Here is a 55,789-nt window from a genome sequence, read left to right as displayed (position 1 = left end):
GCTGAAGAGCCCGCGGGCTCCGGGCGAGACCAGCTGGGCGCAGACGCTGTAGCCGCCGCCGGACTGCCCCATGATCGTGACATTGCGGGGGTCGCCGCCGAAGGCACCGGCGTTGCGGTTGACCCATTTCAGCGCGGCCTGCTGGTCAAGAAGACCGAGGTTGGCCGGTGCGCGCAGGCCGGGCGCGGTGAGGAAGCCGAACGCGCCGAGCCGGTAGTTGATCGTCACGACCATCGCGCCCTGCCGCGCGGCGGCCAGCTTGGCCGCGCGGTAGGTGGCACCGTCGCCGTAGGTGAAGCTGCCGCCGTGAATCCAGACGATGACCGGCAGCCGTCCCGTCGTCCGGCCGGCCGGAGTCGTGACATTCAGGTAGAGGCAGTCCTCACTGCCGCCGTCCTCGATCGAGATGGGCGGCTGGTCGGTCGGCTGCGCGCAGGCGCTCTTCGGGGCGCGGGCGTCCAGCGGCGACGACCAATGGCGCACCGGCTGCGGCTTCTTCCACCTGCGCTCTCCGGTCGGCGGGGCCGCGTAGGGGATGCCCTGGAACGTGCGCACTGTATCGGCGACCGTGCCCTGGACCGGGCCCTCGGCGGTCATCACCCGGGTGGGGACGACTTGGGTGCCGGGGTGCGCGGAGGCGGGGCCGGCCGTGTTCACCGTGACGGCGAGCGTCGCGGAGACAGCGACCGCGGCAAGGGCTGTGACGCGGGACTTCCTGGTGCTCATTCGGGCTCCTGGGATCAGCGTGATCTTCGATGCCCGGAACGGTAGCCAGGATTTGGGCAGATGCGCAAGACGTTCGCCTAAGACGATTGCCTAAGGCGTTCGTCTCGCGCGAACGTGCAGGCTGTTGCTAGGGTCCGCGTCATGGGAAACCGGGAAAAGCTGCTGGAGGCCGCAAGACAGTGCCTCTTCACGAAGGGCTACGAGCGCACGACGGTCCGCGACCTCGCCTCCGCGGCGGGCGTCAGCATGGCGGCGATCGGCTATCACTTCGGCTCGAAGGAGGCGCTGCTCAACCAGGCGCTCTTCGAGGCGCTCGACTCGGGAGACCAGGCCTTCGGGCCGTCGGCGGGCGACACCGACCTCGGCGAGCTATGGCGTCGCCTGATCGAGGCGTTCTCGGTCAACAAGACCTTCTGGACCGCCAACCTGGAGACAGTCCTGCGCGCGCAGCGCGATCCGGAACTGCGTGAGCAGATGGCCGCCGGGCTGCGGCAGGGACGCAGTGGCATGGCGCGAGAGGTCACCGGAACCGCCGAGACCGAGCTCTCCGAAGCAACGATCCGCACCGTCGGCTCGGTGCAACTCGCCCTCGTCAGCGGCCTGATGATGCAGCATCTCACCGACCCTGAGTCCGCACCCACCGCCGAGGAGGTGCTGGCGGGTCTGCGGACGCTGGCCACCTACCTGCCCGACGAGACGTAAGGGCCCGGGCCCTGGACCGGCGACGAAGTCCTCGCCACCGCCATCCTCGACCGGCCCTAGTCACTCCCACAGTCACCTCGAAACGACTCCCACACTCAGATACAAAGCCAGTCACGACCGGATCGGCACCCACAGCTCGATCTGGTCGTGCCGCCGGTAGAACTCGACGAGGGGCCGCGTGTCATCGACCGGCAGCATCGCCTCCAACTCGGCCATCCCGTCGCTGATTCGCTCATAGATCTGGGGCGGGTCGCCGACAAGGCGACCGCGCAGGTAGCTGCCTCCCGGCAGGGTGCCGAGCTGCAGACCCAAGAGGCCAGGGCGGTCGTCCTCCTTGACCGGCGTGCAGACCGTGTAGGTGTTCTCGCGTACGTCGATCTGCGCATACATCTTGCGTCCACGCAGCCCGACCAGCTTCTCGAACGACGGCCAGAGCTGCTGTATTTGGGCCAGCTCATCGACGGTGGTCTGCTGCATGACGGTGACGTCGTCAGGCCGCTCAATGCGATCGGGCGGAGCGGGAAATACCGAGGTAGTCATGGCACCGAATACAAGCACCCGGCACTGACATCCGGGCCCCTGCCGATCCGGCGGTCGGGCGGGAGCAGGGGCGGACGGCCCCTCCCCGCCCCGCTTCCCCTTGGAAGCGGGGCGTCTCGTAGCGTTGGCCGGCATGACCACCCTGCAGAAGATCCACGACGTGCCGGTCCTGATGTGCGCCCCCGAGGGCGAACCCATCCGCAGCGAACGCGACGCCCTGGATCTCATTGGTGACGCCGGGTATCAGGGCGCCCAAAGGGTCGTCATCCCCGCCGAGCGGTTCGACGAGGCGTTCTTTCAGCTGAGCACGCGGGTCGCCGGAGACATCATCCAGAAGTTCGTCCAGTACGGATTGGGGATTGTTGTCCTCGGTGACATCTCCCGTCATACGGAGGCCAGTTCGGCGCTGCGGGACTTCGTCCGGGAGTGCAATCGTGGGCGGCAGACGTGGTTTCTGGCCGATGTGGAGGAGCTGACGGAGCGGCTCAAGGGGTAGGCGGGCGCGGCCCGTTGGCAGCAGTGTGTCCTGCGCGTACGGGCTTCCGTGCGCGCAGGACACGTGCGGGACGCGTCAGGGCCGTACCGTCAGCGCATCGGCTGTGGCGCCCCGACCGGCTCCGGCTCGCGCTCCGTTGACGGTGACGGTGACGGGAGCGGCGCCGCCGGATAGAACTCCCGTGGCCTCCCCGCCCCGTCCTTCGCCCGGACCAGCAGACTGCCTGGGTACTCCACGAGCCAATAGCTCAGTACCGCCGTCGGCAGTGCCACCGCCAGCACGATCAGGATGCCCAGCGGGAAGCCTGAAGGCCCCGGCGGCAGCCAGCCCGACTTGTCGAGTTGGAGCATGACCGGCTCGTGCCAGATGTAGAGGCTGTAGCTGATCAGGCCGACCGTCGTGACCCAGCGGGCCCTCAACACCGCGTGTCCACGCATCTGTTGGCGTATGTGCAGCGTGGCGAAGAGGAGCACGAACCACAGCAGGGCCGCGAGCGGGTGGTAGTAGGTGTGTGTGAAGTTCTCCGGGGCGGACGTGTACGAGAGTGCGTACAGGCCCGCCAATGACGCCACCGAGAGCAGCGCGGACCAGCGGCCGGTGATCCGGCCCCGTTCGCCCAGCGCGACCAGTAGCACCGCAAGTCCCATGCCCGCCGCGAAGCCGCCGAAGCGGGCCTGAGGGCCGAAGTACACCGGCCAGTTGGTGTGCGGGATGCCGAGGATGTGGTGGGCGAAGGCGATCCAGGCGACGGGAGCCGCGAACAGAGCCGCGCAGCCCGAGGCACAGAGCGCCACCCTTGCGCGGCGGGTGTTCAGGCGGCGGCAGGCACGTATCGCCAAGGGGCCCAGCGCGACCAGGGACAGGTAGAACGCGATCTCCAGGGACAGGGACCAGCTCGGGCCCAGCGTGTAGAAGATCCGCTCGCGGTCGAAGATGTGCGTGAACGTGAGGTGTTCGACCAGGTCGCGCCAGTCGCCGGGGAGCGTGGGATTGCGGCTCGCCCAGACGACCAGGACGGCGAGGAAGTACAGCGGCAGGATGCGTACCGCCCGCCGGAAGAGGAACACCTTGCCCGGCCGTACCGAACCCTCGTCGATGGCCGCGCGGGCGTAGGACATGGTCAGCAGGTACGCGGACATCACGAAGAAGAGGTCGATGACCTCGAGTGAGATGAGCGCGCCCAGCCAGGGGTTGTCGACCGGCGGATGGGAGCCTTCGGCGTCGTACGTGTAGTACTGCTGCCAGACGTGGAAGACGACCGTGCTCAGCGCGGCGAGGCCGCGAAAGCCCTGGAGTTCGAGGGTGGAGGAACGCTTCACGCCTCGGACACCTCCTCGCGCTCCGCTCGGGGCGTGACCCGCCAACGCCGGTCTCCCATCGCCTCCTTGAGATGCGCCTGCCGCGCCACCAGGTTCTTGAAGTGGGTGTAGAAGAAGGTCGACACGAGGAGGTAGCGCCAGAACCAGGCCTTACGGCGCCGCAGTTCGGGCACCGCGAGCCGCCAGGCGAACGCCGCCTGTACGAATCCGGCGGACAGGGTCAGGGCCACCGCCAGCAGACAGACGGGTACGGCCCAGTCGAGCCCGTCGACACCGCCCGCCCGCAACGCCGCGTGCAGCAGCACGGGCAGGATCTGCAGCGACAGCCACGGCTGCACCTCCCGCCAGCCGAGCAGCACGAAGAGCCCGGCCTTCTGGCGGCGGGTGAAGACGGGCGACCGCAGCCCGCGCCACAGATGCCGCAGCGAGACCTGGAGCCAGCCCTGCGCCCAGCGCGAGCGCTGGTTCCACAGCGGCTTCAGCATCGTGGGCGCCAGCTCGCGGGAGACGAGGGTGCGGTCCATGGCGATGCGGGCGCCCTCGTTCAGCGCGCGCATCGTGGAGTCGATGTCCTCGGTGAGCATGGAGCCGTGCATCCGGGTGCGCGCGAGCAGATCCGTACGCCAGAAGCCGTTGGAGCCGCCGAACACCCCGAAGCCGTACATCCGGGTCCGGCCGGGATGGCTGACGGCGTAGATCGCCTCGAACTCGATACTGACGAGCTCGGCGACCCATGAGCTCTCGCCGTTACGGATCACGCAGTGGCCCTGCACGACGTCGTAGCCGTTGGACAGCCAGTCCCAGGCATGCCGGAAGGCGTCCGGCGCCGGATGGTGGTCCGCGTCGAAGATGCCGACGAACTCGCCCCCTACGCGCGTAGCGGCGGCGTTGAGATTCTGCGCCTTCGATGTGCTGCCCGGCACGGGGAGCAGGACGAGGCGGGGGTCGCGGCGGGCGATCTCGCGCAGGGTGTCCTCGACGGGCAGCGGGTGCGGGGTGTTGTAGGCGAGGACGATCTCGAGTTCGTTCGGGTAGTCGAGGCGCAGGAAGGATTCGACGGTGTCGACGATCGTCGCGGCCTCGTTCGGCAGATACGCGGCGATCACGGCACTGGCGGGCGGATACGGCTGCGCGGCCTTGGCGGGGCGGGGTTCGGCGTCGAGCGAGTACAGGCACTCCAGCACGATGAGCAGCGCGGATACGACGAGTCCGGCGACCACCACCCAGTACGCGGCCGAAGCGAGGTCCCAGCCGAGCGCGTACGCCTGTTGGTAGATCAGGAACGGCACACCGATGCCGAGCGCCAGGCTGAGCACCGGGGACAGCAGCGGGGCGAGGGATGCGCGGGCGCGGCGGTGGGAGGACTTGGCCTTGGCGCGCATCCACGGTTCGTAGCGGACGGGTCGTAGATCCCGGTGGCGTACGGCCTCGGCTGCGGCGTCCCGCGCTTCCTGGACCGGGCTGCTGTGGCCGGTGTGGTCGGTGAGCGGGGTCCAGCCGACGGCGGGAGTGAGCCGTACGTTCTCGTCGGCAACGACGAACCGCGTGCCGGCGACGGTGCTGGCGAACTCCTGGAGCGCGCCGCGTGCCGCCTCCTCGTCGACGCCGGGCATCAGCATGAGCAGATGCCCTTCGTCGTCCCAGCCGAGCCGGTCGCAGCCGCTGCCGAGGCGCTCGGCGACCTGGGCGAGCCGTTCGGCGACCTCGCGCCGTACGCGGGTGCCCAGCCGGGCCTCCAGCGCCGCCGTCTCGGCTACCCCGACCACGGCGAGGACACCGCCGCGGCGGGCCGCCGCCGGACGTCTCAGCTCCCGGTCCAGCTCGTCCATGAAGTGCGGTCCTGAGTACAGACCGGTGCGCGGGTCGAGGAGCAACTGGTCTACGGGGACGGGCACTCGGTGCAGCTTGGCCGCAATCCGCGCGTCCAGCTCGTCAGGGTCGGGTGCCTGCGGCAGACAGTCGTCGGCGCCGTCCCGCAGCAGCTCGGCCACGGACTTCGGGCAACCGTCCGCGGTGACCATGAGCAGAGGCAGCGCCTGTCCCGCGGGATCGGCACGCACCTCCCGTACGACATCAAGTCCCTCGTCGAGCGCGACGATCGCGTCAGGCCGGTACTGCCGCGCCTGCCGGATGACGTCTCCCGGCGCCGCGTGACTGACCTCGTAACCGGCAGATATGAGCGTACGGCCCAACTGTTCACGCCTCGTTCCCGGCGTGCCCACGGCCAGGACGTGACCGGGGCTCGGCACGGTATGTCGGGGCACGCGCGCGTGAGCGTCCTGGGGCACGGGGGCGTGCCCAAGCTGATTCAGCATCTTGTGTGGTCCGATCCTGTCGGATTGTGGGGGAGGACCTTGATTGGTGCCTACGCTCAACTGCCCAGTCGATATGGGCAATTGGCGCCATCAGCCTTAACGATCACTGTGTCGGCGAGCCTTCGACGGCGTAACACTCTCTTTGCGGTCTTATGCCGACATGGCGAAGATCGCCGCCGCCAGGTCGTGCCTGGGCAGCAGCCTGACCCGCCGAACAGGCCCTAGCGTGCGGGCCGCCCCTCCACGCAGAACCGGTTACCTTCCGGGTCGGCCAGCACCACATACGGAGGTTCTTCGGGGCGAGGGTTCTCCGGGTAGTACGGCCAGTCGACACGCTGTGCCCCCAGGGCCACCAAACGCTCAACCTCGTCCTCGAGGTCCCGCTCCCCCGCCTTGAGATCAAGGTGCACCCGGGGAAACTCCTCCGCGGGACTCTCGCTCACATCCATCGCGATCGCCACCCCGGAACCTCCCGGCGGAGGCTCCAGCACGATCCAGTCGTCGCCCTCGAAACGGGGCGGGCGCCGCACATATCCCAGCGCCTGACGCCAGAACTCCCCCGCTCGCCGGTCGTCACTCACGCCCAACGAGATCTGCCCGATCACCGTCATGCGTGCAGATTAGAGAGAAGGGTGCGTCTCTGGCCACGTGCGGTGACCGGGCTACGCCCTTGGAACAGGCGGGCCCGAAGCCTGTCGGCTCACGTGATGAGTGTGTGCCCGGTCGTTGGGTCCACGTGGTCCGGGATCTCGTCGTGGCGATCGCCCACGGTCAGCGTCCCGGTGGGCTCGAGCATAAGGATCGCGGCGCCGGACGGAGCGTACGGCTTGTGCTCCGTGCCTCGGGGGACGGTGAAGACCGTCCCCTGTGGGAGCAGGACCGTGCGCTCCCCATCGGGCTCGCGCAAGGAGATGTGGAGCTCTCCGTCGAGGACCAGGAAGAACTCGTCGGTGTCGTCGTGGACGTGCCAGACATGTTCGCCCTCGACCTTGGCGATGCGGACGTCATAGTCGTTGACGCGCGTGACGATACGGGGGCTCCACAGGGCATCGAAGGAGGCCAGAGCCTTGCTGAGGGAGATGGGTTCGTTACTCATGGGCTCATCCTGAGCCGTTTTGCATGGCGGAGGTGAGTGCTAGGAATTGCATATGGCGAAAGAATCCTCGCACGCGCTGCGCTCGGCGGGCGTACACCGGGTCGTCGTGATCGTCGACGAGAACTCGAACCCCTTCGAGCTCGGCTGCGCGACCGAGGTCTTCGGTCTGCGCAGGCCGGAGATCGGCCGTGATCTCTACGACTTCAGGCTCTGCTCCCCCGAGCCCCGCACGCTGATGCGGGACGGATTCTTCACGCTCACGGGAGTCGCCGACCTTGAAGCGGCCGACACGGCCGACACCTTGATCGTCCCCAACCGCCCCGACGTCGAAGTGCCCCGCCGCCCCGCTGTGCTCGATGCCGTCCGACGGGCGCACGCGCGCGGCGCGCGCATGATCGGCTTCTGCAGCGGCGCCTTCACACTGGCCGAGGCCGGAGTCCTCGACGGGCGCCGGGCCACCGCGCACTGGAAGTGGGCGGATACCTTCCGAGCCCGCTTCCCTTCTGTCCACCTCGCATCAGACGTGCTGTTCGTGGATGACGGTGACATCCTCACGGCTGCGGGCAGCGCGGCCGCGCTCGATCTCGGGCTGCATGTGGTCCGCCGCGACTACGGCGCGGAGATTGCCAACTCTGTGAGTCGACGACTGGTTTTCGCGGCACACCGGGACGGCGGGCAGCGGCAGTTTGTGGAGCGGCCCATGCCCGACCTGCCTGATGAGTCCCTCGCGCCTGTCTTGGCCTGGGCCCAAGAACGGCTGGACTCACCACTGACGGTCGCTGACCTTGCGTCGCGCGCGGCGGTCAGTCCGGCGACGCTGCATCGCCGCTTCCGGGCACAACTGGGAACGACGCCGTTGACGTGGCTCACGGGGGAACGACTCGCCTTGGCATGCAGGTTGATCGAGCGAGGTGAGTCCCGCTTCGAGATCGTCGCGCGGCGCAGCGGGCTCGGCACCGCTGCCAATTTGCGCACGCTGATGCGCCGCGAGACGGGCATCTCTCCGTCGGCGTACAGACGTCGGTTCGGGCCGGAGGCGAATTGACGGCGGGGCATCCTCCTCCGGCGCAGCACGGGGTGTGCTCAGACCGCCGGCAGGCTCAACAGCCGTGTGGAGCAGCGTCAGTTGACCGTGGGCAGGCGGCGCGGCTCGATGCGTTCCTCGACGGCCGAGTCCCCGTCGCGCGTCACGATGTACGCGCCCTTGCCCGGCAACTCGGTTACGGCTTCGGTCAGTTCGGTGCCGCGGTAGACCAGGCCCACTCCATCGTCGGTGCAGTGGGTTGTGGGGAGGGTGCCGTCTGCGACCAGGCGGTGTACCAGGGGGCGGCGGCCGAGGTCGGTGTCGTAGTGGACGCCGTTGCCGTACGGGAGGAAGCCCAACGCGTTGGTGAGTGGGCGGAGTTCGGGGCCGAAGGAGTCCGTGGTGCCGCCCTGGAACCAGCAGATCGAGCCCGCGCTGACGCCGCTGAGGACGACGCCCGAGCGCCAGGCACGCCGGAGGATGTCGTCCAGGCCGTGCACTCGCCATACCGCGAGGAGGTTCGCCACCGAGCCGCCCATGACCCAGACCACGTCCTGGTCGAGGACGGTGGCCTCCACGTCGTCGTGGTTGGGCATCGGGAAGAGCTGGAGGGGCGTGAGGTCGAAGCCCGCCACGCGTGCGGCCTCGGACATGCGGGCCGTGAAGTGTTCGGCGTCGCCTATCGCCGTGCCCACGTACAGGACGCGGGGGCGGCGGCCTTGGGCGCCGGAGAGTTCGACCGCGTGGTGGACCAGGGAGTCGAACATCATCATGGTCCGGCCGCCGCCGGCTCGGTGGCCGCCGGAGGTGGCGAGGATGGTGGGTTCCCGCCCGTTCACGGGAGAAGGGAGAGGGGGCGTCGCGGGGGCGGTCATAGCAGGGGATCCTAACGATCCTAACTTCCCACGTCAGAGCGGCAGTTAGTCGTTCTCCTCCGGGTCCCAGTCCAGCAGCCGTACCTTCGCCACCGTACGGACATGGCGGCGCATCGCCGTGGCCGCCTGGCTCGGGCGGCGGTCGGCGATCGCGTCGAGGATCGCGTGATGCTGGGCCAGGGAACGGGTGGGGCGGCCGGGCTGGCGGAGGGATTCATTGCGGCTCTCGGTGATCTGGTCGGCGATGGAGCGCATGAACTCGGCGAGGATGCTGCTGTGGGCCGCCGCCGTGACCGCGGCGTGGAAAAGCCGGTCGCCCTCCACTCCGGGGGCGCCCTCCTCGATCTCCCGCTCCATGTGGTCGAGGGCCGCGCGGAGGGCGGTGAGATCGTCGTCCGTGCGGCGCTCGGCGGCGAGTTCGGCGAGCTTGGTCTCCAGGGCCTCGCGGGCTTCGAGTACGTCGGGCAGGCGCCGTCGGCGTTCCACGAGCCGCTCGACGGGCTCGACGTCGAGGCTGTCGCGGACCAGGTACGTACCGCCGCCGTGCCGTGCCTCCACCAGGCCCTGGACCTCCAGGACCACGATGGCCTGCTTCACGGAGGCGCGGCTGACGCCGAGGCGGGCCGCCAGGTCGCGCTCGGGCGGCAGCCGGTCACCGGCGCGCAGACCGCCCTCGGCGACGTACTGGCGCAACCGCTCCAGCACCTGCTCGTAGAGGCGCTGTTTCGTCATGGGCCGCAGGGCTTCGGTCATGAGGTCCCCCTTCGTCGGGAGCGTAACACCGTGGAGCCAGTGGTCCACTGGCTGAGCCAATTCCTGCGCGACCCCTTGACGGGCGCCCGGGTCGCGCCCACGCTGTCCAGCGACCGAAGTGGTTCAGCCACTTGGCCAATCCACCAGCCCTCCGCCAGCCCTCAATGCCGCTCCGGGGCCCAAAGACGGGAGCCCGTATGTCCGCCGAACTGATATCGATCCTCGTACTCGTCGTGGTGTTCGTGATCGCCACGACCCGCTCCATCAACATGGGCGCGCTCGCCTTCGCCGCCGCGTTCGGCGTCGGCGAACTCGTCGCCGAACTGAACGCCGACGAAATCTTCGCGGGCTTCCCCGGTGACCTCTTCGTCGTGCTCGTCGGCGTGACGTACCTCTTCGCGATCGCCCGCGCCAACGGCACCACCGACTGGCTCGTACACGCCTCGATCCGGCTCGTACGCGGCCGGGTCGCCCTCATCCCCTGGGTGATGTTCGTGATCACGGGGGCGCTGACCGCGATCGGCGCGGTCAGTCCGGCCGCGGTCGCCATCGTGGCGCCGATCGCGCTGAGTTTCGCGGCGCGGTACGGGATCAGTCCGCTGCTGATGGGCGCGATGGTGGTGCACGGGGCGCAGGGCGGCGGGTTCTCGCCGATCAGCATCTACGGGTCGATCGTCAACGGAATCGTGGAACGGGAGGACCTGCCGGGCAACGAGATCACCCTCTTCCTGGCCTCCCTGTTCGCCAACCTGGTCATCGCGGGTGTGGTTTTCGTGCTCTTCGGCGGGCTGAAGCTGTGGGCGCAGGGGGCGGTCCCACTGGACGAGCCCTCCAAGGACGCGTCCAAGGGCTCTTCCGACAAGGGCGACCTTCCGGAGGGCGGTTCCGGCCCGCAGCCCGGGGGTACCACCTCCGGCACGGGAACGGGAACGGGAACGGGAACGGGAACGGGAACGGGAACCGGCACCGGCACCGGCACCGGCACCGGCACCGGAACGGGCACTGGCACTGGCACCAAGACCGCCGTAGCCACCCGCCCAGACGCCCCCACCAAGCCCGACACCACCCGCCTCACCCCGGCCCGGATCGCCACGCTCACCTCTCTCGTGGCCCTCGTCGTGGCCGTCCTCGCCTTCGACCTGGACGCCGGCCTGACCGCGATCACCCTCGCCGTCGCGCTGAGCACCGTCTGGCCGGAGGACAGCCGCAAGGCGGTCGGCCAGATCGCCTGGTCGACGGTGCTGCTGATCTGCGGTGTCCTCACGTACGTCGGTGTCCTGGACGAGATGGGCACCATCACCTGGGCAGGCGAGGGCGTCAGCGACATCGGCGTACCGCTGCTGGCCGCGGTCCTGCTCTGCTACATCGGCGCGATCGTCTCGGCGTTCGCCTCGTCCGTCGGGATCATGGGCGCCCTGATTCCGCTCGCCGTGCCCTTCCTCGCGCAGGGCGAGATCGGGGCCATCGGCATGGTGTGCGCGCTGGCCGTGTCGGCGACGGTCGTGGACGTGAGCCCCTTCTCGACGAACGGCGCGCTGGTGCTGGCCGCGGCGCCGGACGTCGACCGCGAGCGTTTCTTCAGGCAGCTGATGGTGTACGGAGGGATCGTGGTGGCGGTGGTACCCGCGGTGGCGTGGCTGGTGATGGTGGTGCCGAACTGGGGATGACCTGGGGTGATTGGGGTGCTCCCCAGGGAAGCCCTGAGGGATGCTGACGACGCCATGAGCGACGTACCGCCCATGAAGGACGCACCCGCCCATCAGCCACGTACCGACGAACGATCAAGGAGTACGACGCGTGTCCCCTCTCTTCCCGGCCCTGACCGAGGCCCTGGCGGATCCGGACGGACCCGGTGCGCAACGGCCCGCCCTGCGCTTCGGCGACCGTTCCCTGACGTACGGCGAGCTGGCCGCCGTGGCCGCGCCCCTGGCCGAGCGCCTCGCGGGAGCAGGCCGGATCGCCGTCTGGGCCACGCCCACCCTGGAGACCGCGGTCGCCGTGGTCGCCGCGCTGCTGGCCGGCGTCCCGGCCGTACCGCTCAACCCGAAGTCGGGCGAGAGCGAGCTGGGGCACATCGTGTCGGACAGCGCGCCGACGCTGGTGCTCGCGGGGGCGGGTGATCAACTCCCTGCAGCACTGGGTGAGTTGGGGCGGATCGATATCGACGTACGAGCCGCTGGGGCGCCCCACGCCCCCGGAGACCTCACCCCCGAATCCCCCGCCCTGATCGTCTACACCTCCGGCACCACCGGCCCGCCCAAGGGCGCCGTCATCCCCCGCCGGGCCATCGCCGCCACGCTGGACGCCCTCGCGGACGCCTGGCAGTGGACGGGTGACGACGTACTCGTACACGGCCTTCCCCTCTTCCATGTGCACGGCCTGATCCTCGGCATCCTCGGCCCGCTGCGCCGCGGCGGATCGGTCCGGCACCTGGGCAGGTTCGAAACGGCGGGAGTGGCAAGGGAGTTGACCGAGGGCGCCACGATGTTGTTCGGGGTGCCGACGATGTACCACCGGATCGCGGAGGCGCTGCCCGACGACCCGGCTCTCGCGAAGTCGCTGGGGAAGGCGCGGTTGCTGGTGTCGGGGTCGGCGGCGCTGCCCGTGCACGACCACGAGCGGATCGCGGCGGCGACGGGGCGGCGGGTCATCGAGCGTTACGGGATGACGGAAACCCTGATGAACACCAGCGTCCGTGCGGACGGGGAGCCGCGCGCGGGCACGGTCGGCGTTCCGCTGCCGGGCGTGGAGCTGCGGCTGACGGAGGACGACGGGGTGACGGCCGTCGAGGCGTACGACGGGGAGACGGTGGGCGAGATCCAGGTCCGTGGGCCGAACCTCTTCACCGAGTACCTGAACCGGCCGGACGCGACGGCCGAAGCCTTCACCGAGGACGGCTGGTTCCGCACGGGCGACATGGCGGTACGCGACCCCGACGGCTACGTACGCATCGTCGGCCGCAAGGCCACCGACCTGATCAAGAGCGGTGGTTACAAGATCGGGGCGGGCGAGATCGAGAACGCGCTTCTGGAACATCCCGGCGTGCGCGAGGCAGCGGTCACGGGTGAGCCCGACGCGGACCTCGGCGAGCGGATCGTGGCGTGGATCGTGCCGGACCGGGATTCACTTCAATCACCGCCGTCCGCCGAGGAGTTGGCGGACCATGTGGCCCGCCGCCTGGCACCCCACAAGCGTCCGCGCGTCGTCCGTTACCTCGACGCCCTGCCCCGTAACGACATGGGCAAGATCATGAAGCGCGCGCTGCCTCATGACTGACGGCCGGAGGTTCACTGCTCGCGAGGCGATCGGTCTCGTGGCCGACGGTTTCACCGAACTCCCGGTCAAGGGAGGCGAGTACGCACCCGACGGCCCGTTGTCCTGGCAGGGTTACGACGCCTCTCGCGCCCGCGCCGCGTCCCGCACCGGCGAGGAGGAGTCCGTCGTCTGCGGCACGGCCATGGTCGGTACGACTTCTGCCGTGCTGATCTCCTTCGAGTTCGGCTTCCTGGGCGGCTCGCTCGGGGAACGCACCGGAGACCGGCTGGAGGCGGCGTACACCTACGCCCGTGAGCATCGCCTCCCCGTCGTGTCCCTCGTCGCGACGGGCGGCAGCCGGATGCAGGAGGGCATGCGCGCGCTGGTCCAACTCCAGCGCGTGGCACGGCAGTCGGCGCTCACCCGCGAGGCGGGCCTGCCGCAGCTCGCGGTCCTGCGGGACCCTACGACGGGCGGCGGCTGGGCCACGCTGGGCGCGGGCGCCGATGTGATCCTCGCGCTGCCGGGCGCCCAGGTGGGTTTCGCGGGTTCCCGGGTCCGCCCGCCGGACGCGGACCCGGCGGCGTATACGGCGGAGGCGCAGCTGGCGGCGGGTTCGATCGACGCGGTGGTACCTCCGGAGGAGCTGCCCGGCGTACTGAAGCTCTGGCTGCGGCTGCTGACCCGCCCGTCGACGACGCCCGCTCCTCCCCCGCCCGCACTGGGCCGGGCCGACCTGCCCGCCACCGGGCGCGAGGCGGTCGACAACGCGCGCTCACCTCAACGCCCCCGCGCCCAGGCCTACTTGGACGCATACCTCAGCGCCCGTCTGCCGATCAGCGGCGACCGCACGGGCGGCGGCACCGACCCTGATGGCGATCCCGGAATGCTCTGCGGCTTCGGTGTACGGGCGGAGGACGGCCGTACGATCGCCTACGCCGCCCAGACAGGCACCGCAACCCGCCCCACCGGCTATCGCACCGCCGCCCGTCTGATCCGCCTGGCGGACCAACTCGGCACCCCCGTACTGACGTTGATGGACACCCCGGGCGCCGCCAACGACGCGGAGGCGGAACGCCAGGGAGCGGGGGCGGCGATAGCGGAACTGTTCGCCGCCGTGGCCTCCGCCCGCACCCCCCTCACCACCCTTCTGATCGGCGAGGGCGGCTCGGGCGGCGCCCTGGCCCTCGCCGCTCCCGACAACACCTGGGCCACACCGGACAGTTACTTCTCGGTGATAGCCCCAGAGCTGGCCGCGGCGATCCTCAAACGCCCGCCGGACCAAGTGAAGGACACGGCGGACGAACTACGGATCCGGCCACAGGACTTGGTGGAGCTGGGGGTGGTGAAGGGGGTCGTGAAAGGGGTTGTGAAGGGTGTTGCGGGCTGAGAAACCGCAACAAGCCGCGACAACCACAAGTACGGTCCGTAACAATGGAGTTGATCGAGAGTCACTGAACCGAGAACCGAGAACCAGGAACCGGGGGCGCCATGGAAGGCTTGGTGGAGTTCAAGACCGACGACGGAGTCGTGATCAACGTCGAGGGCGCGGCCACCGAGGACCTCTCCGGCCACCAGCTCGTCTCCCGCGACGACGGCACGGTCCAGGCAACCCGCACCTTCGAGGGCGCCCTGGACGGAGTACGCGCGGCAGCCGAGTCCGCACTCCGGGTCTTCCGAGACGGCTCGCTGCGCCCCGACTCCGTGGAGATCGAGTTCGGCGTGAAACTCACCGCGGAAGCGGGCGCGTTGATCGCCAAGAGCTCGGTCGAAGGGCATCTCGTGGTCAAGCTCGCCTGGTCACCGGGGCAGGGCGCCGGCTCCCCGGAGACCACCTCGGCATCATGACGAGCGCTTCGTGGCACGCCAGAATCAGCTGCGGGCGCGACACCGGCGCCGGTTTCCTGGTCACCGAGCGGCACGTCCTGACGTGCGCGCATGTCGTCGCGCGCAGCCGCACGGACACGGTCACCGTGTCCTTCGCGCACGGCACAGAGGGCCAGGTCCCGGCCCGGGTGATCGCGCAGGGCGGCTGGGACGGCGGTAAGACCGATCCCGGTGACCTCGCCGTACATCGGTGCTCGGCGGGATCCACGCCCGGTCCGGGGACCTCACCAAGCTCATGCCGAATCCCGACTGCCTGCTCCGGGCCCTGGACCATCTGGGCACCTCGGCATCGAGCACGGTGCTGATCGGCTCCACCGTGGCCGAACTCACTGCGGCGGGCACCATTGGCGTCCCCTTCGTCGGCTATGCCCGCAGCCAAAAGCATGAGCAACACCTCCGTCGTGCCGGCTGCGAGCACACCGTCACCTACTTGCAGTCGGTATTCGAAACGCTCAGCCGCGACTGACCCGCTCAAGAGCACCCATCCAGCGGCACCCCACCCAGCCCATCTCAACGGGCGGACTCCCGAGCGCTCGCGCACGATGCCTGGGAGGACCGTCACCCGGCGGTCCCTCGGTCTGCGCTCTCGGGAGGATCTGCCATGGCCGCCAGTGCCAGTTTGGAGCAGTTGCGCCGCTGTCATTTCGCCGTTGATCTGGGGGCGGCGAGGACCCGTGTGTTTGTGAAGGGGGCCGGGCTGGTTGTGGATCAGCCGAGTGTGGCCGCCGTCAATACGAGGACCGGCGCGCTGATCGCGGTCGGGGAGCTGGCCGAGAAGATGACGGGCCGTACGCCCGACTACATCCGCGTGGTCAAGCCCGTGTCCGGCGGCACGGTCGTCGACATCGACATGGCGCAGCGAATGCTGCGGCAACTGCTCGGCGAACGCCTCCGCCGCACGTTGCGCCGTAAGCCGCGGCTGCGGGCGGCGGCCTGTACGCCGCACGATGCCGACCCGCTCGCCCAGCGCGCGGCGATCGAGACGCTGGTCGGGCTCGGGGCGTGGCGGGTCGAGCTGGTGGACACGCTGATCGCGGCGGCGGTCGGCTGTGGGCTGCCCGTGGAGCAGCCCGAGGCGACCATGATCATGGTGTGCGGGGCGGCGGCCACGCAGGTCGCCGTGCTCTCCCTCGGTTCGGTCGTGAACGCCGAGCGCATCCCCGTCGGCGGCGAGGCCGTCGACCACGCGATCGTCCAGCATCTGCGCCATGAGCACGAGTTGGTGCTGCCGAGTCAGTCCGTACGTCCCTTGCAGCTGGCCCTGTCCAGCAACGGGCTGACCCCGGAGGGGCCCGCCCGTACCGAGATCCACGGGCGGGACGTGGCCACGGGGCTCGCCCGCTCGGTGCAGGTGGACACGGCCGCCGTACGCAATGCCATCCAGACTCCGCTCACCGCTGTGCTGGACGGGATCGGCAGGGTGCTGCGCGACTGCCCGCCTGATCTGGTGGCCGATCTTGCGGACCGCGGGATCATGATGGTCGGCGGCAGCGCTCTGCTGCCCGGGTTCGACCACATGCTGCGGTCCGCGACGGGGATGCCGGTGCATATCGCCGAGCGGCCCGATGTGTGCGCCGCGTTGGGGCTGGGCGCGATGTTGGAGGGCAGGATCCAGCCGCTGGGGCTTGAGCCGGTGTCGTCCTGAGTGGCGCGTGCGCGGCACGGCACGGCACATGAGCGGGTGCGCCCGGGTTGAGCGAGCGGTCTGCTCGTCGGGGTCAGCCCGTCTTGCGGTCAGCCCGTCCTGCCGCCCCAGCGCATGTCGGCGCGCTCCCACTCCGCGTCCCACTCGCGCATACGGCGCTGGTCGAGGCGTCCGCGCACCGTCCAGGCGGTCAGCCAGACGGCGCCGCCCGCGCCCGTCGCGGCCAGCAGGCCCGCTGAGACCGCTTGCAGAACCGCTTCCGCCTCGTTGAGGGGCTGCGGCATCAGGGTGCCGTCTCGGTCGGTCCAGACTGTGGTCCGGGTACCTTTTTTGGCTTCGGGTTTGACCTGGGCTTCGCCGGTGCGGGCGTTGCCGTCGGGTGTCTTCCAGCGGACCGTGGCCCAGACCAGGTCGTCGCCCACGGACTCGGTCGGTGACCGTTCCGGGGCGTTTTCGGCGAGCACCGCCGTCACCGGGCGGCGCTCCTCGCGCTGCCGGTCCACGCTGCGGCTCACCGCCTCGGCGGCCGCCAGCCCTGCGATCAGGCCGCCGACCAGGGCGATCAGCCAGGCGCCGAGCAGTAGCCAGGCCTCTACGACGTCCACGCGCCGTCGGAGCGGGTTGCTCCGCCAGCGCCACAGTCTCACTGTCGTGTGACGTGTCCTCGCCATCGGCCAGCACCCCCTTGTGAGCACCGACGGCAGTCACCTCTTCGGGTGTCCTACCAGTGTGCGCCCGCGAGCGGCGCGGAGCACTCGGGCGGGCGTGGGGCTACTCGGGCGGGCGCGGGGCACTCGGGCGGGCCCGGGGGCATTCGGGCGGGGCCGAGGGCATTCGGGCGGGGCCCGCGGGGCTCCTGATCGCGCATCCCGCGGACGGCGGGTCGAGACGCGCCAATTGCCCGGATTACGTACGCTGATCCACTTCTGGCGGAACGACCAGTGAGCGAGCGTGAGTTATGGGTGACCGACAGCTGATGTCGAGCGAGGTACCGGCATCGCAGCAGCTGCTCTCTGCGGGTTCTCCCCTCTCCCCGTTGGGCGAACCCCAGGCGCTGATCGAGGAGTTCGCACGGGAACTGAGCCGGGGGTTGCGGACGAGCCGGCTCCGATCTTGGGGCGCGGGCCCCTCCGGGGTTCAGCAGGAGGGTTCGTTGTCGGGTACGGGTTGAGTGTGGCTTGTCGCGCAGTTCCTCGCGCCCCTTGGGTTTGTGGTGGGTGCGGGGCCGCGTCGGGGGTGTCCGTCCTCGGACCGGCGCGCGTTGCTGTTGGCTGGTGGAGGGTGCCGGTGTTGGCGCGCCGGCCGCTGCGGGCGCACACCCCCGCCCCGTCCCCTTGCCGCCGTGGGCGGCCGCAGGGCCATGGGGGTCCGGGCTTTTCCGGGGCCCTCGCTCGTCGGGGTGCGGGCAGTCGCAGGTCCTTCAGGGGCGCGGGGAACTGCGCGACCAGCCACGACGGACCCGCAGTCGCCAACAAACCGAACCCACCCACCCGGTAGGCGCCCCGGCACCCCCCAGGGCTACGCCCTGGTCTGCACGCTGCGCAGCGTCTCGATCACCTCGTGGTCGGACAGCTGGCCGAAGTCCGCGTACCACTCCCCCACGGCGTAGAAGTGCTCCGGCTGGTGCAGGCAGATCACGTCGTCCGCCTCGTGCTGGCGTACGACACCGAGCCCGGAGCACACCGGAACCGCGAGCACCAGCTGGGCGGGCGAGCCGCGCCGCAGGTGGAGGAGGGCGGCCCGGGCCGTGACGCCGGTGGCGAGGCCGTCGTCGACGAGGATCACCGTGCGGTCGCGTAGGCGGGGCGCGGGACGGCCCTCGCGGTAGAGCGACTCCAGGCGGTGGACCTCCGCGCGCTGCCGGGCGACGGCCTGCGTGAACTGGTACTCGGTCATGTCCAGAAGCGCCAGCGCCTCCTGGTCGAAGACCGGCGGATCCTCGCCGACGACCGCGCCGACCCCGGCCTCCGGCTGCCCCGGTGCGCCGATCTTGCGCACCACCAGGACGTCCAGCGGCGCACGCAGGGCGTGTGCGATCTCCGCCGCGACGGGGACGCCGCCGCGGGGCAGGGCCAGGACGAGGGGGTCGACGTAACCGCCGCCTTCCGCCCGTCGCAGCAGCGCGGCGGCGAGGTCCTGCCCCGCCTGCCGACGGCTCTGGAAACGCATGGTGTCCGCCTTCTTTCCGCCACGTCCGCCGGGTTCGCCCGCCGCCTGCGGGCCTCCGCGGTCGAGCCCCCGAGTACCCGAGCGGCCGGCTCCTCACGCGTGCATGGAGGAACATCCGCCGGGTACTCGCCGGAGCGTCCGAGCACCGGCTGATCAGGTACGTTTCCGGTGCTCATCCCGGAAGTCACACGGAGGTAGCCATGGCGCAGCACGTCCGGGAAGTCATGACGGCGAACCCGGTGACGGTGACCGAGCAGACCCCGCTCCCCGAGGTCGCCAAGCTCATGCGGGAGAAGAACATCGGCGACGTCTTCATCACCGAGGAGGACCACGTACGCGGCCTGGTGACCGATCGCGATCTGGTGATCCGGGCCATGGCCGAGGACCGGGACCCCGCCGCCACCCCCGTCCGCGAGGTGTGCAGCACCGATCTGGTGACCGTCTCCCCGCAGGACGACATCGACCAGGCGGTGCGGCTGATGCGGGAGCACGCCCTGCGGCGGCTGCCCGTCGTGGAGGAGGACCACCTCGTCGGTGCGCTCAGCATCGGCGACCTGGCCGTCGAACGCGACCCGCAGTCCGCGCTCGCCGACATCAGCCAGGCGGAGCCGAACAGGTAGGGCCGCCGTAACGCGAGTGCCGTCGGCACGCAGGCGTCGTTCTTCGTCGTCTTCCGCGTGCCGACGACACATGCGTACGGGACAAACGGGGCACCCGGTGTACATGGTCGGCGAGACGTACGACGACAGGCAGGCCCGCGCGCAGGGCGAGAGCGGCCACCGGCTGGTGCCGCACACCGCGGACGTGCGGATCGAGGCATGGGGCACGACCCGGGAGAACTGCCTGGTCGAGGCCGTGCACGGGATGGTCGACTGCTTCGCCGACGTCTCCGCCGTACGGCCGACGGCGGTCCAGCGCGCCCAGTTGTCCGGGAACTGCGACGACGACCTCCTCGCCGCCCTCCTCGACGAGGTCGTCTACCGCCTCGAAGTACCCGGCCAGGTCCCCGTGGACGTCGAACTCGAGACGGAGACGCCCGGCAGCACCGTCGACGTTCGGCTGGCGGTCGCCGATCTGTCGGCCGTGGAGATCACGGGAGCCGTACCGAAGGCCGTGTCGTGGCATGAACTGCACATCGAGCCGGGTCCGTACGGCTGGACCTGCGCCGTGACCATCGATGTGTGAGGTGTGAATACGGGTGAGTGGGGGCGTCAGCCTTTGACCACGCCCAGCGGAACCAACCGCGCGACCGTACGGCACAGCCCCGCCCCCTCGCTCGCCTCCACCACCGCGCCGACGTCCTTGTACGCCTCCGGGGTTTCCTCCGCGAGGCCGCGCAGCGAGCGCGGGCGTACCGCGATGCCGCCCCGCTCGAGCCGGGCCCGCAGCTCCTTTCCGGCGACCGCCCGCGCGGCCTTGTGGCGGCTCATCACCCGGCCCGCGCCGTGGCAGGTGGAGTGGAAGGCGTCGCCGCCGGGGACTCCGGTGAGTACGTAGGAGGCGGTGCCCATCGTGCCGGGGATCAGTACCGGCTGGCCGAACTCCCTTATGTCCTCGGGAAGTTCGGGGTGACCCGGCGGAAAGGCCCGGGTGGCGCCCTTGCGGTGGACGCACAGTCGGCGCCGGGTGCCGTTCACCGTGTGGGTCTCGATCTTGGCGAGGTTGTGGGAGACGTCGTACACGAGGGAGAGCCGGGTGCGGGCGGCGCGGTGGAAGATCCGGCGGGCGGCGTCGGACAGCAACTGGCGGTTCGCACGGCCGTAGTTGGCGGCGGCGGCCATCGCGCCGAGGTACGCGCGCCCCTCGGGCGAGTCGACCGGCGTACAGGCCAGTTGCCGGTCGGGCACGGTGATGCCGTACCGGTTCATGGCCCGGTCCATCGCGCGTACGTGATCGGTGCAGATCTGGTGCCCGAGGCCCCGTGAACCGCAGTGGATCATCACGCACACCTGGTCGCGGGCGAGCCCGAACGCGGCGGCGACCCGCTCGTCGTACACCTCGGCGACCTGCTGGACCTCCAGGAAGTGGTTGGCGGACCCGAGGCTGCCGACCTGACCGAGACCGCGTTCCCGGGCCCGGCCGCTGACCTGCGCCCCGTCGGCGTCGGCGACCGCGCCGCCGTCCTCGCAGCGGGTGAGGTCGCGTTCCTCGCCGTGGCCGCGTTCCACGGCGTACCGGGAACCGCCGTCCAGGATCCGCTCCAGTTCCCCGGGCCCGCTCAGGTGCCACACCCCTCCGGGGCCCGCGCCGCGCGGGATCGCCCGGTCGAGACCGTCCATGACATCGGGCAACGCGGGCCACAGCGACTGCCGGTCACCGTCGGCGGCCAGCAGCCGCACCCCGCACGAGATGTCGAAGCCGACCCCGCCGGGCGAGACGACGCCGCCGTCGTCCACGTCGGTCGCCGCCACGCCGCCGATGGGGAAGCCGTAGCCCCAGTGGATGTCCGGCATGGCGTAGGAGGCTTCGACGATGCCGGGCAGCGTGGCCACGTTGACGACCTGCTCCAGCGATTGCTCGGCGTCCTGGAGCAGGTCGTGGGATGCGAAGACGATGCCCGGTACGCGCATGTCGCCTCGGGGTTCGATCCGGAAGCGGTACGGGCCTTCCTCGACGAGGTTGAGTTCCATGGCGGCCTCCCGGGGTGTGCGTGGGCTTGCGTGCGTGCGCCATGGCGGGCGTCGCGTCGCGCCGCATGCTGCGGGTACCCGGGGCCGGTTCGAGGAATCGGGGCTTCTGGTCTGCGTACGGGCCTGATTCCGCGTACGTGTGCGGAAGGTGCTGTCGCCTTGTCCGAGCTGCGGCAGGCGCCGGCTCCGTACACCTGGAATGTCCAACTTCCGCGTGCCTGGGGGTACTTGTCGGGGCGAATCGGCGCCCCGGAGTGCCCCCCACTCGTTCCCGTCGGCGGTCCGCGCGATACAGTGCGCGATTGTGGGTTCAAGATCGTTAACGGGACCCGGATGCTTGACGGACCATGCCGTTCCAGCCCTCGGGACATGCACGGCATTCGCGTCCACAGCCAGGAAACGCTCAGAAAAATCTTTCTGGAGACACACCTGATGAAGCTCGCCAGACGTCTCATTCTCACCACCACAGCCATAGCCGCAGTGGCCGCCGGCACGCTGATCAGCGCCACGGCCGGCCAGGCCACACCAACCTCGAAGCCCGTCGGCGCCGAAACCAAAGCTGCCGCCACGCCGAAGATCCCCGACTCCCTGAAGGTCCCCGACGGCCACCGGCTCACCGGCGTCTTCAACGCCAAGGGCGTCCAGACCTACGCCTGCACCGACGGCGCCTGGAAGCTGCTGGAGCCCGCCGCCACCCTCTCGGCCAAGAAGGACCGCTCCAACCGCCCCGTGGCCCTCCACTCCCGCGGCCCCGTCTGGGTGTCCACGGTGGACGGCAGCGCGGTCACCGCCGCCGCCGTCGCCACCTCCCCCAAAACCGGCACCATCCCCGAACTCCTCCTGAAGTCCAACGGCACGCGCGGCACCGGCGTCTTCGCCGACGTCTCGTACATCCAGCGGCTCAGCACCACCGGCGGCGTCGCGCCCACCACGGCCTGCACGGGCACCGAGGAGACCAGCGTCCCGTACACCGCGATCTACACCTTCTACAAGCCGGCCAAGTGATCCGGTAAGCGGTAATCGGCAAGCAGTTAGCAGCAACGACAGGGCCCCTCGGGAAGTCTGGATGATCTAGACGCTCCCGAGGGGTCCTTGGTCTGGTCTGCAGTGCATCTGGCCGCGCTCCCCGCTCACACATCCGACCTATCGACGCGTACGACCCCGAAGCTGGCCCCCTTCGCGACGAATCGCTGGCCGAGTTTCTCCCATTCATCGGATGACATCGCGTCACGGGTATTGCCGTCAGCGGCTGACGCTTCTACCGTCCAACCGGTACGCATGTGAACGTCGTTCATCCATGTGATGAGGAGCCGTCATGCACAAACGTACCGTCGGCCTGCTGTCCCTCGGGGCGGCCATGTTGTCGCTGCTCGTCCCCGCGGTCCCGAGCGGAGCCGCCGTACCGGCCGGAGGCACGGTCCCGGCCGCCGCGGCGGTGGCCGAGCAGCGCGCCCCCCGAACCGTCGTGCTCGACGGCAAACGCCTGGTGCACGCGAAGCATCGCCTCAACCAGGGCGACCCGGTGCGGCGCCGCGCCCTCGCCGACCTGGTCAAGCAGGCCGACGACTGGCTCGACAAGGGCCCTTGGACCGTCACCGACAAGACGCAGACCCCGCCCAGCGGTGACAAGCACGACTACCTGAGTCAGGCCCCGTACTGGTGGCCGAGCCAGCCGAAGACGCCCGAGAACCCGATGGGCTGCCCGTACGTGAGCAAGGACGGCCAGCGCAACCCGGAGGCCGACCAGATCCCCGACCACTCCGAACGTGCCTACGTCTTCGCTTCCGCCTACACCCTCAGCCTCGCCTGGTACTACACCGGCAAGGCGGCTTACGCCCGGCACGCGTCCGACATCCTGCGCACCTGGTTCGTCACCCCGGAGACGAGGATGAACCCGCGCCTGATCAACGCCCAGTTCGTGCCGTGCGGTGACGACGGCCGGGCGGCCGGTCTCATCGAGTTCTCCCTGGGCTTTACGAGCCTGCTCGACGCCGCCGCGATCCTGGACACCGGCGCCCCGGGCTGGACCCGTGCCGACCATGGCGGATTCCGTTCCTGGTCCGCCCAGTTCCTCGACTGGTGGACGACCAGCGAATTCGGCAAGGAGGAGTCCGCGGCCGTCAACAATCACGGCACCTTCGCCGATATGCAGGTGGCCGCCATCGCACTGGCCGTCGGGCGCCCCCAACTGGCCCGCGAGACCGTCCTCCAGGCGCGGACGACCCGTATCGACCAGGGCATCGCCCCGGACGGCCGCCAGCCGGAGGAGATCCGCCGCACCCGCAGCTACCACTACTCCGCCTTCAACCTGCTCGCCCTGGCCCGGCTCGCCGACGTCGGACGCCACGTGGGCGTCAACCTCTGGAAGCACCAAGGCCCCGACGGCCAGAGCGTGTTCAAGGCCGTCGACTTCCTCCTCCCGGCCGCCACGGGCACGACGCCCTGGCCCTACCCCGAGTCCAACTTCGAGATCTGGAAGGCGAACGACGTCATCCATGCAGCCGCCGACGCGGGCAACCGCAACGCGCGGGCGGCCCTGCCCCAGCTCACCCCACCGCCCGGCGGCGACCTCTGGACGCTGCGGCCCGCCGCCCAACTGCTGTCGAAGGAGTTGTTCTGACGGGCCGACCTGACCAGCGGTTACAGCCGCTTCACGTAGGTGTCCTGGTACGCCGCCCTCCCTCCGAACACGTTGAGGCCGATGTGTCCGCTCGTGTACGTCGCGTCCGTCACGTCGATGATCCGGGTGCCGTCGAGGAAGACCCGGATGCGGTCTCCGTCGGACAGCACGCGTACCGCGTACGTCGTGCCGCGGCGGACCAGGGCCGGGACGCGGGCGAGGGCGGCGGCGTCGTCGAACTGGCCGTCGGCCTTGGCGACCAGGCGGATCACGCGCAGGTCGGGGTCGATGTTGAGGCAGTAGGCGTCGGTGCCGTCGGAGGAGGCCCGCCAGAGGAGGGAGAGGGCGCCGCCCGTGTCGGGGTCGGGGCCGCCGAGCCGGACCAGGGTGGTGAGGTCCAGGTCGGTCGCCGTGCGGGCGGACATCGCGTTGGAGTCCTTGTCGAAGGTTCCGGCGCGGCCCGCGCTGTCCGTGGACCAGTGGCCGGCGGGGGTGATCGTCAACTTGCCGAGGTCCGAGCGGAATTCACCGTCGGCAGCCGGGGCGGCCGGCAGCGGCTTCACGCGGTCCACCAGGCGGTCGGTGCTGTCCAGCTTGTGCACCTTGAGCGACTCGATGTGCGCGGTGCCGCCCTTGGCGTAGAAGGCCATGCGGTCGGCGGTCGGCGCGGGGAAGATCAGGCTGGTCACGGCTGCCTGTCCGTCCGCGCCGAAGGCCTCGACCGAGGACGAGTCGACGTACACGCGCAGGGTCACGCGTCCGTCGGCCGTCGGCATCGGTGCGGTCGTACGGCCCGCGAAGTACTGCGTGAAGTCGCTCAAGCCCGAGGCCGAGCGGTCCACGAACAGTTCCTGCGCCTTCGCGTCGTATCCGACCGTCGTGTGCTGGTCGTCGTCGGCCCGGAGGCGGAAGCCGATCTCCGTGGCGGTTCCGAGGGTGACTTCGGCCTCGATCTCGTACGCGATACCTGTGACACGTGTGAGCGGGTTCGCGGAGGTCGGGCCGACGGTGACGTCCTTGCGGGTCGTGGTGGAGGTGCGCAGGGCGGTCAGTTCGCGGACCGGGCGCTGCACGAGGCGCACGCCGTCGGCGGTGTCCGTCAGCGTCAGTTCGCGCGGCGTGCTCAGCTGGCCCTTCCAGGCGCCGGTCGGAGCACTGAACGGGTAGTCCCAGTTACTCATCCAGCCGAGCCAGACGCGGCGGTCGTCGGGCAGGCCGTAGAAGGACATGGCGGCGTAGAAGTCGCGGCCGGAGTCGGCGCGTAGGACTGTGCCGGGCTTCTGGTCGGGGGCGAAGTCGGTGCCGTTCCACTCACCGGTGAAGTACTGGGCGGCCGAGCCGTTCGTGGCGCGTACGGCGCCCGTGCTCAGGGTGAGGACCCACTTCACCTTGCCCTTGTCGCCGTCGACGGGGAGCGGGAAGAAGTCGGGGCACTCCCAGACGCCCGGGGTGACCCAGTCTCCGTAGCCGAAGGAGCTGACGTGGGTCCAGCCGAGGAGGTCGGTGGAGGTGTAGAAGCGGATGTTGTCGCCGCCGGAGACGACCATCAGCCACTGGTCGTGGGCCTCGTCGCGGATCACCTTCGGGTCGCGGAAGGTCCAGCCGGCGTCGGGGCCGCCCGGGTTCTGCACGGCCGGGGTCGAACCGCCGTGCAGCTTCCAGGAGCGGCCCTCGTCCTTGCTGTACGCGATGCGCACGCTGGCGTTCCCGCCCGGTTTGTCCGGGTGGTGGCTCGTGTAGTACGCGATCAGGCCGGAGCCGCCGTCGAAGAGGCCCGAGGTGTCGTCCGCATCCACGACCGCGCAGCCCGTCCAGCAGTGGCCGTACGCGTTCCAGGGCAGCGCGATCGGCAGGGGCTGCCAGTGGACGAGGTCGGTGCTGACCGCGTGCGCCCAGCGGCCCTCGTCCTGGTGGAAGAGGTGGTACTCGCCGTCGTGGAACAGCAGGCCGCAGGGGTCGCTGGTGGAGCCGGTGAGCTGGGAGTAGTGGTACGTGGGGCGGTAGGGCTCGGTGAAGTAGTCGGCGGTGGCGCGGACTTCGACGTTCTGGAAGTACGACGTCCCGTGCGCGGCTGCGGTGCCGACGGTGGCCCCCGTGGTGCGGGACACGCGGGTTTTCAACGCCCTTACGCCGTCCACGTACACCTCGATCGTCCTGCCCGTCGCGCGGGCCTCGACGCGGTACGTGCTTCCGGCCGCGATGCGCCGGACCGGGCCGGAGGCGGAGGCGACGCGGGCGCCGGAGGAGCGGTCCAGCAGGACGATGGCGTTGCGGCCGGGTTCCAGTCGGGCCTCGTAGCCGCCGGATCCGTTCGCGGACGCGCGCAGGACGAGGCCGGCCGAGGAGGAGCGGGCGGCGAGTGTGATGTCGGCCCTCGCCACCAGGTCTCCGTCGGTGAAGGGGGCCGTGCGCAGGCCGTTTTCGCCACGGAGGCCGCGCAGGTCTGGGGTCCAGGTGCCGGAGCGGGACGTCCAGCCCTGGAGGTCGGTGGTGAGGTCGGCGGCGGCGATGTTCTCGAAGGACGCCGCGCCGGACGAGGCCGTGACGGTGAGTCGGCCCTCGTCGTGGGCCGAGTCCTTGGCGGTGATGACGGGGCTGTAGCCGTCGGGCGAGAGGAAGTTGGTCTGCCAGTGCACGCGCAGTTCGTCGCCCTCGGCTTCGATGCGCAGGCGGTAGACCGTGTCGGCCTTGATGGTGGTCGCGTATGTGCCGAGGGTGACGTTGCCGTCGATGCGGTACAGCCTCAACCTGCCCTGACCTGGGTCGACTTGGACGCCGTAACCGCGCGTGGCCTTGGCGTCGGTACGCACCTGGAGCGAGGCGACCGCGGAGGCGTCGTGCAGGAGCAGGTCGGCCTGGAACGCGGTGTCGTACGCCTGGGTCGTGGTGACGGCGCGGGCGGTGGCTCCCTTGGAGGGGGCCGCGCGCCAGCCGAGCGGACTTGCCGTCCAGGTGCCGCCGGTCGTGGTCCAGCCGGTGAGGTTGGTGGTGACCGAGGACAGGGAGGGCGGGCCGAAGGTGACCTTGCCGCCCTGGGCGAGCAGGCCTACGGAGCCGGTGTCGTGGCGGTGGTCCTCGGTGCGGAGGAGCCGCTTGCCGTCGACGTGGACCGTCAACTCCGGTCCGTCTACGGCCACTTCGAGGTCGTAGGACTTGCCTGTGCGCGCGCCCGGCAGTGGTGCGGTGGCGATCGTGTCGCCGCCGGCCAGGTCGTAGAGGCGTATGCGGGCGCGGCCCGGATCGAGGGCGACCGCGTATCCGGTCGAGCCGTCGGGGGCGGCCCGGAACACCAACGCGCCTACGGAGGAGGCGGATTGGGGCGTGACGCGGGCCACGTAAGTGCCCTTGACGGCGAGTTGCTGCTCGGAGAGGGCGAGGGCGGGCTCGCGACGGCCGGGTGTCGACTGCTGGCCGCCGTCGGAGGTACGGGTCCAGGTGCCGGTGACGGGCAGAGGGTCCGGAATCGGGGTGGGGGCGGGGGCTGGTCCGGCGGCCGCCTGGGCTGCGGGCATGATGCCGCCGAGAGGCAGCAGGGTGGCGGCGGTGCCTCCTGCGAGCAGGAGGGTACGGCGGGACACGCTCATGGCGGCTCCTGAGGGAAGCGGGCAAGGGAGGGCCACGGCCCGGGGAGACGTCCACTCCCCGGGCCGTGGTCGGGTGTAAGGCCGTCACGGCCACAGCGGCCGGGGCCCTTCTGTGAAGGCCGACGCCATCTCCCAGGCGTCGAACCGCTCCAGGGCCACGTCGCCGACGGCACCGATGCCTACACCTACGGCCTCGTCGGGGCGGGTGGGGTAGATACGGGCGGCCAGCGGACGCCCGTTCGCGAAGATCTCCAGTGCGGAGTGGTCGACGAGGACGCGCAGGTCCACGCGGCCGTCGTCGTCCAACGGCAGCTCGCCGTAACGGGGTTCGGTGTCGACCGTCGGGTCGAGGCTGCTGGCCTCGCGGTGCAGGCGGAGGGTGCCGCGCGCTCCGACGTACGGCCTGCTCACCTCCACGACCGTGCGCTCCGCGCCGTCCGGTGTCTCGCGGACCACGAGCCGGGCGGTGGCTCCGGGGGCGAGGCTCAGGGTCGTCTCGATGTCCAGCTGGTCGCCGCGTACGCCGTGCAGCGGGGTGTACGGGTCGGTCAGCGGGCCGGGCGCCACCTCCGCGCGCTCCCGCCGCAGCTCGGTCAGTTCGGGCACCGGGGCCTGGTGCAGACGGCCGTCCGTGCCGAGCGTGGCGACCCGCGGCACGGACATCGCACCGCACCAGCCGGCCTGCGCGTTCGCCTCGTCCGTACGCCCTTCCTGGAGCCAGCCGAACATGATGCGGCGGCCGTGCTCGTCGCGGGTGGACTGGGGGGCGTAGAAGTAGCGGCCGCCGTAGTCGAGGCGGTGGAGAGCGGTCGGGGTGAAGGTGTCGCCGTGGTAGCGGCCGGTCCAGTACAGGGGGTGGTGGGTGGTGCCTTCGTCCCAGGCGGAGAAGACGAGTACGTCCGTGCCGTCGCCGTCGCCGATGCCGAACAGGTCGACGCACTCCCACAGCGTGCCGGTCCAGTCCGGCTCACCCCGGTTCTGCGAGGCGTCGCCGGTCAACAGGGGGCCGACGTACCGCCAGGTGCGCAGGTCGTCCGACTCGTACAGGAAGGCTGTTCCGCCGACGCCTCGGACGCCCGAGCCGACCAACTGCCGCCAGACCCCGTCTTCCCGCCATACGCAGTGGTCGCGGAAGGCGGTGGTGTCGACGCCCTCGGGCGGAGCGGTGATGACCGGGTTGGCCCGGTCCTTCGTCCAGTACCGGAGGTCTGCTGATCCCCTTGCTACGCAAGGGAGTTCGTGTTCTCCGTGCCGACCGGAGTAGACGAGCGTGGGCACTCCCCCGTCGTCGACGAGGACGCCGGACCAGCAGCCGTCGCGGTCGGGGCCGTCGGTGCCGGGGACGAGGGCGACCGGTTCATCGGTCCAGTGGACGAGGTCGGTGCTGGTGGCGTGACCCCAGTGGATGCGGTGGTGGGCGGCTGCCAGGGGGTTGTACTGGTAGAAGAGGTGGTAGACGCCGTTCCAGTGGGTCAGTCCGTTGGGGTCGTTGAGCCAGCCGCCGGGTGCGGTGAAGTGGTAGCGGGGGCGGTGGGGGTCGCGATGGGCGCGCTCGGCCAGCCCCTCGGCGGTGGGAGTGCCGGAGGGGAGGGTGAGGTCGTGGGTCATGCGGCGGTGGTCTCCGCTTTCTCGGGGTCTTTGCCGGTGTCGTCGGTGGCTTCGCCGTCCGGCTGGTCGGTGGCCTTGAGGACGCGGCGGGCGATGTCGGAGGCGGGGGCGCGCAGGTGGCAGCGCACCCAGTGGGGCTGGCCGCCGTTCTCGCCGACGATGTGGCGGACGGGGTCGGTACGGCTGCAGGTGCCGTCGTCGTCGTACGGGCAGGACGTGGGGTTGAGGATCGCCTCGCGGAGCCTGGCGCGCTCGACGGGGTCGTAGCTTCCGGCCCGTTCCGGATCGGGTACGGCGGACAGGAGGAGGCGCGTGTAGGGGTGGGCGGGAGCGTCCATCACCGCCAACGCGTCGCCGCCCTCTACGAGTTCGCCGGCGAACATCACCATCGTGGTGTCCGCGAGGTAGCGCGCGGAGCCCAGGTCATGGGTGATGTAGAGCATGGCGATGTCGCGCTCGTTGCGCAGGCGGCGCATCAGGTTGAGTACGCCGACGCGCACGGAGACGTCGAGCATCGAGGTCGGTTCGTCGGCCAGGATCAGACGCGGCTCCACCGCCAGCGCGCGGGCGATGGCGACGCGCTGGCGCTGGCCGCCGGAGAGTTCGTGCGGGTAGGACTGCAGCATGTCCTCGGTCAGGCCGACCGTCGCCATCAGCTCGCGCAGCGCGTCGTGGGTGGCGGAGTGGCCGTGCAGGACGAGGGCCCGGGTGAGGAAGTGCTCGATGCGATGGACCGGGTTGAGCGAGCCGAAGGGGTCCTGGAAGACCATCTGGACCTTGCGGCGGTACGTCCGTGATGCCCACCTCCGCTCGGTGCGCAGGACATTCTCACCGTCGAGCAACACCTCACCGGAGGTGGGCTGTTCGAGGCGAGCCAGGCAACGGGCGATGGTGGACTTGCCGCTGCCGGACTCGCCGACCAGGGCGGTGATGCGGCCGGCGGGGAGGTCGAAGGAGACGTCGTTGACGGCGCGGACGCGGCGCCGGGAGAAGACGGTGCCGACCTGGAAATCCTTGGTCAGGCCCCGTACGGACAACAGGGATGCGGTCGATTCGGTCATCGGGTGGCTCCTTCCGGACTGCGGGCCGTACTGCGGGCCACCCAGCGGCCGGGCGCGACCTCGCGCAGGTCGGGGATGTTCATGGAGCAGTCCGAGCGGTCCTCGGGGCAGAGGACGTGGAAGCCGCAGCTGTCGGCGGTGCGCGGGGCGTCGAAGAGGCCGGTGAGTTCGCGGCGCGGGCCGGTCAGCGGCGGGAAGGCGTTCATCAGCGCCTCGGTGTACGGGTGGAGCGGCTTCGCGAACAGATCCTTGGCGTCGGCGAGTTCGACGATCCGTCCGCCGTACATCACACCCATACGGTCCGACAGCTCGACCATCAGGGACATGTCGTGGGTGATGAAGAGGATGGAGAAGCCCAGCTCCCGCTGGAGGTCGCGGATCTGCGCCAAGATCTCCTGCTGCACGACCACGTCGAGCGCGGTGGTCGGCTCGTCCATGATCAGCAGCCGGGGGCGCAGCGCAACGGCCATGGCGATGACCACGCGCTGGCGCATACCGCCGGAGAGCTGGTGCGGGTACGCCTTCAGCCGCCCGGGGTCCATGCCCACCAGCTCCAGCAGCACGCCCGCCTTCTCCCGCGCGGCCCGCTTCTTCATCCGCTCATGCGTGGTGAAGATGTCGACGATCTGCTCGCCGATGGTGAGGACGGGGTTGAGGGAGTTCATCGCCGACTGGAAGACCATGGCGATCTGCCGCCAGCGGAACGCGCGCAACTCCCGTGCGTCCAGGGCGAGGACGTCCCCGCCGTCGAAGCGGATGCTGCCCGCGGTGATCTCGGCCGGGGGCTTCAGCAGCCGCATCACCGCGTTGGCGATGGTCGACTTGCCGCAGCCGGATTCGCCGGCGAGGCCGAAGATCTCTCCGGCGCCGATGGAGAAGGAGACGTCGTCTGCGCCCACGACGGTGCGTCCGTCGCCGCGGTATTCGACGCGGAGGCCATTCACCTCAAGTACGGGTTCCATGGCTCAGCCCCTCCTCTCACGGCGGGCGCGGCGGTTGCGCAGCCGCGGGTTGGTGATCTCGTCGACCGCGTAGTTGACCAGCGCGAGCGCGAAGGCGACGAGGGCGATGCACAGCCCGGAGGGGACGAAGGCCCACCAGGTGCCGGTCATCAGCGCGCCGTCGTTGCTGGCCCAGTAGAGGTTGGTGCCCCAGCTGACGACGCTGCTGTCGCCGAGGCCGAGGAACTCCAGGCCGGCCTGGGCGCCGATGCCGAAGATCACGCAGCCGAGCAGCGTGGTCATCACCACGGACGCCATATTGGGCAGGATCTCGCGGAACATGATCCGCAGCGGGCGCTCTCCGGTGACTACTGCGGCGGCCACGAAGTCCTTGCCTCGGATCGACTTGGCCTGGGCGCGCAGTACCCGGGCGGATCCCGCCCAGCCGGTGACGACGAGCACCAGGATCACGGTGGAGGTCCCGGGCGGCAGGAACGCGGCCAGGATGATGAGCAGCGGCAGTCCGGGCAGCAGCAGGAAGACGTTGGTGACCAGGGTCAGGGCGTCGTCCACGATGCGGCCGAAGTAGGCGGACGCGAGGCCGACGAGGATGGCGACCCCGGTCGCCGCGAGCCCCACGGTGAACCCGACGAAGAGGGAGCTGCGCGCGCCCCACAGGGTGAGGGCGAGTACGTCCTGTCCCTTGGCGGTGGTACCGAGCAGGTGGCCGGCCGAAGGGGCCTGGCTTCCCGTGGAGTTGATGAGTGACGGGTCGCCCGGGGCGAGGACGGGAGCGAACAGGGCGAGGAGCGCGAAGAGGGCGAGCAGGACCAGTCCCGTCAACGCCTTCTTGCTGTCGATGAGTTGGCGCAGCAGTCCGCGTCGGCGGGAAGGGCGTACGGGAGTTGTCGGCGTGGTGGCCTTCGCGATCTCGATGGTGGTCATGTCGGCAACCCCCTTCAGCGGACGCGGACGCGCGGGTCGAGGCGGACATAGACGAGGTCGACGAGGAAGTTCGCGAACAGCACCGCCGCCGTGAGCGTCAGGAAGATGCCCTGCATCAGCGGGTAGTCCAGGCCCTGGACGGCCATCAGCAGTTGGTAGCCGATGCCGGGGTAGGCGAACACGACCTCGGTGAGCAGGGCGCCGCCGACGACGAAGCCCAGCGCCATGCCGAAGTTGGTGACGGAGGGGAGCAGCGCGTTGCGGGCGGCGTAGCGGAACATGATCCGCGAGGGCCTGAGCCCCTTCGCCTCGGCCATCGTGATGTAGTCCTCGGCCGCCGTGGCGATCATGGTGTTGCGCATGCCGAGCATCCAGCCGCCGATGGAGACCAGCACGATGGTCAGCGCGGGCAGCACCAGGTGGGTGGCGACGTTCGAGAGGAACTCGCCGTTGAAGCCGGGGGTGAGCCCGACGTCGTACGCGTGCCGCAGCGGGAACCAGCCCAGGGTCACCCCGAACAGGTACAGGGCGCCCATCGCCAGCCAGAAATACGGGAACGAGCCGACGAAGATCAGCAGGGGCGGGAACGCGGAGTCGAGGACGCCGCCACGCCGCCAGGCGGCGACGATGCCGAGCAGGTTGCCGGCCACGGCGGCGATGACGAGTGCGACACCGCCGAGCAGCAGGGTCCAGCCGATCTGCGAGCCGATCACCTCGGAGACCGGGGTCGGGAAACGGGTGATGGAGATGCCGAGGTCGCCGGTGAAGACGCTCTGGACGTAGGAGACGTACTGCTCCCAGAGAGGGCGGTCGTCCAGGCCGAAGAGTTTTCGCAGTTGGGCTATCTGGTCGGGCTGCATCGAGCCCTGGGCCTGCGCGAACATCCGGGAGACCGGGTCACCCGGCATGAAGCGCGGGAGAACGAAGTTCAGGGTGATGGAGGCCCAGAAGGCGAGCAGATAGAACCCCAGGTTGCGCAGGATCAGACGCACGGGTCGTGCTCCCTGTCGGTGGGGGTGAACGGGGGTGCGGTGCGCGGGGGCGGCCGCCTGGTCGGGGAGGAGGGCGGCCGCCGGTCCGCGCGGGGGCGTCAGCCCTTGACGGGCTTCAGCGAGGTGAGCACGAGGATCGTGGTGCCGTTGCGGTTGCCGAGGGTGGCGTACGGGTTCTTCTCGGTGGGCCAGCCGGTGAAGCGGGCGTCCGTGTACGCGCCCCACTCGGGGCCGGTGAACAGCGGGACGACGGGCGCGTCCTCGTTGTACAGCTCCTGCAGACCGTTCATCTGCTCGCGCTGCGTCTTCTCGTCGGTGGCGGCGGCGAAGGCGTCGATGAGCTGGTCGGCCTTCTTGTCACCGAAGCGGTGGTAGTTCTCGGTGGCCTGCTTGCCGGCCGGCTGGAGCATCTTGGTCGACATCACGCCGCGGTAGTACTCGTACGGGGTGGCGCCGTTGTTGCTCCACACGATGCCGCTGTCGAAGGTGCCGGTGTTGTACGACGACTGCACGGCCGACCAGTCGGGCGTCTTGACGGTGGCGGTGATGCCGACCTTCGCGAGGTCCTGCTTGATGATGTTGGCGACCGAGATCCAGTCGGTGGAAGCGGAACCGACGGAGATGTCGAGCTTGAAGTCCTTGCCGTTCTTCAGCTTCCGCTTGCCGCCGCTCTCCTTGTAGCCGGCCGCGTCGAGGGCCTTCGCCGCCGCGTCGGTGTCGTGCTTGGTCCAGGTGCAGGAGGCGGCGAGGGAGGAGTCGCGCCAGTCGTCGTACGTACGGGCCAGGCCCGTACAGTCGGCGGGTTCTGCGTAGCCGTTCATCGCGACCTTGGTGATCTGGTCGCGGTCGACGGCCATGCTGAGTGCCTTGCGGACGGCAGGGTCGTCGAACGGCGCCTTGGTGGTGTTCAGCTGCCAGTTGATCATGGCGCCGGTGGCGGGGAACCAGTAGTGGTTGTGCTTCTTGTTCTTGGCGACGAAGGACTTCTCGATGTCCGGGATGAACGACTGTGTCCAGTCCACCTCACCGTTGGTGAAGGCGACGTTGGCGCTGTCGTTGCCGGAGAAGGCGAGCATCTGGATGCCGGCGATCCGCTGCTTGGCGGGCTGCCAGTAGTCGGGGTTCTTGCGCAGCTCGTACGACTGCGCCTGGAACTTGTCGATCTTGGTGTACGGGCCGGTGCCGACCGGGTTCGGGTTGGTGAACTTCGCCGGGTCCTTCACCTCGGACCAGATGTGCTTCGGCAGGATGTAGTGGCTGCCGATCTCGAAGAAGGCGGGCGAGAAGGGCTTGTTGAAGGAGAACTTCACCGTCTGGGCGTCGACCGCGGTGACCTTGTCGAGGTAGTCGTAGCCGCCCAGCACCTTCTTCTGGAGATCGAAGGTGTACACGACGTCATCGGCGACGAGCGGCTTCCCGTCCGACCACTTCACGCCCTCGCGCAGCGTGAACGTGAGGGACTTCCCGTCCTTGGCCTGCTCCCACTTCGTGGCCAGCCACGGGGTGTCCTTGCCGTCGGCCATGCTGTGGACCACCAGCGGCTCGTAAACAGCCTCCTTGGTCATGGGCGCGGCCTGCGGCGAGAGCGGGTTGAAGTTGCGCGTGAACGTCGCCAGGTCTTCGCGCGGGATGGTGAGCAGCTGGTTGCCGGAGGTGTCACCGGCGCCGGAGGTGCCCGTGCCGCCCGTACAGGCTGACAGGACCAGGGCTGCGGCGGCGGTCGCGGTGGCGGCTCTCAGGACGGCTCGTGGCCGGCGTGAAGGTATGCGGGAGGGTGCCATAATGGAGACTCTTTTCCTCTCTTCAACACACAGGGCGAAGACGGGGATGGGATTGCTCGGCGGACTGATTCGCGGTCAGACCGACGAGCGTTCGAGCAGCGGGCAGTCGATCGTCACCCGGTGGGTGTCGAGCGGCTGCCCCGCTGCGAGAGCGGCGAGCATGTCGACGCCCTTGGTGCCCATGGCCTCGAAGGGCAGGGCGAGCGTCGTGAGTTTCGGCCGCAGATAGGCGGCGATGAGTTCCTGGTTGTCGAACCCCACCACGGCCACGTCGTGCGGGATGCGCAGCCCACGTTCCTTGATCGCGTCGTACGCGCCCATCGCCATCCGGTCGTTTCCGCAGAACAGTGCGGTCGGCCGGTCGGCGGCGGGGCGGTCCAGCAGTTCGCAGGCGGCGGTGTAGGCGCCGTCGGCGGTGGCCCAGCCGGGGATGACAAGGGAGGGGTCGGGGGTGATCCCGGCCTCGCGCAGGGCGCGCTCGTACCCCTCGCGCCTGCCGACGGCGGCCGGGATCTCCGGGTCCAGGTTGATGAACCCGATACGGGTGTGACCGGCGTCCAGGAGCCGGCGGGTGGCGCGGTGTCCGCCCGACTCCTCGTCGGGCAGGATGCACGGCAACTCCCCTTCCGCGTCATAACAGTTGACGAGCACCGTCGGTACCTCACGGGCGACCTTCGGCAGAGTGACGGCCCGGTGCCAGGTCGTGGCGTACAGCAGCCCTTCCACTCGGTGCTCCAGCATCTGGTCGAGCGCGGCGGCCTCCTGGGCGGGGTCGCCCTCGCTCGCGGCGATCAGCAGGAACCTCCGGTCGCCCCAGGCGCGGCTCTGCGCACCCGTGATCACCTCCGCGGCGAACGGGCCGGTCACGATCTCGGTGATCAGGCCGAACCATCCGCTGCGGTTGGCGGCCAGCGCTCGCGCCCCGGCGTTGGGCCGGTAGCCGAGCTCGTCTATCGCCTCCAGGATCCGCCGACGGGTCTCGTCGGGGATGGCGGCGCCGGGCTTGTCGTTGAGGACGAAGGAGACCGTGGTCCGCGAGACGCCCGCAGCGCGTGCCACGTCGCTCATGGTCACGCGACGCGTCTTGTTCGTGGCCACTTTCGGTTCCCTTCGGCCGGCCGGAGACGCGGAAGCCTCTCCGGTTTCGCGCTTTAATAACGCGCGTTACTACCGTGTGGCTGGGAAGTTACGTCCGTCTTGAGCGGCATGTCAATACCTGTGCGGGGGCGGGAAGCGGACAGCCTCAGGACACCAGGGGCCATACAGCGGGCTTCGGAGGCCAGAGTGCGCGGCCGGTGGTGTCGGCTGTCTACGGTGGTCGTCGAGGAGAAGGTGAGTGCTATGTCTCTTGCCCCCGGCACGGCAGACCCTTCCGGGACCAGCCGCAGTACGTCGGCGACGATCCAGCCGAACATCCTGCGCTACTTGGTCGCGGTCGCCGACGAGCGTGGCGTCGATCTGCGTCCCCTGCTGAAGCAGATGGGACTGGACGAGACGCTCATGCGCTCCGCTGCGCTGCGGGTGTCGTACCGGCAGGGCAGTGCGCTGATCCGCCGTGCGCTGGAGCTCACCGGGGACGAGCGCCTGGGGCTGAAGGTCGGCGCGGCGCAGCATCTGACCGCTTGGGGTCTGCTCGGCTTCGCCCTGATGGCCGACGACACTCTGCGGCACGCCATCGAGACCGGGGTGAAGTACCAGAACCTGTCCGGGGCGATGGTGGTGTGGTCGGCCGGTGTGGACGAGGAGGACGACGCCTTCGTCATACGCGCCGATCTTCCCGATCCCGCCATGGACCCGGCCGTGGCCGCCTTCCTGATCGAGGAGGCGTACGCCTCCGTGGTCACCCTGTCCCGGCTGGCCGTCGATCCGGCCTTCGCGCCGCGGGCGGTGGAGTTCTCGTTTCCGCCGCCGCGCCAACTCGACCTGTACGGCGCCCTGTTCCGCTGTCCGGTCCGATTCGGTACGCCCGCCAACCGCATGGTCATCGACCCGGCGTGGGCCCGTATCCGGATGCCCGGCCGGGATCCGGTGAGCTACGCGTCGACGCTGGAGACGCTCGACGCGCAGATGGCTTCCCGTCGTGACCAGCAGGATCTGCTGGAGGTGCTGGAGGTCTCCGTCGCGCAGAGCCTCCCGGTGGTGCCGTCGTTCGGAGAGCAGGCGCGGCGGCATGCGACGAGCGAGCGGACGCTGCGCCGTCGGCTGGCCGACTGCGGCACGACGTACGAGGCACTCGTCGAGGGAGTGCGCCGGGAACGCGTCGAACAGCTCCTGCTCCGCCCGGAGTTGACCCTGCGCGACATCGCCCGCCGGGCGGGATTCTCCGACGAACGGGCGCTGCGCCGCGCGGTACGCCGCTGGCACGGCACCTCTCCGGCCCGGCTCCGGGAACGTATGCGTGCGGATCGCCTTTGAGGGCGGAGGCTGCGTGGGTCAGCGGGTGCGGATCCAGATCGTCTTCTCCCGGGTCCACTGGTCGAAGGCGTCGGTGGACTTCTCCGCTCCGCCGAATCCCGACTGCTTCCAGCCGCCGAAAGGCGTGGTGATGTCACCCTCGCTGTAGGCGTTGACGGAGACCACGCCGGCCTCGATACCGCGGGCCAGCCTCAGCGCCGTATCGATGTCGCGGGTCCAGACGGAGGCGGCGAGACCGTACTCGGTGGCGTTGGCCCTGCGTACCGCCTCGTCCTCGGAGGTGAAGGTCTGGACGGTGACGACCGGACCGAACAACTCCTTGGTGAGGACGTCGCTGCCGTCGGGGGCTCGGGTGATCACGGTGGGCGGGTAGTACGCGCCGCGCGGAGGCAGACCATGCGGCAGTCCCCCGGTGTGGATCTGGGCTCCGCCGGCCCGGGCGGCCTCCACGGCTCCCGCTACCCGGTCGAAGGCGTCGCGGTTGATGAGCGGCCCCAACTGCGTGCGCGGGTCGGCCGGATCGCCGATGACGAGCTCTCTCGCGGCGACCGTGAACCGCTCCACGACCTCCTCGGCGATGCTGTGGTGAACCAGGATCCGGGAGCCGGCCGTGCAGTTCTGCCCCATGGTCAAGAACGCGGCCTCGATCATGTTGTCGATGAGCTCATCGCCGTAGGAGAGCGCGTCGGCCATCAGCACCTGGGGGCTCTTGCCGCCCATCTCCAGCGAGACGCGCTTGAAGTTGCTCTCGGCGGCGGCCCTGAGGATGTGGCGGCCAGTCGTAGTGGACCCGGTGAAGGAGAGCGCCCCCACCAGGGGGTTACGGGCGAGTGCCGCCCCGGCTTCCTGGCCGTACCCGGGTAGCACGGTGAGCACCCCGTCGGGCAGGCCGGCCTCTGCGGCGAGTGCGGCCAGGTGCAGGGCCGAGCGCGGGGTCGCCTCGGCGGGCTTGGCCAGCAGACAGTTGCCCGCGGCCAGGGCCGGGCCGACCTTCCAGGCGGTCATGGCCAGCGGGTAGTTCCACGGCAGGATCGCCGCGACGACGCCGACCGGTTCGCGGCTCATGAGACCGAGAGCGTCGGGCCCGCTCGGCGCGATGCGGCCGAAGACCTTGTCGGCGGCCTCGGCGAACCAGCGGATCGACTCGATCGCGCCCGGTACGTCGCCCGAACGGCACTCCGTGATCGGCTTGCCGGCGTCCTCGCTGTCCAGCCGGGCGAGGATCTCGGCGTCGCGTTCCATGAGGTCGGCCAGCCGCAGCAGCACCGCACCGCGCTCCCGGACCGGCAGCCGCGACCACACCCCGGCTTCATGGACCTGCCGGGCCCGTTCGGCGGCCTTGGCGACGTCGTCGGCGCTCGAGGCGGGCAGGGAGGTGATCGGCTCACCGGTGGCGGCGTTGACGACCTGCAGCGTCTCGTTCGTAGTCGTCTCATTCATCGTCATGCTTCCTCCACCAGTTCCCAGCGCCCGTCGCTCTGGCGGGCCAGTCCGCGTCGGCGGAGTTCCTCCAGATAGCGGGCCATGCCGCGGTCGCCGCGTTTGCGGAACAGCGGGAAGACGCGGGGCAGCAGGTTCGGCATGAGCATCGCGAAACGCACCAGCCGGGACTCGCCGGGCCGCGGGTAGGCCTCCAGCCGGGGCTTGTCCAGCAGGCTCACCACGGCCGCGACGACGTCGGCGGGCTGCTGGGGCCGGTCTTGGAACTGCATGGAGTTCCCGCCGTCCACGGCTTCCTGGCGCAGCATCCGGGTGTCGGTCGCCGACGGCAGTACCGAACCGGCCAGGATGCCCTTGCTCCTCAGGTCGAGGCCGATGGCCAGCATCGCGCCCCGCAGCCCGAACTTGGAAGCGGTGTAGATCGGGGTCTCGCCCAGCGGGAAGATTCCGCCGAGGGAGACCGTGGTGACGACCCGGGCGTCCCGAGAAGCCTTCAGCAGGGGGATCGCGATCCGGGTCGCGACCAGCGGTGACGTCAGGTTGAGGGTGATCTCCCGCTCGATGCTCTCGACGCTGCGGACGTCGAAGCGTTCCGCGTTGGTCATGCCCACGTTGTTGACGAGTACGTCCAGGCGGCCGTGGTCATCGGCGACCACCTGGAACAGCCGCTCCACCTGGGCCCGGTCCAGCAGATCACAGCCGATGCCGGTATGCCCGATGCCCGGCAGATCCGCGGCCACCCTCATGGCGCGGATTCCGTCGATGTCGACGACGACGCAGCGGGCGCCGCCGGAGGCGAAGCGACGGCACAGCGCGCTGCCGATGCCGCCCGCGCCGCCGGTCACCAGGATGACCTTGTCGGTGAAGTCGAACCCGCTCATGCCGTCGCCACCGCAGGTCGCAGGGACCGTACGGGCGGCGGCTGGCCCTCGGTCCGCCAGCCCATCTGCCGCGCGACCTTGCCCAGGTACTTCACGATGGCCGAGCTGTCGACGTAGCCGGTATGGCGGGGCGAGTCGACCAACTTCAGCCCGCCGGTCAGGTCCGGCCGGTCGGCGCGGATCATCTGGGCGAACCGCTCCGCGCTCGGCAGGAGGTGCCGCGCGTCGTGGATGTACGCGGCGATCAGCTGCGCCTGGGAGTCGAAGAGCTGGTACGCACCGGAGTTGGTCTCGATGAAGCCGACGCCGAACAGGCCCTCGTGCTGGCGCGAGAACGACGACAGGTACAGGTCCGGGTGCTGCTCGTCGCCGAAGTACCGCTGCGCGACCGGCACTTTGTGGACGTAGCCCGTGGCCAGCAGGACGAGATCGAAGTCGTCGCTCGTGCCGTCGGTGAAGTACACGGTCTGGCCCTCGGTGCGGGCGATCCCGGGCTTGGCGGTGATGTCGCCGTGCTGGAGGTGGTGGATCAGCATCGAGTTGATGGCCGGGTGGGTCTCGAACAGCTTGTGGTCCGGCTTCGGCAGCCCCAGCCGCGTCGGGTCACCGTTGATGATCCGCAGGAGCCCGCCGAAGACGCGCTGCGCCAGCCACATCGGCAGGTGCGGCCCACTGTTGGCGATGGTGTCCACGGGCCGGCCGAACAGGTGCTTGGGGATGAACCAGTAGCCGCGCCGCATGCTGATCACCGCGCGGTCCGCGGTCCGGGCCGCATCGCAGGCGATGTCGCAGCCGGAGTTCCCGGCGCCCACGACCAGCACCCGCTTGCCCCGCAGCTCATCCGCGCTGCGATAGCCGACGGTGTGCCGGACCTCACCGCTGAACTCCCCCGGCAGTTCGGGGATGTTGGGGTGCCACTGCGAGCCCGTACAGACGACGACCTGACCGTGCACGCTTTCCCGCCCGTCGGCCCGGGTGACCGTCCACGTGCCGTCCGCGTTCTTCTCGACGTTCTCGACCTCGACGCCGAACTCGATGCGGTCCGTCAGCCCGTACGCGTCGGCGAAGGACCGCAGGTACGACAGGATCTGCCGGTGCGGCGGATAGTCCGCGAAGTGGTCGGGCATCGGGAAACCGCCGAACCCTGACAGCGTCCTGCTGGAGATGAAGTGGGCCGACTCGTACATCGGGCTGCCGGGGTTGTCGATGTCCCAGATACCGCCGGGCCCGGTGTGCCGCTCCAGGTGCGTGTACGGCAGGTTCCGCTCCGCGAGCGCCCTGGCGACCGCAAGACCGGCAGGCCCCGCCCCGATCACGCACGTATCCAACTGGCTTTCTTCCACGGGCCTGCCTCCTCGTTCGTCCCGCTTCACGGGTGTTGCAGGAAACGTATGCACCCGCCGTTCAGCGGAAACTGACCCGCGCGGCCAGGAACCGGACCTCAGCGGCCGCGCCACGGGCACGGCATCCGCCGCTACGGCATCCGCCGGTACCGCATCCGTCTGTGTGCGATCCGACTTGTTCGTACGACTTGAGCAGATGATAAAGTCGGTCCATCGACCAAGATCCCCACCCCGACCCAGGGAGTTCTTCATGGCCGTACTGCTCCACCGGCTGGGCCTCGGCGCCTACCGGCACCGCAAGCTGGTCCTGGGCATATGGCTCTTCGTCCTGGCCGCGCTCATCGCGTGCGTCAGCGTCTTCAGCGGCAAGCTCGATGACCGCTTCACGGTGCCCGGCACCGAGTCGCAGCGTGCGCTGGACAGTCTGAGCAAGACCCTTCCGGAATCCTCGGGCGCCAATGCCCAGATCGTCTTCACCGCCCCCGAGGGCCACCGGATAACCGAAGCGCCGTACGCCGCGGCCATCTCCCGGACCGTGACGGCGGCCGAGAAAGCCCCCCAGGTCAGCGCTGTCGCCGAGCCCCGCGCCACCGGCGCCGTCTCGGCCGACGGAAGCACGGCGATCGTCCAGGTCCAGTACCGTTCCTAGGTTGATTGGCCGGTATTGGCCGTTTCTGGCATTGCGAACAGCGTGAGCTGGTCGTGGATGCTGGGCCCCCGAACGGTGGTGGGGCCGTGGGGCGGGTGCTTTCCGGGTGGGCGCGCTCGTGTCTGACGCACCCCGGGGGTGCTGCGCGAGGTCCGTGCCGGAGCTGTCCGCTCCGTACGGCCTGTGCTGTGGTGACTCGGCGCTGCGGGGGCGGTTGTCCCGGTGCGATCCTCCGGTCGCACGGCCGCTGCCTCAGCACGCCGGGTGGCGGTGGTGGCAGCGGTTTGGCGGGGTCCGTCTTTCCTGCGCCGGGCCGTACAGCCCAGACCGCGTCTGCCGACAACCACCGCGGCGGCATGATGCCCGCTCACAGTGGTCGAGCCGGTAGAAGCCTGCTGTTTCAGGGGGTTCAGCCAGTGCTGGGCACCCCACTTGCTCGAATACGCCGGATCGACCGCGATCACGGAGAGTCCGGCGTGGTGGGCCATCCCGGCCAGGCGGTCGCGGAACTTGGCCGTCGGGATCCCTGCCACGGTGCGGCGGAAGGCTTTGCCGCGCCGGCCCCGGCCCAGCTTCTCCCTTCCGGTGGCGCGGGCGTCAGTAAAGTCCAGGTTCTCGATCACCAGCGCCGCGCACTCATGCCGCTGGGCGAGGTGCAGGAGCTGGGAGATCGCTGCGCGCAGCCGTGCGTCGCGGGTGGGGGCGGGCAGACCGGACAGCTGAAGGGGGATGGTGTGGGGAGCGCCGACGGGGTTGCCGCAGGGGTCGATGATCCAGGCGGCGAGATGGTCGGCGTTGACGTCCACAGCGAGGACCGGATGTTGCCGCAGCGTTTTCAGGGCCGGGGCCGGGGCTGTCTGGCCCTTGACCGTGGTGGACCAGGAGGCATCCAGATACCAGTGTCCGCGGGCCGGGTCGTAGGTGATGTCGTAGCGGACCGAGGCGCCCACGGCGATCCGGTCCGCCCACTGCCCGCCCCGGTGCCTGAAGACGGCCGCCGCGTCCAGCACGTACCGGCCGCGCGGGGCGTTGGCGTACTGGACGCGCAGCGGGTCGGGCAGCACCATCGCGATGGAGCCGTCGGCGGGGTCGATGCTGAGGGTGTAGTTCCCGAACGGCGCGCCCGCCTCCCCGTCCGCGGTCAGAAACATCCGCCGCGCCGACCAGACCGTGCCCCACCCCTCCAGCTGAGCCTGCCAGTCGGCTGCGGTCAGCGGCTTTTCGGCGGTGGCGGCGTCGTAAAGGTGGTGGCGGGCGTTGAGCAACCGGCGTCCGCCCCGGGTGACCCGCACGTGGCCGCTGTCCCGCTCCCGCACCGCCCGGCGCAGCTGGCCCTGCAGGATCTGCAGCCGCTGCTGCTTGGCCCGCCGCTCGCTGTCATCGGCATACCCGCGCACCCACCTGCGCCCGCGCTGCTCGCGGGTGCCAGGTGCGACGGCGAGGCGGGAGGTGATCGTGGCGATCGCCTGACGTAGCGAGCCAATGCGGGCGTTCAGTGCCCGCCGGGCCAGCTGGTACTGGTCCTCGCTGGTGCGGGTGATCGATCCCGCCCAGCGGGAGGAGGACTGCGCGGTCAAGGCCTTCTTCCGCTCGGCCCGCCGATTGTGCGCGGCGGGCACGTTCCCGATCCGCACCCGCGCCGCCAAGTCCGCTCCGGCCAGCGCGCCCAGGTGCTCCCCGACCGCCCGCAGTACCTCCTCGTCGGCGGGCGAGAGGTGCAGCCGGGTGCGGATGCGGCATCCAGAAGGCGGGGCGACCACGAACGGGCCAGCCAGCGCACGGAACGGGCGCGGTTCCCGCTGCTTCGCTCCCCGCTCCCGCTTGCCCAACGCCGTGCGCCCCCGCTCGCCTGTGATGATCTCGACGGGCCGAAGCTAACGCCCGCCCCCATACCCCGGGAAGCACATGCCAGCGATTGGCGAACAACTGCTCCCCTCTGCACAGGAAGGGCAGAAGATGATCGTCGACTGGATCATTCGCGACCGACCACACCCCTCCGCCCGGCCCGAAATGACCAACACCGGCCTACACATCCGGGAACTGTTTCCAACCCGCGCTCCGGCGGCGGCGTTCGGCCTGAAGGAGACGGCCGAACGACTCGGTGCGCGCGTCGCCCTCCTCCTGGACCCGGAGCCGGACGGACTCACGGTCGTGACCGCCCGCGAAGCGGTCGTAGACGCCGACCGCCCGCAAATCGAGGCAGGCCTCGACGGCGAGGCCACGATCCTCCCCACACCCGTGCACTGCCGCCTCGCACCCGGCGCACTACGCGTCCGCGTGCCCAAACACCGCCCAGGCGTACCTCAATCCAGCCCGCCCCTGGACTGGCGGCAACGGCGCAAGCTTGCGCGTCTCGGTGCGGCCGTACGGCCGCACCGAGACGCGCAAGCCGCAGCGGGAAAGCTGCCGGATGATTGCGCGCTGAGGTGGGTCCTGGTTTACGTCCTGACCCGAGAGCCGTCAGTCTTGTCCTGGCTGCTGCCGGCGAGCTTCTCATTGGCCCAGGCGGGCCGCCTTGGTCGCGCGGTGGGCGAAGACGTCCTCGCGGCGGTCTTCCATTTGCCGCAGCGCGTCCTTGCGGTCTCGCTTGGACAGTCGGTCGAGATACGTGTGGCCGAAGAGGTGGTCGGTCTCGTGCTGCAGGCACCGTGCGAAGTAGCCCGTTCCTTCGATGACGAGGGGGTTGCCGTCCTGGTCTAGCCCGCGAGCGACGGCATGATCGGTGCGGGCAACCGTCATGGCGGCGCCGGGCACGGACAGGCAGCCCTCGAGTTCGTCAACGAGTCGGCGGCTACCTGGAGTTGGCAGTTCCAGGATGGGGTTGATGATGTGGCCGACGTGCCGAATCCCGTTGTCGTCCGGGCAGTCATATACGAACAGCCGCAGGTCGACGCCTACTTGATTGGCTGCCAGACCGGCGCCGTCAGCCACGTACATCGTCAGGAACATGTCGTCGATTAACGCCGACAGTTCCGGAGTTCCGAACTCGGCCAGCTCCCGGCACGGTCGGCTCAGGATCTCCTCACCCACCACCGTGACCCGCCGCATCGACCCCCGTTCCGCTTCCGGTGGCAGCGCCGGGTACGAGTCGACGGGTTGGCCCTGGACACGGACTCGCCGGTCTACGGGACGGGACTGGTCGTGGCGTACGGACATCGCTGTCTCCCCTTGCTCCCCTTGCCAAGTTCTTTGCAAAGTAGCAGACTTTGCAAAGTGACTGAAGATGACCTCAACTCCCAGCCCGGCCGGGCACGGGCCACCGGCGACGCACTGCGTGAACATGAGGTCCGTACGGCCCTGTTGGACCTGCTCGCCGAAGTCGGCACCGTTACGGCGACCGAAGCCGCGGTCCGGCTGGGCTACAGCTCTGGACTCTGCTCGTTTCACCTACGGCAGCTCGCACGCCACGGGCACATCGAGGAGGCCCCGCACCGCGGGGGTCGCGCACGCCCTTGGCGTCTGAGGCAGCGCAAGACCACCGAAGGGGCCCCTGCGGAGGAGCAGTTCGGCGAATTGGCCCGAGGCCTGGAGGACGAGAGCTGGCAGCGATGGCTCGCGCAGCGCGACCAGGCGCCGGCCGAATGGCGCCACGACGAAGCCTTCAGCGCCGTCGCCTACTTGACGCCCGAAGAGATGACCCGAGTCGCGGACGCCATCCGACGAGCACTCACCCCCTACCAGGACCGCGAACAACGCCCCCTGGCCCGACCCGACGGCGCCCGACCGGTGGCCCTCATCACCCGCCTGTTCCCCTTGCTTCCTCACTCGACAGACGGGACGGAGCAACCCTGAACCTGAATCCGAGCCGACTGCACGAGTGTGCCGGAGCGGTGGCTCGAACCCCCACGGCCGACTCCTCCACCGCCTCGGAGGAGGAGTCGGCCGCGGGAAGTGCTGTCACGCCCGTGCGAAGGGGGCGTCACTGGCAGCGGACGCCGTTGGTCAATTCGGGTCGGGTGTCGGGCCGTTGGTCGGTTCGATCCAAAGGTTCCTGAAGCGGACCTTGTTGCCGTGGTCCTGGAGGCGGATTGCTCCTGCTGCGGCCGATTCCGCATCGCCGCCGCCGGTTGGGCCGTTCACCGCGACGTTGTCGTGGACTTTTCTGCCGTTCCACACCACGGTGATCCTGGCGTCCTCCGTCTTCTGGCCTGCGGCGTCGAAACGGGCCGCTCGGAAGACGATGTCGTACGTCTGCCAGGTTTCGGGTGCGGTGGCGGCGTTCAGGTCGGCGGCCTTCTTCTCGTAGATGGCCGCGGCCTCGTTCGGGGCGAGTTGCTTCACCCCGAACGAGTCCAGGATCTGGATCTCGTAACGGTCCTGGAGATAGATGCCGCTGTTGCCGCGGTCCTGCCCGGTGACGTCGTCCGGCAGCTTCGGCACCCGGAATTCGGCGTGCAGTCTGAAGTCGCCGAAGGCCTGTTTGGTGCGGAGGTCGCCGCAGCACACCTCGATGGAGTCCTCGGCGGTGTGCGGCCATTCGGCGCTTCGGCCGTCGGTGTGCTGCCAGGCGGTGGCGAGGCTGCCGCCGGAGAACAGGTCGATACGGCTGCCGGGTCTGCGTACGTCGATCATGTCGAGGTTGACGTTGCCGGTGTCCTCCGGCCGGTAGGTGTACGTGATGGTGTTGCGGCCCTTGCGGAGGTCGAGCCGCTCGGTGCTGGTGGACCAGCGGTTCCAGGCGCCGGTGGAGGGGAGGCTGGTCTGCCGTGCCTCTCCGCCGTTGACGCTGACACCGAGCGTCTTGGTGCCGGTGAAGGGGTGCGGGCCGTTGGCGTAGCGCAGGCCCACGTCGTAGCTGCCCTTCGCGGGTGCGTCGACCTCGAAGGTGGCGGTGGCGCCCTGGGTGCCGAAGCCGTCGACGAAGCCGCCGCCGGTGTGGCCGGCATGCTCGGTGTCGATGTCCGCTCCGCCGGACAGGCGTGCCGATTCGGCGTCGTACGAGGTGACGGGCTCCTCGGGACCGGGACGTGCGTTCAGGGTGTACCAGGCCTCGGTGGACCAGAGTTGCTCACCATCGGCCGAAGCGAACGGGCGCGGCGAGCGCACATGCACCACCCGGTCGGTCTTCAGGCCGGGGATGGTGAGCCGGACCTTGCGACGGTCGTCGGATATCCGGGCCGCCGCGACGGGGAGGACCTCCTCGTCGACCTTGGGTCCCCCGTACGCCGGGGTGGGGACGTAGCGCCACTACTCCACCGAGTACGCGCCGCTCGTCAGCTTGGCGGCGGTCTCCTCCGACAGCGGCTTGGTGTAGGTGAGTTCGAAGCCGTCGCGGGTGGCGCGCATGGTCTTGATGTCGAAGACGCTCTTGCCGTTCGGCGTGAGTTTCTGCAGGCCGAAGCGGAGTTTGCCTTCCTGGCCCCAGTTTCCGTCGGCGCCCAGACCGCCCGCGTAGATCGCGCCGTCCGGTCCGGTGCTGATGCGGGTGATGCCGGCCTCCAGGCCCTGTGTGTGCCGGAACACCGCGCCCTGGTATTCGCCGTCCACCTTCTCCAGGTCGGCGCGCTGGATTCCGCCGTAGGTGACATCGCCGAAGAGCATCTGCCCGGCGAAGGGCCCCTTCTTCAGCAGCATGGGTGTGCTGGGTGAGTTGGCGATCTCGTTCTGCGGCAGCCAGAGCACCGGCTTGGTGACCGTACGGTCGTCGAACGGGCCGTCCGGGTTGGTGTGGTGGTTGAAGAACCGGCCGGGTTTGATGTGCAGCAGCTTGGAGGAGGGCAGCCAGCCGCCCTGGTTGTCGGTGACGAAGAGCTCGCCCTCGGGACCGCGTCCGATCCCGTTCGGTGTGCGCAGGCCGCCGGCCAGGTAACTGACCTTTCCGGTCTTCTTGTTCACCTTGATGGTGGTGCCGCGGTTCGGGGCGGGCTGCGGATCGGTCGTCGCGCCGCCGTAGTTGATGGCGACGGACAGGTTCAGATAGAAATGCCCGTCCTCGTAGAGCAGTCCGAAGGCGAACTCGTGGAAGTTCCCTCCGTACGGCCACTCGGCGACCTTCCGGATCTCGCCCGCGGTGTTGTCGCCCTTGGTGTCGGACAGCTCGGTCAGCTGGTGCTTCTCCGAGACGTACAGCTTTCCGTCGACGTACTTGATCCCCATCGGCTCCTTCAGGCCGTCGGCGATCTTCTTGTACGTGACTTTCTCCGGACCGGTGTCACCCGTGACGTTGTCGAGGACGTACACCTCTCCCCGCGTCTCGTCGCTGCCGCCCCACGTGGTCACGGCGAGCCGGCCGCCCGGCATCCAGTCCATCGCGGAGACCTGCGGCTCGAAGCCCTCGGGGCGTAGATCGGTGAGGTCGTAGGCGGGGTTGACCGAGGTCAGCGGGAGGCCGTCGCCGGGAGTGTCGTAAGTGCCCTCGCACTCCTTGCGGCCGGGGGCGGTGACGCGGACGACGTCGGCGTCGGTACTGAGAACGGAGTTCGGGACGAGGGTGAAGTCGTCGGCGCCCGGCGGCTTCCACTGGAGGGTGACCTGCTGTTCGCCACCGCGGTCGAAGTGGTCGATGTGCAGGGCGTGGTAACCGGGCGTGAGGGTGATCTCGCCGTCCTTGGGCTCGGCGCCGTGCAGTCCGTCGTGGTCGATGACCTTCTGGTCGCCGATGAAGAGGCGGGAGCCGTCGTCGCTGATCAGGCGGAAGGTGTACGTACCGTCAGCGGGAGCATTGATGTTGCCGATGATCTGCGACACGAAATTGTCGGTGAAGCCGAAGCCCTCGGTGGAGGACCAGTCGACGGTGGGGATCAGTTTGTCGACGTTGGGCGTCTGGGCGGGCTTGAGGTCGCAGAGTTCGCTCAGCGGGGACTGGATGTCGAAGACGCGGAGGGTGACGCCGGGTTCCTGGGGCGGCAGATCCGCGAACGGCTTGTCCTCCGCGCCGGCGGCGGGGGCCGCGAGGCCTGCGGTGAAGAGGGCGGTGAGAAGTAATCCGGCGGTTCTTCGTGCTCTGCGGCGGTTGCGGCGGGGCCTCGGAGACTTGCGTGGCGTCACTCTTCCTCCTGCTGGGCGCTGTGAGGCGATGCGCCGGGGGTGACCGGCGTCCGCGGAGTGGAGTTCCTGCACGTACGGGGGGCACGGCGAGGTTCCGCGGTGATGCAGGTGATGCACGCGGGTCCTCCGTACGAAACCGACGCCCAGCGTACGAAGGGGAGTTGAGACCGTCCATACTTTGTCCCCAGAAAGGAGAAACCGGGCGTTGCGAGGAACACGGCCCGGACAGCGGCCGGTTCGCCGCCCGAGGCCTGCGACGTCCCTGGCGGACCCGCGGGGGCCACGACCCGGCCGGCAACGATGAGAAACGTCCCCGGCCGGGACCGCGCTGCTCCGCCCTCGCCTTGCACCCCCGCCTTCCGGCTTTCGGTCAGGCGGTGTACTGGTAGGCCGGGTACGTGAGGTAGCCCGCGTCGCCGCCCTGGTAGTACGTGGTCTCGTCGGCGGGTGCGATCGGCAGGCCGGTGCGCAGCCGTTCGGTCAGGTCGGGGTTGGCGAGGAAGGCGCGGCCGAAGCTGATCAGGTCCGCGCCCAGTCCGAGCCAGTGGTCGGCGACGGTCCGGTCGGTCTGCTTGGGGCCCATCGGGAGCACCGGGTTGACGATCAGTGTGCCCGGCCATGCGCGGCGCAGCCCGAGCAGCACGTCCTCCTCCGCGGTCGCCTCCACGTGCACGTAAGCGAGGTCGAAGCGGGCGAGTTCGGCGAGCAGGGCCGCGTACAGCTCAGGCACCTCGGTCTCCTCCACGCCCCAGAAGGTGCCGCCGGGAGAGAGCCTGATCGCGGTGCGGGCCGCGCCCACGGCGTCCACCGTGGCGGCGACCGCCTCGACGGCGAAGCGGATGCGGTGGGCGATCGGGCCGCCGTAGGCGTCGGTGCGCAGGTTGGCGTTGGACGACAGGAACTGTGAGATCAAGTAGCCGTTCGCGCCGTGCAGTTCGACACCGTCGAAGCCTGCGTCGACGGCGCGCCGGGCTGCCTCGGCGTACGAACGCGCCTGCTCGGGCACCTCGGCGCTCTCCAGGGCGCGGGGTACCGGGGCGGGCTGTGGCCCGGTCGGGGTGAACACCTCCCCCACGGCGGCGACCGCGGACGGCCCGACCGGCTGGAGGCCCGTGGTGTCGGGATGCGAGACTCGGCCGCCGTGCATGAGCTGGGCGAAGATCCGCCCACCGTTGGCGTGCACGGCGTCGGTGACGGGCCGCCAGGAGACCACCTGCTCATCGGTGTACAGACCCGGCGTGCCCGGGTTGGACTGCCCGACCAGGTTCGGCTGCACCCCCTCGCTGATGATCAGCCCGGCGGTGGCCCGCTGGGCGTAGTAGACCGCCATGGACGGGGTCGCAAGACCCCCGGCCGCGGCCCGGACCCGGGTCATCGGGGCCATCACGACGCGGTTGGGCAGCTCCAGGTCACCGAGACGGTGGCGGTCGAACAACGTGGTCATGCCGGTACTCCTCGCACTGGTCCGTACTGGTCCGTACTGGTCGTAGGCCCCGGAACGGCGGGCCCGGCAGGTAACGTAAAACCTGACATCCATGTGAGAGGCAAGTCTTGTGGCCGGGGTCACAGACAGGAGAACGAGATGCGGATCGGCGAACTCGCAGCGCGCACCGGAGTCAGCATCCGCTCCCTGCGCTACTACGAGGAACAAGGCCTGCTCACCAGCACCCGCAGCGCCGGCGGACAGCGGCACTACACCGACGACGAGGTCGAGCGGGTCGCCTTCATCCAGCGCATGTACGCAGGCGGACTGTCCAGCCGCACCATCCTCGAAACGCTGCCGTGTGTGGACTCGCCCAGCGACGAAAACTCCGACGCCGCGATGGAGCGCATGGCCCAGGAACGGGACCGGCTCTCCGCCCACATCGAGGAGCTGCAGCACACCCGCGACGCACTCGACGCGCTCATGGCCGCGGCCCAGGCCCACCGCGACGCCCGTCAGGCGAACCGGAGTGCCACGGCTGCTTCGGTCGTCTAGTACTCAAGTCCTGACTCGCGAGCTCGACTTCGTGGCCGCACGGATCAGCCACAAGGACCAGTCACAAGGATCAGGAAACGCCGCAGGCACGTCTCGCTCGGTTCTCATGGGTCTCGACGACCACATGATCACCAGCGGACGTGCCTGCGCTTCTGCCCGGCGAAGCTACCCAGCTACCCAGCTGCCTCAGTGGCCTCCTCGACGGTGTCGAGGTAGAACCGCACCGACGCCAGCCGCCCGTCGCGGAGGCCATGGATGGCCGCACCACGCGCCAGGTATGGCATCCCAGCCTGCGTATTTCCGCGAATCTCCCACTCGCTCCAGATCTTGTCACCGTCCTCGACGGACTGCAGGACCGTCCCCACCAGGTCCGGAACGTGCGCGAAGAGGCCACCCCAGTTCCTCCGGACGATCTCGCGACCGACGAAATTCCGCTCCGGATGCAGCGGAAGCTCCGAGACGAAGTCCTCGGTGAAGCAGTCGACGAATTCGTCCAAGTCGTGCGCGTTCATCGCCTTTTCCATGCGCTGCAGGATTTCCGTACCGCTCACCGAGCTCACCGTCTCCATCAATGGGGTTTACGACACTGCCGGTGGCCGATTCGACTCCCGGCTCGCGCCTTCGCGCCTTGGCGCCGACCGGCTCACCTTGTCGATCAAGGATGGCAACGGGCCCCCGGGCCTAGCCTGGGCCAAACTGTCACACCATCGAAGTCGGCCCGCGCCCCGCACCGCCGACGAGCTCCCTGAGCCGGCCTGCGTCCTCGGAACCCGGCTGAGCAGTGAAGACCATGGCCCGCAGATCGCTGTCGCGCACCGTCAACAGGTCGCAGTCCAGGGCGATATCACCCACCTCGGGGTGACTGAGTACGGACTGGTCATCCTGGTGGGCAACGGCCCCCGCCCTGCTCCACAAGGTGGCGAACGACCGACTCGTACTCCGCAGCTCATCGATCAGGGCGGCGAGGGTGTCGTCCGCGGGATAGCGCAGTGACGCGGTCCGAAGCTCCGCCGCCAGCATCGCTTCGAACCTGGCCGCCTGTTCGGCAGACCTGCGGACGCGACCGGAGTCCGGGTTGAAGCCCCGCCACGCGAGGTTCCGATCCCAGCTGTGTGACATCTGCTCCCCGCACGCCAGCGCCTCCCATGCGCTGTTCCAGGCGACCACCGTCCACGTCGCATCACAGACACACACCGGCGTGCCGTCAAGGCGCTCGAGCAGCCGTCGCGCGCCCGGACCTATGTCACGAGGGACGGGTCCGTCGGCGGGGGCGTGCCCCGCCAGCGCGCAGAAATGCTCGTACTCGGCCCGGTCCACGCGTAACGCGCGGGCGAGGGAGTTCACGACCCCGGCCGACGGGTGGCTCCAGCCCTGCTCGAGCCGCCTGATGTAGTCCGCCGAGACGCCGGCCAGGTCGGCAAGCTCCTCTCTGCGCAGCCCGCGAGTACGACGTCGGCCCTCTGCGGTGAGGGCAACCGCGGCAGGGTCAGTGCTTTCACGCCGCGCCCGAAGTGCGGCACCGAAGAGATTGTGTTGCCTCATAGATCGAGTGTGGCTCACGAACGCCGCGCCACGGTACGGACGTCGGGCGCGTTCAGCTCGAAGCGCCGGGCTCGCAGCGCCCAGCGCGGGCCTACCGCTGGATCACTCCGAACCGGCCGGCGTCGTCTGGGTCAGCACACAGACCCAGCGCCCGCGGCGGCGGACGTACACGTCGGTCGTCCACTCATCGGCGTCGTACCGCTCGCCGCCGTAGTGGGCCGTGTTCGTCACGCGCGCCGACCAGACCGCCGTGTCGCCGTAGACCCGCACCCTGGCCGGGCCCACCCGCTCCATCGCCGAATGCGAGAGCGTGCCGGAGCGCACCAGCGACAGCAGCTTGTCGCGGCCGTCGATGCCGGTCGGCGCGACCATGCACCACTCCTCCGCCATGCACTCCGCCATCGCGTCGGCATCGTCGGCGACGATCGCCGCGGCCCAGGCATCGGCCACGCGCTCGATCTCCCGCAGGTCCGCCTCGGTCCCGTACTCCTCGGTCCCGTATTCCTTGGTCATCGGGCACCTCCCTCGGAGTCTCAATGCAACTCGAGTCACCCGCTCCGCGTCAGGGGCCGGCGTGTCGTTCCAGTAGGGACCTGACGCTGAAGGGCTGCACCTCGAGCAGGACGATGGTGGTGTTGGACCGGACGACCCCAGGCGCTTCCAGCAACAGGTTCGTGATGCGGTGCAGGTCTTCGGTGTCCCGGGCGACCACGCGGGCGAGCAGGTCGCCGTCGCCGGTGGTGACGAGCAGCTCGACCACCTCGGGAATGCGCAGGATCGCGTCGCGGGTGGACTGGCCCATGCGCTGGCTGATCGACATCGTGATGAGGGCCAGCAGCGGATAGCCGAGAGCCTCGGGCGCCACGCGCCGACTGTGCTCCCTGAGTTGACCGCCTTCTTCCAGTCGCTTCAGACGCGCCTGCACGGTGTTACGGGCCAGACCGAGCCGCTCGGCCAGGGCAACCGTCGTGGCTCGTGGGTCCGCGTCGAGCGCCAGGAGGATCTTGGCGTCGAGGGCGTCGACGTTTCGCATGGTGCTCAGTATGGCACAGCGCGAGAGTGTCATATTGAGCATTCTGCTCATCATTCCTGCCGCATATTGTGCATTCCGATACGCCTTCCTAGGTTCACGCCATGCAAAAAGCGCAATGCGACAACACGTCAACGACCAGCGCCGCCCGTGTGGACCGCCGGGTATGGGGTGACGAGGACGAGATCGTGGCGGCCGCCCTCGACTACGCGCGGCGGCGCATCACGCAGGCTCCGGATCCGGTGACCGGCGCCCGCCCCGCCGCCGACCTCGCCCTCGCGGCCCGTACGGCCATCACCCCCTGGGGAATCGGCGGCGCCGCGGCCCTCAAACTGTTCGACCAAGTCCTGGTACCCGCCACCCGCGCCCAGAACGGACCGACGAACCTCGCGTACATCCCCGCGGCCCCCACCCGTGCCGCACTCGCCTTCGACGCGGTCACCGGCGCGGCGAACATCTTCGCGGGCCTCTGGGAGGCGGGAGCCGGCGCCATTCATGCCGAGAACGAGGCGCTGGCCTGGCTCACCCAGTTGCTCGGATGGCCCGGCACCGCAGCGGGATGCTTCGTCAGCGGCGGCACCATGGGCAACCTCTCGGCTCTCATCACGGCCCGCGCCGCTGCCGCCGCATCCGGCCCCCGGCCGACGGACGGCTGGAAGATCGTGTGTGCCGACAGCGCCCACTCCTCGATCAGGTCCGCGGCCCAAGCGATGGATGTCACGGTCGTCACCGCACCCGTGGACCAGCGGGGACACCTCACCGGAGCCGCCGTGAACGCGGCCTTGGACTCCACGACCGGCGTGTTCGCCGTGGTGGCGACCGCCGGGACCACCAATGCCGGTCTCATCGACGACCTCGATGACATCGCCGAGGCATGTGAACGCCACCAGGTGTGGCTGCACATCGACGGCGCCTACGGCGGAGCGGGCCTGGCGGCACCCAGTGTGCGGCACCTCTACGCCGGCATCGAACGCGCCGACAGCTTCATCGTCGATCCCCACAAATGGCTCTTCGCCCCGTACGACTGCTGCGCACTGCTCTACCGGAACCCCGCGGCGGCACGCGCCGCGCACAGTCAGTCGGCGCACTATCTCGACGCCATCGACCGCGACGTCCACAACCCGTCGGACCTGGCCCTCCACCTCAGCCGCCGCGCCCGGGGTCTGCCGCTCTGGTTCAGCCTGGCCGTCCACGGAACCGAGCGGTACGCGCGTGCCGTGGAACAGACGCTGACCACCAGCCGACTGGTCGCCGACGCCATACGCGCCAGTGACCATCTACGCCTGACGATCGAGCCCGAACTGTCCGTCGTCCTCTTCGAACGCCCAGGCTGGGGCCCGCAGGACTACGCGTCATGGTCCGCCCGTACCGCCGAAACAGGCGCCATGCTGTGCGTGCCGACCCAGTGGAACGGCACAACCGTGCTGCGCATGGCCTTCGTCAACCCGGACACCCGCGCCGACGACATCATCGGCACGCTCCGCACACTCCGCCAGTGAGTGCAGGTCGAGCGACCTGCGACGTGGTGCGGCGTCAGCGGGAGTGGCCGAGTTGGGTGAGGGCCAGGTCGAGCACGTCGGCGAAGAAGTCGGCTGCGGTGGTGTCGATGCACAGCGGTGGCTTGATCTTGAGGATGTTGAGGTGGTCCCCGGTGGGCTGGACGATCACGCCGAGGTCGAGCATGCGGTCGCAGAGTTCGGCGGTCTCTTCTGTGGCGGGTTCCAGGCCGACGTGGTCCCGTACGAGTTCGACGCCGAGGTAGAGGCCCGAGCCGTGGACGGCGCCGATGATGCCGTAGCGGTCGGCCAGTGCCTCGAGCCGACTTTTCAGATGGCCGCCGACGCGCGCCGCGTTGCCCTGGAGGTCTTCGTCGCGCAGGGCGTCCAGGACGGTGAGGCCCACGATGCTGGAGACGGGGCTGCCGCCGGTGGAGGAGAAGAAGTAGCCCTGGTGGCGGTACCGGTCCGCGACCGCCTTCGACGTGATGACGGCGCCGAGGGGGTGTCCGTTGCCCATGGCCTTGGCGACACAGACGATGTCGGGGACGACCTGCTGCTGCTCGAAGCCCCAGAACCAGTGTCCCAGGCGGCCGTATCCGACCTGGACCTCGTCGGCGACGGCCAGGCCGCCGTGACGCCGTATCGCCGCGTACACCTGGGCGAGATAGCCGTCGGGAAGGGCGACTCCCCCGGCGTTGCCGTAGAAGGTCTCGCCGATGAATGCTCCCGCCGGGCGGCCGGCAGCGGCCAGTTCGTCGATCACCGCGACGGCCTCGGGGGCGTAGCGCACGGCGTCCGGCCCGCGATGGCGGCCGCGGTAGGAGTTGGGCGAGTCCACGGTGTGCACCCAACTCGGGCGGGTGGCAAGGGCGTTCGGGTTGTCCTGGAGCGAGGTGGAGACCGCGTCGGAGGCGTACGTCCAGCCGTGGTACGCCTCGCGCAGCGCGACGACGTCCTGCCGGCCGGAGGCCCCGATGGCCAGCCGAAGGCCCAGATCCACCGCTTCCGAACCGGAGTTGACGAGGAACACCGTGTCCAGAGGGTCGGGGAGGAGGGCGGCG

50 protein-coding genes and 1 pseudogene (2 of these 51 running past the window's edge) are annotated in these 55,789 nt (G+C 69.8%); 19 read left to right on the top strand and 32 right to left on the bottom strand.

Features of this window, described 5'->3' with window-relative positions:
- Nucleotides 1–726 carry the start of a carboxylesterase/lipase family protein gene (locus ACQEVY_RS32910; RefSeq protein ID WP_432953023.1) on the bottom strand. It extends 876 nt beyond the left edge of the window, so only the first 726 of its 1,602 coding nucleotides appear in the window; its start codon is at nt 724–726; its stop codon lies off the left edge, out of view.
- Nucleotides 727–867: 141 nt separating this feature from the next.
- Between ACQEVY_RS32910 and ACQEVY_RS32905 the strand changes: the two genes are divergently transcribed.
- Complete coding sequence (locus ACQEVY_RS32905) at nt 868–1,428, top strand: TetR/AcrR family transcriptional regulator (protein WP_432953022.1); 561 nt, start codon at nt 868–870, stop codon at nt 1,426–1,428.
- A 111-nt stretch (nt 1,429–1,539) separates the two neighbouring features.
- Here the strand turns inward: ACQEVY_RS32905 and ACQEVY_RS32900 are convergent, their stop codons facing one another.
- The gene (locus ACQEVY_RS32900) at nt 1,540–1,968 is read right to left on the bottom strand and encodes a hypothetical protein (RefSeq protein ID WP_432953021.1); all 429 of its coding nucleotides are present in this window, start codon (nt 1,966–1,968) and stop codon (nt 1,540–1,542) included.
- 133 nt (nt 1,969–2,101) lie between these two features.
- Between ACQEVY_RS32900 and ACQEVY_RS32895 the strand changes: the two genes are divergently transcribed.
- Nucleotides 2,102–2,464 (top strand): DUF4180 domain-containing protein, encoded by a 363-nt coding sequence (locus ACQEVY_RS32895; protein ID WP_432953020.1) that lies wholly within the window; start codon nt 2,102–2,104, stop codon nt 2,462–2,464.
- 89 nt (nt 2,465–2,553) lie between these two features.
- Here the strand turns inward: ACQEVY_RS32895 and ACQEVY_RS32890 are convergent, their stop codons facing one another.
- The 4 genes from ACQEVY_RS32890 to ACQEVY_RS32875 form a co-directional block, all read right to left on the bottom strand.
- Complete coding sequence (locus ACQEVY_RS32890; protein WP_432953019.1) at nt 2,554–3,783, bottom strand: acyltransferase family protein; 1,230 nt, start codon at nt 3,781–3,783, stop codon at nt 2,554–2,556.
- Entirely contained in the window at nt 3,780–6,098 is a 2,319-nt protein-coding gene (locus tag ACQEVY_RS32885) for a glycosyltransferase (protein ID WP_432953018.1), read from the bottom strand. Before ACQEVY_RS32885 ends, ACQEVY_RS32890 begins: the two co-directional genes overlap by 4 nt.
- A 221-nt stretch (nt 6,099–6,319) precedes the next feature.
- Nucleotides 6,320–6,709, bottom strand: coding sequence for a VOC family protein (locus tag ACQEVY_RS32880; RefSeq protein ID WP_432953017.1), 390 nt, complete (start codon nt 6,707–6,709; stop codon nt 6,320–6,322).
- A gap of 89 nt (nt 6,710–6,798) precedes the next feature.
- On the bottom strand, nt 6,799–7,194 hold the full coding sequence (locus ACQEVY_RS32875; RefSeq protein ID WP_432953016.1) for a cupin domain-containing protein: 396 nt from the start codon (nt 7,192–7,194) through the stop codon (nt 6,799–6,801).
- A 52-nt stretch (nt 7,195–7,246) separates the two neighbouring features.
- Here ACQEVY_RS32875 and ACQEVY_RS32870 point away from each other — a divergent pair, with 52 nt between their 5' ends.
- Nucleotides 7,247–8,239 (top strand): GlxA family transcriptional regulator, encoded by a 993-nt coding sequence (locus tag ACQEVY_RS32870; RefSeq protein ID WP_432953015.1) that lies wholly within the window; start codon nt 7,247–7,249, stop codon nt 8,237–8,239.
- Between the two features lie 77 nt (nt 8,240–8,316).
- On the opposite strand, the gene ACQEVY_RS32865 is transcribed toward ACQEVY_RS32870, so the two are convergent.
- Together ACQEVY_RS32865 and ACQEVY_RS32860 are read right to left on the bottom strand one after the other, a co-directional pair.
- Nucleotides 8,317–9,093: a Type 1 glutamine amidotransferase-like domain-containing protein gene (locus ACQEVY_RS32865; RefSeq protein ID WP_432953014.1), complete on the bottom strand. Its 777-nt coding sequence runs from the start codon at nt 9,091–9,093 to the stop codon at nt 8,317–8,319.
- A 45-nt stretch (nt 9,094–9,138) separates the two neighbouring features.
- Entirely contained in the window at nt 9,139–9,846 is a 708-nt protein-coding gene (locus ACQEVY_RS32860; RefSeq protein WP_432953013.1) for a FadR/GntR family transcriptional regulator, read from the bottom strand.
- 197 nt (nt 9,847–10,043) lie between these two features.
- Here ACQEVY_RS32860 and ACQEVY_RS32855 point away from each other — a divergent pair, with 197 nt between their 5' ends.
- The 7 genes from ACQEVY_RS32855 to ACQEVY_RS32825 all read left to right on the top strand — a co-directional run bounded on the left by ACQEVY_RS32855 (nt 10,044) and on the right by ACQEVY_RS32825 (nt 16,633).
- Nucleotides 10,044–11,513 carry an SLC13 family permease gene (locus ACQEVY_RS32855; protein WP_432953012.1) on the top strand — a complete coding sequence of 490 codons (1,470 nt, stop codon included), beginning with the start codon at nt 10,044–10,046 and terminating at the stop codon, nt 11,511–11,513.
- Between the two features lie 130 nt (nt 11,514–11,643).
- Nucleotides 11,644–13,122, top strand: coding sequence for an acyl-CoA synthetase (locus tag ACQEVY_RS32850; protein WP_432953011.1), 1,479 nt, complete (start codon nt 11,644–11,646; stop codon nt 13,120–13,122).
- Nucleotides 13,115–14,491: a carboxyl transferase domain-containing protein gene (locus ACQEVY_RS32845; RefSeq protein WP_432953010.1), complete on the top strand. Its 1,377-nt coding sequence runs from the start codon at nt 13,115–13,117 to the stop codon at nt 14,489–14,491. The genes ACQEVY_RS32850 and ACQEVY_RS32845 overlap by 8 nt, the downstream gene beginning before the upstream one ends.
- 101 nt (nt 14,492–14,592) lie before the next feature.
- Nucleotides 14,593–14,949, top strand: a complete 357-nt coding sequence (locus tag ACQEVY_RS32840; RefSeq protein WP_432953009.1) for a CU044_2847 family protein — start codon at nt 14,593–14,595, stop codon at nt 14,947–14,949.
- Complete coding sequence (locus ACQEVY_RS32835; RefSeq protein ID WP_432953008.1) at nt 14,946–15,293, top strand: trypsin-like peptidase domain-containing protein; 348 nt, start codon at nt 14,946–14,948, stop codon at nt 15,291–15,293. The genes ACQEVY_RS32840 and ACQEVY_RS32835 overlap by 4 nt, the downstream gene beginning before the upstream one ends.
- On the top strand, nt 15,224–15,454 hold the full coding sequence (locus ACQEVY_RS32830; RefSeq protein ID WP_432955674.1) for an HAD family hydrolase: 231 nt from the start codon (nt 15,224–15,226) through the stop codon (nt 15,452–15,454). The genes ACQEVY_RS32835 and ACQEVY_RS32830 overlap by 70 nt, the downstream gene beginning before the upstream one ends.
- A 135-nt stretch (nt 15,455–15,589) precedes the next feature.
- The gene (locus tag ACQEVY_RS32825; RefSeq protein ID WP_432953007.1) at nt 15,590–16,633 is read left to right on the top strand and encodes a rod shape-determining protein; all 1,044 of its coding nucleotides are present in this window, start codon (nt 15,590–15,592) and stop codon (nt 16,631–16,633) included.
- An 89-nt stretch (nt 16,634–16,722) separates the two neighbouring features.
- On the opposite strand, the gene ACQEVY_RS32820 is transcribed toward ACQEVY_RS32825, so the two are convergent.
- Together ACQEVY_RS32820 and ACQEVY_RS32815 are read right to left on the bottom strand one after the other, a co-directional pair.
- Complete coding sequence (locus ACQEVY_RS32820; protein WP_432953006.1) at nt 16,723–17,304, bottom strand: Rv1733c family protein; 582 nt, start codon at nt 17,302–17,304, stop codon at nt 16,723–16,725.
- An 847-nt stretch (nt 17,305–18,151) separates the two neighbouring features.
- Entirely contained in the window at nt 18,152–18,802 is a 651-nt protein-coding gene (locus tag ACQEVY_RS32815; protein WP_432953005.1) for a phosphoribosyltransferase, read from the bottom strand.
- A gap of 200 nt (nt 18,803–19,002) precedes the next feature.
- Between ACQEVY_RS32815 and ACQEVY_RS32810 the strand changes: the two genes are divergently transcribed.
- Complete coding sequence (locus ACQEVY_RS32810) at nt 19,003–19,422, top strand: CBS domain-containing protein (protein WP_328771862.1); 420 nt, start codon at nt 19,003–19,005, stop codon at nt 19,420–19,422.
- A gap of 103 nt (nt 19,423–19,525) precedes the next feature.
- Complete coding sequence (locus tag ACQEVY_RS32805; RefSeq protein WP_432955514.1) at nt 19,526–19,987, top strand: archease; 462 nt, start codon at nt 19,526–19,528, stop codon at nt 19,985–19,987.
- A gap of 26 nt (nt 19,988–20,013) precedes the next feature.
- Here ACQEVY_RS32805 and ACQEVY_RS32800 read toward each other — a convergent pair whose 3' ends face one another.
- The gene (locus tag ACQEVY_RS32800) at nt 20,014–21,432 is read right to left on the bottom strand and encodes an RtcB family protein (protein ID WP_432953004.1); all 1,419 of its coding nucleotides are present in this window, start codon (nt 21,430–21,432) and stop codon (nt 20,014–20,016) included.
- Between the two features lie 432 nt (nt 21,433–21,864).
- Here ACQEVY_RS32800 and ACQEVY_RS32795 point away from each other — a divergent pair, with 432 nt between their 5' ends.
- Both ACQEVY_RS32795 and ACQEVY_RS32790 read left to right on the top strand, forming a co-directional pair.
- Nucleotides 21,865–22,437, top strand: a complete 573-nt coding sequence (locus ACQEVY_RS32795) for a DUF3455 domain-containing protein (RefSeq protein ID WP_432953003.1) — start codon at nt 21,865–21,867, stop codon at nt 22,435–22,437.
- A 310-nt stretch (nt 22,438–22,747) separates the two neighbouring features.
- Nucleotides 22,748–24,052, top strand: a complete 1,305-nt coding sequence (locus ACQEVY_RS32790; RefSeq protein WP_432953002.1) for an alginate lyase family protein — start codon at nt 22,748–22,750, stop codon at nt 24,050–24,052.
- 20 nt (nt 24,053–24,072) lie between these two features.
- Here ACQEVY_RS32790 and ACQEVY_RS32785 read toward each other — a convergent pair whose 3' ends face one another.
- The 8 genes from ACQEVY_RS32785 to ACQEVY_RS32750 all read right to left on the bottom strand — a co-directional run bounded on the left by ACQEVY_RS32785 (nt 24,073) and on the right by ACQEVY_RS32750 (nt 36,062).
- Nucleotides 24,073–27,636 (bottom strand): GH32 C-terminal domain-containing protein, encoded by a 3,564-nt coding sequence (locus ACQEVY_RS32785; protein WP_432953001.1) that lies wholly within the window; start codon nt 27,634–27,636, stop codon nt 24,073–24,075.
- An 84-nt stretch (nt 27,637–27,720) separates the two neighbouring features.
- A complete protein-coding gene (locus tag ACQEVY_RS32780; RefSeq protein WP_432953000.1) occupies nt 27,721–29,244 on the bottom strand; it encodes a glycoside hydrolase family 32 protein in 1,524 nt (507 codons plus the stop codon).
- Nucleotides 29,241–30,305, bottom strand: coding sequence for an ATP-binding cassette domain-containing protein (locus ACQEVY_RS32775; protein WP_432952999.1), 1,065 nt, complete (start codon nt 30,303–30,305; stop codon nt 29,241–29,243). The genes ACQEVY_RS32780 and ACQEVY_RS32775 overlap by 4 nt, the downstream gene beginning before the upstream one ends.
- Nucleotides 30,302–31,267, bottom strand: a complete 966-nt coding sequence (locus tag ACQEVY_RS32770) for an ABC transporter ATP-binding protein (RefSeq protein WP_432952998.1) — start codon at nt 31,265–31,267, stop codon at nt 30,302–30,304. The genes ACQEVY_RS32775 and ACQEVY_RS32770 overlap by 4 nt, the downstream gene beginning before the upstream one ends.
- 3 nt (nt 31,268–31,270) lie before the next feature.
- Entirely contained in the window at nt 31,271–32,191 is a 921-nt protein-coding gene (locus tag ACQEVY_RS32765) for an ABC transporter permease (RefSeq protein WP_432952997.1), read from the bottom strand.
- A gap of 14 nt (nt 32,192–32,205) precedes the next feature.
- On the bottom strand, nt 32,206–33,183 hold the full coding sequence (locus tag ACQEVY_RS32760) for an ABC transporter permease (RefSeq protein ID WP_328771853.1): 978 nt from the start codon (nt 33,181–33,183) through the stop codon (nt 32,206–32,208).
- Between the two features lie 98 nt (nt 33,184–33,281).
- Entirely contained in the window at nt 33,282–34,964 is a 1,683-nt protein-coding gene (locus tag ACQEVY_RS32755) for an ABC transporter substrate-binding protein (RefSeq protein WP_432952996.1), read from the bottom strand.
- Between the two features lie 75 nt (nt 34,965–35,039).
- The gene (locus tag ACQEVY_RS32750) at nt 35,040–36,062 is read right to left on the bottom strand and encodes a LacI family DNA-binding transcriptional regulator (RefSeq protein WP_432952995.1); all 1,023 of its coding nucleotides are present in this window, start codon (nt 36,060–36,062) and stop codon (nt 35,040–35,042) included.
- Nucleotides 36,063–36,305: 243 nt separating this feature from the next.
- On the opposite strand from ACQEVY_RS32750, the gene ACQEVY_RS32745 reads away from it, so the two are divergent.
- Entirely contained in the window at nt 36,306–37,379 is a 1,074-nt protein-coding gene (locus ACQEVY_RS32745) for an AraC family transcriptional regulator (RefSeq protein ID WP_432952994.1), read from the top strand.
- Nucleotides 37,380–37,397: 18 nt separating this feature from the next.
- Here ACQEVY_RS32745 and ACQEVY_RS32740 read toward each other — a convergent pair whose 3' ends face one another.
- From ACQEVY_RS32740 to ACQEVY_RS32730, 3 genes are read right to left on the bottom strand one after another with little or no spacing between them, the layout of a single operon-like run.
- Complete coding sequence (locus ACQEVY_RS32740; RefSeq protein ID WP_432952993.1) at nt 37,398–38,825, bottom strand: aldehyde dehydrogenase family protein; 1,428 nt, start codon at nt 38,823–38,825, stop codon at nt 37,398–37,400.
- The gene (locus ACQEVY_RS32735) at nt 38,822–39,700 is read right to left on the bottom strand and encodes an SDR family NAD(P)-dependent oxidoreductase (RefSeq protein ID WP_432952992.1); all 879 of its coding nucleotides are present in this window, start codon (nt 39,698–39,700) and stop codon (nt 38,822–38,824) included. Before ACQEVY_RS32735 ends, ACQEVY_RS32740 begins: the two co-directional genes overlap by 4 nt.
- Nucleotides 39,697–41,043: a flavin-containing monooxygenase gene (locus ACQEVY_RS32730; protein WP_432952991.1), complete on the bottom strand. Its 1,347-nt coding sequence runs from the start codon at nt 41,041–41,043 to the stop codon at nt 39,697–39,699. Before ACQEVY_RS32730 ends, ACQEVY_RS32735 begins: the two co-directional genes overlap by 4 nt.
- A 250-nt stretch (nt 41,044–41,293) precedes the next feature.
- Here ACQEVY_RS32730 and ACQEVY_RS32725 point away from each other — a divergent pair, with 250 nt between their 5' ends.
- The gene (locus ACQEVY_RS32725) at nt 41,294–41,692 is read left to right on the top strand and encodes an MMPL family transporter (protein ID WP_432952990.1); all 399 of its coding nucleotides are present in this window, start codon (nt 41,294–41,296) and stop codon (nt 41,690–41,692) included.
- Here ACQEVY_RS32725 and ACQEVY_RS32720 read toward each other — a convergent pair.
- The 3 genes from ACQEVY_RS32720 to def all read right to left on the bottom strand — a co-directional run bounded on the left by ACQEVY_RS32720 (nt 41,689) and on the right by def (nt 44,848).
- Nucleotides 41,689–43,521, bottom strand: a complete 1,833-nt coding sequence (locus tag ACQEVY_RS32720; protein ID WP_432952989.1) for a hypothetical protein — start codon at nt 43,519–43,521, stop codon at nt 41,689–41,691. The two genes, ACQEVY_RS32725 and ACQEVY_RS32720, sit on opposite strands and share 4 nt — an antisense overlap.
- A gap of 196 nt (nt 43,522–43,717) precedes the next feature.
- Entirely contained in the window at nt 43,718–43,936 is a 219-nt protein-coding gene (locus ACQEVY_RS32715) for a hypothetical protein (protein WP_432952988.1), read from the bottom strand.
- 249 nt (nt 43,937–44,185) lie between these two features.
- Entirely contained in the window at nt 44,186–44,848 is a 663-nt protein-coding gene (def, locus tag ACQEVY_RS32710; protein ID WP_432952987.1) for a peptide deformylase, read from the bottom strand.
- A gap of 57 nt (nt 44,849–44,905) precedes the next feature.
- Here def and ACQEVY_RS32705 point away from each other — a divergent pair, with 57 nt between their 5' ends.
- Complete coding sequence (locus tag ACQEVY_RS32705; protein ID WP_432952986.1) at nt 44,906–45,484, top strand: ArsR family transcriptional regulator; 579 nt, start codon at nt 44,906–44,908, stop codon at nt 45,482–45,484.
- Between the two features lie 150 nt (nt 45,485–45,634).
- Here ACQEVY_RS32705 and ACQEVY_RS32700 read toward each other — a convergent pair.
- Nucleotides 45,635–48,679, bottom strand: a pseudogene (locus tag ACQEVY_RS32700) (family 16 glycoside hydrolase).
- A gap of 370 nt (nt 48,680–49,049) precedes the next feature.
- The gene (locus tag ACQEVY_RS32695) at nt 49,050–50,123 is read right to left on the bottom strand and encodes an alkene reductase (protein ID WP_432952985.1); all 1,074 of its coding nucleotides are present in this window, start codon (nt 50,121–50,123) and stop codon (nt 49,050–49,052) included.
- A gap of 138 nt (nt 50,124–50,261) precedes the next feature.
- Here ACQEVY_RS32695 and ACQEVY_RS32690 point away from each other — a divergent pair, with 138 nt between their 5' ends.
- Nucleotides 50,262–50,657 (top strand): MerR family transcriptional regulator, encoded by a 396-nt coding sequence (locus ACQEVY_RS32690; RefSeq protein WP_432952984.1) that lies wholly within the window; start codon nt 50,262–50,264, stop codon nt 50,655–50,657.
- A 173-nt stretch (nt 50,658–50,830) separates the two neighbouring features.
- Here ACQEVY_RS32690 and ACQEVY_RS32685 read toward each other — a convergent pair whose 3' ends face one another.
- The 4 genes from ACQEVY_RS32685 to ACQEVY_RS32670 all read right to left on the bottom strand — a co-directional run bounded on the left by ACQEVY_RS32685 (nt 50,831) and on the right by ACQEVY_RS32670 (nt 53,232).
- Nucleotides 50,831–51,226: a nuclear transport factor 2 family protein gene (locus ACQEVY_RS32685; protein WP_432952983.1), complete on the bottom strand. Its 396-nt coding sequence runs from the start codon at nt 51,224–51,226 to the stop codon at nt 50,831–50,833.
- Nucleotides 51,227–51,356: 130 nt separating this feature from the next.
- Entirely contained in the window at nt 51,357–52,199 is an 843-nt protein-coding gene (locus ACQEVY_RS32680) for a helix-turn-helix domain-containing protein (protein ID WP_432952981.1), read from the bottom strand.
- Nucleotides 52,200–52,301: 102 nt separating this feature from the next.
- Nucleotides 52,302–52,712, bottom strand: a complete 411-nt coding sequence (locus ACQEVY_RS32675) for a nuclear transport factor 2 family protein (RefSeq protein WP_432952979.1) — start codon at nt 52,710–52,712, stop codon at nt 52,302–52,304.
- A 49-nt stretch (nt 52,713–52,761) separates the two neighbouring features.
- A complete protein-coding gene (locus ACQEVY_RS32670) occupies nt 52,762–53,232 on the bottom strand; it encodes an Lrp/AsnC family transcriptional regulator (RefSeq protein ID WP_432952977.1) in 471 nt (156 codons plus the stop codon).
- 101 nt (nt 53,233–53,333) lie between these two features.
- On the opposite strand from ACQEVY_RS32670, the gene ACQEVY_RS32665 reads away from it, so the two are divergent.
- Nucleotides 53,334–54,728: a pyridoxal phosphate-dependent decarboxylase family protein gene (locus tag ACQEVY_RS32665; protein ID WP_432952975.1), complete on the top strand. Its 1,395-nt coding sequence runs from the start codon at nt 53,334–53,336 to the stop codon at nt 54,726–54,728.
- 34 nt (nt 54,729–54,762) lie between these two features.
- Here ACQEVY_RS32665 and ACQEVY_RS32660 read toward each other — a convergent pair whose 3' ends face one another.
- Nucleotides 54,763–55,789, bottom strand: partial view of an aminotransferase gene (locus tag ACQEVY_RS32660; protein WP_432952973.1) — the end only. Its footprint extends 2,000 nt past the window's final position; 1,027 of the gene's 3,027 nt are visible here — the last part of the coding sequence; its start codon lies beyond the right edge, outside the window; its stop codon occupies nt 54,763–54,765.

Source organism: Streptomyces sp. CA-288835, from assembly GCF_050936385.1.
Taxonomy (GTDB): domain Bacteria; phylum Actinomycetota; class Actinomycetes; order Streptomycetales; family Streptomycetaceae; genus Streptomyces.
Note: the sequence above shows the minus strand (reverse complement) of the source record. Positions and strands in the feature narration are given on the sequence as shown.

Coding starts and splice junctions, on each gene's coding strand:
- ACQEVY_RS32905 (WP_432953022.1), top strand. CDS start 868: ATGGGAAACCGGGAAAAGCTGCTGGAGGCCGCAAGACAGTGCCTCTTC.
- ACQEVY_RS32900 (WP_432953021.1), bottom strand. CDS start 1,968: ATGACTACCTCGGTATTTCCCGCTCCGCCCGATCGCATTGAGCGGCCT.
- ACQEVY_RS32895 (WP_432953020.1), top strand. CDS start 2,102: ATGACCACCCTGCAGAAGATCCACGACGTGCCGGTCCTGATGTGCGCC.
- ACQEVY_RS32885 (WP_432953018.1), bottom strand. CDS start 6,098: ATGCTGAATCAGCTTGGGCACGCCCCCGTGCCCCAGGACGCTCACGCG.
- ACQEVY_RS32880 (WP_432953017.1), bottom strand. CDS start 6,709: ATGACGGTGATCGGGCAGATCTCGTTGGGCGTGAGTGACGACCGGCGA.
- ACQEVY_RS32875 (WP_432953016.1), bottom strand. CDS start 7,194: ATGAGTAACGAACCCATCTCCCTCAGCAAGGCTCTGGCCTCCTTCGAT.
- ACQEVY_RS32870 (WP_432953015.1), top strand. CDS start 7,247: ATGGCGAAAGAATCCTCGCACGCGCTGCGCTCGGCGGGCGTACACCGG.
- ACQEVY_RS32865 (WP_432953014.1), bottom strand. CDS start 9,093: ATGACCGCCCCCGCGACGCCCCCTCTCCCTTCTCCCGTGAACGGGCGG.
- ACQEVY_RS32860 (WP_432953013.1), bottom strand. CDS start 9,846: ATGACCGAAGCCCTGCGGCCCATGACGAAACAGCGCCTCTACGAGCAG.
- ACQEVY_RS32855 (WP_432953012.1), top strand. CDS start 10,044: ATGTCCGCCGAACTGATATCGATCCTCGTACTCGTCGTGGTGTTCGTG.
- ACQEVY_RS32845 (WP_432953010.1), top strand. CDS start 13,115: ATGACTGACGGCCGGAGGTTCACTGCTCGCGAGGCGATCGGTCTCGTG.
- ACQEVY_RS32840 (WP_432953009.1), top strand. CDS start 14,593: ATGGAAGGCTTGGTGGAGTTCAAGACCGACGACGGAGTCGTGATCAAC.
- ACQEVY_RS32835 (WP_432953008.1), top strand. CDS start 14,946: ATGACGAGCGCTTCGTGGCACGCCAGAATCAGCTGCGGGCGCGACACC.
- ACQEVY_RS32830 (WP_432955674.1), top strand. CDS start 15,224: ATGCCGAATCCCGACTGCCTGCTCCGGGCCCTGGACCATCTGGGCACC.
- ACQEVY_RS32825 (WP_432953007.1), top strand. CDS start 15,590: ATGGCCGCCAGTGCCAGTTTGGAGCAGTTGCGCCGCTGTCATTTCGCC.
- ACQEVY_RS32820 (WP_432953006.1), bottom strand. CDS start 17,304: ATGGCGAGGACACGTCACACGACAGTGAGACTGTGGCGCTGGCGGAGC.
- ACQEVY_RS32815 (WP_432953005.1), bottom strand. CDS start 18,802: ATGCGTTTCCAGAGCCGTCGGCAGGCGGGGCAGGACCTCGCCGCCGCG.
- ACQEVY_RS32810 (WP_328771862.1), top strand. CDS start 19,003: ATGGCGCAGCACGTCCGGGAAGTCATGACGGCGAACCCGGTGACGGTG.
- ACQEVY_RS32805 (WP_432955514.1), top strand. CDS start 19,526: ATGGTCGGCGAGACGTACGACGACAGGCAGGCCCGCGCGCAGGGCGAG.
- ACQEVY_RS32800 (WP_432953004.1), bottom strand. CDS start 21,432: ATGGAACTCAACCTCGTCGAGGAAGGCCCGTACCGCTTCCGGATCGAA.
- ACQEVY_RS32795 (WP_432953003.1), top strand. CDS start 21,865: ATGAAGCTCGCCAGACGTCTCATTCTCACCACCACAGCCATAGCCGCA.
- ACQEVY_RS32790 (WP_432953002.1), top strand. CDS start 22,748: ATGCACAAACGTACCGTCGGCCTGCTGTCCCTCGGGGCGGCCATGTTG.
- ACQEVY_RS32785 (WP_432953001.1), bottom strand. CDS start 27,636: ATGAGCGTGTCCCGCCGTACCCTCCTGCTCGCAGGAGGCACCGCCGCC.
- ACQEVY_RS32780 (WP_432953000.1), bottom strand. CDS start 29,244: ATGACCCACGACCTCACCCTCCCCTCCGGCACTCCCACCGCCGAGGGG.
- ACQEVY_RS32775 (WP_432952999.1), bottom strand. CDS start 30,305: ATGACCGAATCGACCGCATCCCTGTTGTCCGTACGGGGCCTGACCAAG.
- ACQEVY_RS32770 (WP_432952998.1), bottom strand. CDS start 31,267: ATGGAACCCGTACTTGAGGTGAATGGCCTCCGCGTCGAATACCGCGGC.
- ACQEVY_RS32765 (WP_432952997.1), bottom strand. CDS start 32,191: ATGACCACCATCGAGATCGCGAAGGCCACCACGCCGACAACTCCCGTA.
- ACQEVY_RS32755 (WP_432952996.1), bottom strand. CDS start 34,964: ATGGCACCCTCCCGCATACCTTCACGCCGGCCACGAGCCGTCCTGAGA.
- ACQEVY_RS32745 (WP_432952994.1), top strand. CDS start 36,306: ATGTCTCTTGCCCCCGGCACGGCAGACCCTTCCGGGACCAGCCGCAGT.
- ACQEVY_RS32740 (WP_432952993.1), bottom strand. CDS start 38,825: ATGACGATGAATGAGACGACTACGAACGAGACGCTGCAGGTCGTCAAC.
- ACQEVY_RS32735 (WP_432952992.1), bottom strand. CDS start 39,700: ATGAGCGGGTTCGACTTCACCGACAAGGTCATCCTGGTGACCGGCGGC.
- ACQEVY_RS32725 (WP_432952990.1), top strand. CDS start 41,294: ATGGCCGTACTGCTCCACCGGCTGGGCCTCGGCGCCTACCGGCACCGC.
- def (WP_432952987.1), bottom strand. CDS start 44,848: ATGTCCGTACGCCACGACCAGTCCCGTCCCGTAGACCGGCGAGTCCGT.
- ACQEVY_RS32695 (WP_432952985.1), bottom strand. CDS start 50,123: ATGACCACGTTGTTCGACCGCCACCGTCTCGGTGACCTGGAGCTGCCC.
- ACQEVY_RS32690 (WP_432952984.1), top strand. CDS start 50,262: ATGCGGATCGGCGAACTCGCAGCGCGCACCGGAGTCAGCATCCGCTCC.
- ACQEVY_RS32685 (WP_432952983.1), bottom strand. CDS start 51,226: ATGGAGACGGTGAGCTCGGTGAGCGGTACGGAAATCCTGCAGCGCATG.
- ACQEVY_RS32680 (WP_432952981.1), bottom strand. CDS start 52,199: ATGAGGCAACACAATCTCTTCGGTGCCGCACTTCGGGCGCGGCGTGAA.
- ACQEVY_RS32675 (WP_432952979.1), bottom strand. CDS start 52,712: ATGACCAAGGAATACGGGACCGAGGAGTACGGGACCGAGGCGGACCTG.
- ACQEVY_RS32670 (WP_432952977.1), bottom strand. CDS start 53,232: ATGCGAAACGTCGACGCCCTCGACGCCAAGATCCTCCTGGCGCTCGAC.
- ACQEVY_RS32665 (WP_432952975.1), top strand. CDS start 53,334: ATGCAAAAAGCGCAATGCGACAACACGTCAACGACCAGCGCCGCCCGT.